The sequence below is a fragment of the Methanolobus sp. genome (assembly GCF_016278365.1).
Lineage (GTDB): Archaea > Halobacteriota > Methanosarcinia > Methanosarcinales > Methanosarcinaceae > Methanolobus.
This window is the reverse complement of sequence record NZ_JADQBZ010000003.1, coordinates 57,672-115,342: the sequence shown is the minus strand read 5'-3', so window position 1 is coordinate 115,342 and position 57,671 is coordinate 57,672. Positions and strand designations below refer to the sequence as shown.

The 57,671-nt window shown below is 40.2% G+C and carries 54 protein-coding genes and 1 tRNA gene (2 of these 55 cut by a window edge); 30 read left to right on the top strand and 25 right to left on the bottom strand.

What is annotated here, in order from left to right:
- Together QZZ22_RS02680 and QZZ22_RS02675 are read left to right on the top strand one after the other, a co-directional pair.
- Positions 1-590: the end of a DUF835 domain-containing protein gene (locus QZZ22_RS02680; protein WP_292462433.1), read on the top strand. It extends 1,054 nt beyond the left edge of the window; the window shows 590 of its 1,644 coding nt (coding positions 1,055-1,644); its start codon lies off the left edge, out of view; it ends in the stop codon at positions 588-590.
- 43 nt (positions 591-633) lie between these two features.
- Positions 634-1,332 (top strand): ATPase domain-containing protein, encoded by a 699-nt coding sequence (locus tag QZZ22_RS02675; protein ID WP_292462431.1) that lies wholly within the window; start codon positions 634-636, stop codon positions 1,330-1,332.
- Positions 1,333-1,375: 43 nt separating this feature from the next.
- On the opposite strand, the gene ftsA is transcribed toward QZZ22_RS02675, so the two are convergent.
- Both ftsA and QZZ22_RS02665 read right to left on the bottom strand, forming a co-directional pair.
- Entirely contained in the window at positions 1,376-2,734 is a 1,359-nt protein-coding gene (gene ftsA, locus QZZ22_RS02670; RefSeq protein WP_292462429.1) for a coenzyme F390 synthetase, read from the bottom strand.
- Between the two features lie 52 nt (positions 2,735-2,786).
- The gene (locus QZZ22_RS02665; protein WP_292462427.1) at positions 2,787-4,907 is read right to left on the bottom strand and encodes a thioredoxin domain-containing protein; all 2,121 of its coding nucleotides are present in this window, start codon (positions 4,905-4,907) and stop codon (positions 2,787-2,789) included.
- A 265-nt stretch (positions 4,908-5,172) separates the two neighbouring features.
- Between QZZ22_RS02665 and QZZ22_RS02660 the strand changes: the two genes are divergently transcribed.
- Positions 5,173-5,538 (top strand): hypothetical protein, encoded by a 366-nt coding sequence (locus QZZ22_RS02660; protein WP_292462425.1) that lies wholly within the window; start codon positions 5,173-5,175, stop codon positions 5,536-5,538.
- Between the two features lie 77 nt (positions 5,539-5,615).
- Here the strand turns inward: QZZ22_RS02660 and QZZ22_RS02655 are convergent, their stop codons facing one another.
- Entirely contained in the window at positions 5,616-6,101 is a 486-nt protein-coding gene (locus QZZ22_RS02655; protein WP_292462423.1) for a hypothetical protein, read from the bottom strand.
- Between the two features lie 148 nt (positions 6,102-6,249).
- Here QZZ22_RS02655 and queC point away from each other — a divergent pair, with 148 nt between their 5' ends.
- The 6 genes from queC (at position 6,250) to QZZ22_RS02625 (ending at position 10,730) form a co-directional block, all read left to right on the top strand.
- Positions 6,250-6,972: a 7-cyano-7-deazaguanine synthase QueC gene (gene queC, locus QZZ22_RS02650; RefSeq protein WP_292462421.1), complete on the top strand. Its 723-nt coding sequence runs from the start codon at positions 6,250-6,252 to the stop codon at positions 6,970-6,972.
- 56 nt (positions 6,973-7,028) lie between these two features.
- Positions 7,029-7,586, top strand: a complete 558-nt coding sequence (locus tag QZZ22_RS02645; protein WP_292462418.1) for a DUF366 family protein — start codon at positions 7,029-7,031, stop codon at positions 7,584-7,586.
- Positions 7,583-8,317 carry a 7-carboxy-7-deazaguanine synthase QueE gene (locus tag QZZ22_RS02640; RefSeq protein WP_292462416.1) on the top strand — a complete coding sequence of 245 codons (735 nt, stop codon included), beginning with the start codon at positions 7,583-7,585 and terminating at the stop codon, positions 8,315-8,317. The genes QZZ22_RS02645 and QZZ22_RS02640 overlap by 4 nt, the downstream gene beginning before the upstream one ends.
- Positions 8,317-8,658 (top strand): 6-carboxytetrahydropterin synthase QueD, encoded by a 342-nt coding sequence (gene queD / locus QZZ22_RS02635; protein WP_292462414.1) that lies wholly within the window; start codon positions 8,317-8,319, stop codon positions 8,656-8,658. Before QZZ22_RS02640 ends, queD begins: the two co-directional genes overlap by 1 nt.
- 95 nt (positions 8,659-8,753) lie before the next feature.
- Positions 8,754-9,692, top strand: coding sequence for a nitrogenase cofactor biosynthesis protein NifB (gene nifB, locus QZZ22_RS02630; protein ID WP_292462412.1), 939 nt, complete (start codon positions 8,754-8,756; stop codon positions 9,690-9,692).
- 60 nt (positions 9,693-9,752) lie between these two features.
- On the top strand, positions 9,753-10,730 hold the full coding sequence (locus QZZ22_RS02625; protein WP_292462410.1) for a methanogenesis marker 2 protein: 978 nt from the start codon (positions 9,753-9,755) through the stop codon (positions 10,728-10,730).
- Between the two features lie 48 nt (positions 10,731-10,778).
- Here the strand turns inward: QZZ22_RS02625 and QZZ22_RS02620 are convergent, their stop codons facing one another.
- Positions 10,779-11,081 carry a hypothetical protein gene (locus QZZ22_RS02620; protein WP_292462407.1) on the bottom strand — a complete coding sequence of 101 codons (303 nt, stop codon included), beginning with the start codon at positions 11,079-11,081 and terminating at the stop codon, positions 10,779-10,781.
- 145 nt (positions 11,082-11,226) lie between these two features.
- Here QZZ22_RS02620 and QZZ22_RS02615 point away from each other — a divergent pair, with 145 nt between their 5' ends.
- The gene (locus QZZ22_RS02615) at positions 11,227-11,922 is read left to right on the top strand and encodes a radical SAM protein (RefSeq protein WP_292462404.1); all 696 of its coding nucleotides are present in this window, start codon (positions 11,227-11,229) and stop codon (positions 11,920-11,922) included.
- A gap of 31 nt (positions 11,923-11,953) precedes the next feature.
- Here QZZ22_RS02615 and QZZ22_RS02610 read toward each other — a convergent pair whose 3' ends face one another.
- On the bottom strand, positions 11,954-12,505 hold the full coding sequence (locus QZZ22_RS02610; protein ID WP_292462402.1) for an META domain-containing protein: 552 nt from the start codon (positions 12,503-12,505) through the stop codon (positions 11,954-11,956).
- 251 nt (positions 12,506-12,756) lie between these two features.
- Here QZZ22_RS02610 and QZZ22_RS02605 point away from each other — a divergent pair, with 251 nt between their 5' ends.
- The 4 genes from QZZ22_RS02605 (at position 12,757) to QZZ22_RS02590 (ending at position 14,160) form a co-directional block, all read left to right on the top strand.
- Positions 12,757-13,068, top strand: a complete 312-nt coding sequence (locus QZZ22_RS02605; RefSeq protein WP_292462732.1) for a DUF5611 family protein — start codon at positions 12,757-12,759, stop codon at positions 13,066-13,068.
- Between the two features lie 34 nt (positions 13,069-13,102).
- Entirely contained in the window at positions 13,103-13,609 is a 507-nt protein-coding gene (locus QZZ22_RS02600; RefSeq protein WP_292462401.1) for a chorismate pyruvate-lyase family protein, read from the top strand.
- A gap of 81 nt (positions 13,610-13,690) precedes the next feature.
- Positions 13,691-13,762: transfer RNA gene (locus QZZ22_RS02595), tRNA-Thr, on the top strand.
- Positions 13,763-13,956: 194 nt separating this feature from the next.
- Complete coding sequence (locus QZZ22_RS02590; protein ID WP_292462399.1) at positions 13,957-14,160, top strand: pentapeptide repeat-containing protein; 204 nt, start codon at positions 13,957-13,959, stop codon at positions 14,158-14,160.
- Between the two features lie 71 nt (positions 14,161-14,231).
- Here QZZ22_RS02590 and QZZ22_RS02585 read toward each other — a convergent pair whose 3' ends face one another.
- Positions 14,232-15,323: a winged helix DNA-binding domain-containing protein gene (locus QZZ22_RS02585; protein WP_292462396.1), complete on the bottom strand. Its 1,092-nt coding sequence runs from the start codon at positions 15,321-15,323 to the stop codon at positions 14,232-14,234.
- 206 nt (positions 15,324-15,529) lie between these two features.
- On the opposite strand from QZZ22_RS02585, the gene QZZ22_RS02580 reads away from it, so the two are divergent.
- The 3 genes from QZZ22_RS02580 to QZZ22_RS02570 all read left to right on the top strand — a co-directional run bounded on the left by QZZ22_RS02580 (position 15,530) and on the right by QZZ22_RS02570 (position 20,950).
- On the top strand, positions 15,530-16,159 hold the full coding sequence (locus QZZ22_RS02580; protein WP_292462395.1) for a type 1 glutamine amidotransferase family protein: 630 nt from the start codon (positions 15,530-15,532) through the stop codon (positions 16,157-16,159).
- Between the two features lie 556 nt (positions 16,160-16,715).
- A complete protein-coding gene (locus QZZ22_RS02575; RefSeq protein ID WP_292462393.1) occupies positions 16,716-18,965 on the top strand; it encodes a PAS domain S-box protein in 2,250 nt (749 codons plus the stop codon).
- Between the two features lie 416 nt (positions 18,966-19,381).
- The gene (locus QZZ22_RS02570) at positions 19,382-20,950 is read left to right on the top strand and encodes a serine--tRNA ligase (RefSeq protein ID WP_292462391.1); all 1,569 of its coding nucleotides are present in this window, start codon (positions 19,382-19,384) and stop codon (positions 20,948-20,950) included.
- Between the two features lie 72 nt (positions 20,951-21,022).
- On the opposite strand, the gene QZZ22_RS02565 is transcribed toward QZZ22_RS02570, so the two are convergent.
- From QZZ22_RS02565 to QZZ22_RS02550, 4 genes are all read right to left on the bottom strand, one after another.
- On the bottom strand, positions 21,023-21,958 hold the full coding sequence (locus QZZ22_RS02565) for an NADP-dependent oxidoreductase (RefSeq protein WP_292462389.1): 936 nt from the start codon (positions 21,956-21,958) through the stop codon (positions 21,023-21,025).
- A 198-nt stretch (positions 21,959-22,156) separates the two neighbouring features.
- Positions 22,157-22,807 carry a thiamine phosphate synthase gene (thiE, locus tag QZZ22_RS02560; protein ID WP_292462387.1) on the bottom strand — a complete coding sequence of 217 codons (651 nt, stop codon included), beginning with the start codon at positions 22,805-22,807 and terminating at the stop codon, positions 22,157-22,159.
- Between the two features lie 47 nt (positions 22,808-22,854).
- Entirely contained in the window at positions 22,855-23,640 is a 786-nt protein-coding gene (thiM, locus tag QZZ22_RS02555) for a hydroxyethylthiazole kinase (RefSeq protein ID WP_292462384.1), read from the bottom strand.
- 163 nt (positions 23,641-23,803) lie between these two features.
- The gene (locus QZZ22_RS02550) at positions 23,804-24,322 is read right to left on the bottom strand and encodes a pentapeptide repeat-containing protein (protein ID WP_292462382.1); all 519 of its coding nucleotides are present in this window, start codon (positions 24,320-24,322) and stop codon (positions 23,804-23,806) included.
- Between the two features lie 393 nt (positions 24,323-24,715).
- On the opposite strand from QZZ22_RS02550, the gene QZZ22_RS02545 reads away from it, so the two are divergent.
- Positions 24,716-25,306, top strand: a complete 591-nt coding sequence (locus QZZ22_RS02545; RefSeq protein WP_292462380.1) for a 30S ribosomal protein S3ae — start codon at positions 24,716-24,718, stop codon at positions 25,304-25,306.
- A gap of 154 nt (positions 25,307-25,460) precedes the next feature.
- Here QZZ22_RS02545 and QZZ22_RS02540 read toward each other — a convergent pair whose 3' ends face one another.
- The 5 genes from QZZ22_RS02540 to QZZ22_RS02520 all read right to left on the bottom strand — a co-directional run bounded on the left by QZZ22_RS02540 (position 25,461) and on the right by QZZ22_RS02520 (position 29,788).
- Positions 25,461-25,712, bottom strand: a complete 252-nt coding sequence (locus tag QZZ22_RS02540; protein WP_292462379.1) for a hypothetical protein — start codon at positions 25,710-25,712, stop codon at positions 25,461-25,463.
- A 67-nt stretch (positions 25,713-25,779) separates the two neighbouring features.
- A complete protein-coding gene (locus tag QZZ22_RS02535) occupies positions 25,780-26,748 on the bottom strand; it encodes a DUF523 and DUF1722 domain-containing protein (RefSeq protein WP_292462377.1) in 969 nt (322 codons plus the stop codon).
- A gap of 145 nt (positions 26,749-26,893) precedes the next feature.
- The gene (locus QZZ22_RS02530; protein ID WP_292462375.1) at positions 26,894-28,603 is read right to left on the bottom strand and encodes a glutamate--tRNA ligase; all 1,710 of its coding nucleotides are present in this window, start codon (positions 28,601-28,603) and stop codon (positions 26,894-26,896) included.
- Positions 28,604-28,757: 154 nt separating this feature from the next.
- A complete protein-coding gene (locus QZZ22_RS02525; RefSeq protein ID WP_292462373.1) occupies positions 28,758-29,057 on the bottom strand; it encodes a hypothetical protein in 300 nt (99 codons plus the stop codon).
- A complete protein-coding gene (locus tag QZZ22_RS02520; protein ID WP_292462372.1) occupies positions 29,057-29,788 on the bottom strand; it encodes a fumarylacetoacetate hydrolase family protein in 732 nt (243 codons plus the stop codon). The genes QZZ22_RS02525 and QZZ22_RS02520 overlap by 1 nt, the downstream gene beginning before the upstream one ends.
- Positions 29,789-29,983: 195 nt before the next feature.
- Here QZZ22_RS02520 and QZZ22_RS02515 point away from each other — a divergent pair, with 195 nt between their 5' ends.
- Positions 29,984-31,228 carry an SLC13 family permease gene (locus QZZ22_RS02515; protein ID WP_292462370.1) on the top strand — a complete coding sequence of 415 codons (1,245 nt, stop codon included), beginning with the start codon at positions 29,984-29,986 and terminating at the stop codon, positions 31,226-31,228.
- 35 nt (positions 31,229-31,263) lie between these two features.
- Here the strand turns inward: QZZ22_RS02515 and QZZ22_RS02510 are convergent, their stop codons facing one another.
- On the bottom strand, positions 31,264-32,235 hold the full coding sequence (locus QZZ22_RS02510; RefSeq protein ID WP_292462368.1) for a tetratricopeptide repeat protein: 972 nt from the start codon (positions 32,233-32,235) through the stop codon (positions 31,264-31,266).
- Positions 32,236-32,498: 263 nt separating this feature from the next.
- On the opposite strand from QZZ22_RS02510, the gene QZZ22_RS02505 reads away from it, so the two are divergent.
- Complete coding sequence (locus QZZ22_RS02505; RefSeq protein WP_292462366.1) at positions 32,499-32,963, top strand: DUF5788 family protein; 465 nt, start codon at positions 32,499-32,501, stop codon at positions 32,961-32,963.
- A gap of 60 nt (positions 32,964-33,023) precedes the next feature.
- Here the strand turns inward: QZZ22_RS02505 and QZZ22_RS02500 are convergent, their stop codons facing one another.
- On the bottom strand, positions 33,024-33,476 hold the full coding sequence (locus QZZ22_RS02500) for a RimK/LysX family protein (protein ID WP_292462364.1): 453 nt from the start codon (positions 33,474-33,476) through the stop codon (positions 33,024-33,026).
- A gap of 67 nt (positions 33,477-33,543) precedes the next feature.
- On the opposite strand from QZZ22_RS02500, the gene QZZ22_RS02495 reads away from it, so the two are divergent.
- Positions 33,544-34,899 (top strand): hypothetical protein, encoded by a 1,356-nt coding sequence (locus QZZ22_RS02495; protein WP_292462361.1) that lies wholly within the window; start codon positions 33,544-33,546, stop codon positions 34,897-34,899.
- A 94-nt stretch (positions 34,900-34,993) separates the two neighbouring features.
- Here the strand turns inward: QZZ22_RS02495 and QZZ22_RS02490 are convergent, their stop codons facing one another.
- Positions 34,994-35,614, bottom strand: a complete 621-nt coding sequence (locus tag QZZ22_RS02490; RefSeq protein WP_292462360.1) for a tyrosine-type recombinase/integrase — start codon at positions 35,612-35,614, stop codon at positions 34,994-34,996.
- A gap of 825 nt (positions 35,615-36,439) precedes the next feature.
- On the opposite strand from QZZ22_RS02490, the gene QZZ22_RS02485 reads away from it, so the two are divergent.
- Positions 36,440-36,850: a hypothetical protein gene (locus QZZ22_RS02485; protein WP_292462358.1), complete on the top strand. Its 411-nt coding sequence runs from the start codon at positions 36,440-36,442 to the stop codon at positions 36,848-36,850.
- Between the two features lie 384 nt (positions 36,851-37,234).
- On the opposite strand, the gene QZZ22_RS02480 is transcribed toward QZZ22_RS02485, so the two are convergent.
- Complete coding sequence (locus QZZ22_RS02480; protein ID WP_292462356.1) at positions 37,235-37,570, bottom strand: hypothetical protein; 336 nt, start codon at positions 37,568-37,570, stop codon at positions 37,235-37,237.
- Positions 37,571-37,970: 400 nt separating this feature from the next.
- On the opposite strand from QZZ22_RS02480, the gene QZZ22_RS02475 reads away from it, so the two are divergent.
- Together QZZ22_RS02475 and QZZ22_RS02470 are read left to right on the top strand one after the other, a co-directional pair.
- The gene (locus QZZ22_RS02475; RefSeq protein ID WP_292462354.1) at positions 37,971-38,984 is read left to right on the top strand and encodes an MBL fold metallo-hydrolase; all 1,014 of its coding nucleotides are present in this window, start codon (positions 37,971-37,973) and stop codon (positions 38,982-38,984) included.
- Positions 38,985-38,994: 10 nt separating this feature from the next.
- Positions 38,995-39,219, top strand: coding sequence for a DUF3006 domain-containing protein (locus QZZ22_RS02470; protein ID WP_292462352.1), 225 nt, complete (start codon positions 38,995-38,997; stop codon positions 39,217-39,219).
- A gap of 107 nt (positions 39,220-39,326) precedes the next feature.
- On the opposite strand, the gene QZZ22_RS02465 is transcribed toward QZZ22_RS02470, so the two are convergent.
- The 3 genes from QZZ22_RS02465 to QZZ22_RS02455 form a co-directional block, all read right to left on the bottom strand.
- A complete protein-coding gene (locus QZZ22_RS02465) occupies positions 39,327-40,442 on the bottom strand; it encodes a hypothetical protein (RefSeq protein ID WP_292462349.1) in 1,116 nt (371 codons plus the stop codon).
- A gap of 478 nt (positions 40,443-40,920) precedes the next feature.
- Complete coding sequence (locus QZZ22_RS02460) at positions 40,921-42,333, bottom strand: hypothetical protein (protein ID WP_292462347.1); 1,413 nt, start codon at positions 42,331-42,333, stop codon at positions 40,921-40,923.
- Positions 42,323-43,729, bottom strand: coding sequence for a hypothetical protein (locus tag QZZ22_RS02455; RefSeq protein WP_292462345.1), 1,407 nt, complete (start codon positions 43,727-43,729; stop codon positions 42,323-42,325). The genes QZZ22_RS02460 and QZZ22_RS02455 overlap by 11 nt, the downstream gene beginning before the upstream one ends.
- Positions 43,730-43,983: 254 nt before the next feature.
- On the opposite strand from QZZ22_RS02455, the gene QZZ22_RS02450 reads away from it, so the two are divergent.
- Genes QZZ22_RS02450 through QZZ22_RS02440 form a run of 3 tightly spaced genes read left to right on the top strand, consistent with a single transcriptional unit; the run spans position 43,984 to position 52,880 of the window.
- A complete protein-coding gene (locus tag QZZ22_RS02450) occupies positions 43,984-46,713 on the top strand; it encodes an ATP-dependent DNA helicase (RefSeq protein WP_292462343.1) in 2,730 nt (909 codons plus the stop codon).
- A 6-nt stretch (positions 46,714-46,719) separates the two neighbouring features.
- Positions 46,720-49,707 (top strand): site-specific DNA-methyltransferase, encoded by a 2,988-nt coding sequence (locus tag QZZ22_RS02445; RefSeq protein WP_292462341.1) that lies wholly within the window; start codon positions 46,720-46,722, stop codon positions 49,705-49,707.
- A 2-nt stretch (positions 49,708-49,709) separates the two neighbouring features.
- Positions 49,710-52,880 carry a DEAD/DEAH box helicase family protein gene (locus QZZ22_RS02440; RefSeq protein ID WP_292462339.1) on the top strand — a complete coding sequence of 1,057 codons (3,171 nt, stop codon included), beginning with the start codon at positions 49,710-49,712 and terminating at the stop codon, positions 52,878-52,880.
- Between the two features lie 102 nt (positions 52,881-52,982).
- On the opposite strand, the gene QZZ22_RS02435 is transcribed toward QZZ22_RS02440, so the two are convergent.
- Positions 52,983-53,252: a hypothetical protein gene (locus tag QZZ22_RS02435; RefSeq protein ID WP_292462337.1), complete on the bottom strand. Its 270-nt coding sequence runs from the start codon at positions 53,250-53,252 to the stop codon at positions 52,983-52,985.
- A 1,241-nt stretch (positions 53,253-54,493) separates the two neighbouring features.
- The gene (locus tag QZZ22_RS02430) at positions 54,494-54,895 is read right to left on the bottom strand and encodes a DUF1699 family protein (RefSeq protein WP_292462335.1); all 402 of its coding nucleotides are present in this window, start codon (positions 54,893-54,895) and stop codon (positions 54,494-54,496) included.
- 327 nt (positions 54,896-55,222) lie between these two features.
- Here QZZ22_RS02430 and QZZ22_RS02425 point away from each other — a divergent pair, with 327 nt between their 5' ends.
- Positions 55,223-56,194, top strand: a complete 972-nt coding sequence (locus QZZ22_RS02425) for a hypothetical protein (RefSeq protein WP_292462333.1) — start codon at positions 55,223-55,225, stop codon at positions 56,192-56,194.
- Between the two features lie 54 nt (positions 56,195-56,248).
- On the opposite strand, the gene QZZ22_RS02420 is transcribed toward QZZ22_RS02425, so the two are convergent.
- Positions 56,249-56,491 carry a hypothetical protein gene (locus tag QZZ22_RS02420; protein WP_292462331.1) on the bottom strand — a complete coding sequence of 81 codons (243 nt, stop codon included), beginning with the start codon at positions 56,489-56,491 and terminating at the stop codon, positions 56,249-56,251.
- A 773-nt stretch (positions 56,492-57,264) separates the two neighbouring features.
- Here QZZ22_RS02420 and QZZ22_RS02415 point away from each other — a divergent pair.
- Both QZZ22_RS02415 and QZZ22_RS02410 read left to right on the top strand, forming a co-directional pair.
- On the top strand, positions 57,265-57,507 hold the full coding sequence (locus QZZ22_RS02415) for a hypothetical protein (RefSeq protein WP_292462329.1): 243 nt from the start codon (positions 57,265-57,267) through the stop codon (positions 57,505-57,507).
- Positions 57,508-57,517: 10 nt separating this feature from the next.
- Positions 57,518-57,671, top strand: partial view of an SEC-C domain-containing protein gene (locus QZZ22_RS02410; protein WP_292462326.1) — the 5' end (the start) only. Its footprint extends 1,799 nt past the window's final position; 154 of the gene's 1,953 nt are visible here — the first part of the coding sequence; the start codon lies at positions 57,518-57,520; its stop codon lies beyond the right edge, outside the window.

Sequence of the window (57,671 nt, the reverse complement as noted above, 5' to 3'; positions counted from 1 at the left end):
ATGACAAAGGGACTATGGGACTGATTATCGCTCTGCAGGAACTGTCAAAGCTTAGAGGTTTATTCATCACTCCGCTGACCGAAGATATGCAGGATACAGGGGATGATCTGTATCATGAACTTGAGCCGGGTTCTATATATCTGGCAGACTGCAACAGGAAAGATGAAGGATACTGCGTTTTCTCCAAGCTTGTGAAACAGGGGAAACCCGGGTTATGTATAACAAGAAAGAATCCCGAGAAAATCCGCCTCTTGTATGGACTCTCAAAAACTCCTCTTGTATGGTTGACCCGGAATAAAAGCACTGGCCAGCAAACTCTGGACCCTTCTGAATTATTCAAGATACACCCTACAATACATGATTTTATACACAAGGTCAGTGACAGTGTAATACTTGTGGATGGCCTGGAATACCTGCTTCTTGATAATGACTTTATTTCCATTATCAAACTGGTTGAACAAATTAATGACACTGTTATGGCATCGGACTCCAGACTGATAGTGCAGGTGGATTCAGGTACACTTGACAATAAAGACTTCAACTTGCTTAAAAGGTGGATGAAGCTATTGAAAGTTCCGGAGCAAATTTAGGATATGAATGAAACAGCATATCGATAATCGAGGGGAAGGACCAATGAGATTCATAGATACTATACAGGGCCTGAACGAGGTTTTCGGGACCGATATTCCCAAGGGCAGCGTCGTGCTGGTAGCAGGGGCTGCAGGCACATTAAAATCAGGATTTACATTCCAGCTGATTTCCAGCTATCTGGAGGGGACGGATGAATCCGGACTTTATATCACACTTGAGCAGAGCAAAGAAAATCATCTGCAGAACATGCACAGTATGGGTATGAGTGTTTCAAGGAAACTTCATATATCTGATTTCAGCGATTACAGGGTCCTCTATGGTGACCTGCCTGGAGATCCCCTGGAGATACTTGAGAAAAACATCCTTGATTTCAGGAAAGATACAGCAGGCAACTGCACTTGTCTTGCGATCGATTCTCTTGGTGCTTTGTATTCTCTGCTGGACATGGAAGCAAAGGACCTGCGCAAAAGAGTCTACAGGATGCTTGAGACTTTCCGGCGCGAGGGGTTAACAACTTTCATCATACTTGAAGATGACAGATACACAGGTATCAACGACTCTTCCACGGGCGTTGAAGGCTATCTGGCAGACGGTATAATAGAACTGGGGTTGCATCTCAAGGGTAATGTGGCTAACAGGTATATGCGTGTGCGTAAGATGCGGGCTGCATCTCATAGCATGGAACCCTGGATCCTGTCAGTATCGGATAATGGTCTGCAAGTGTATAAGGGTACTTTCTGAGAGTTTTTTTCTATCTCACAATTTGCAGCCATTTTGTATCCGGTCATCTTCTATCAACAATTCTTTTAGGGCGACCTTTGATGTGATAGAATTCAAGCTGTCCCGGTCCCACATAGTTGAAGATGATATCCAGACTGCCCTGCATGTAGGCGTCCTCCAGAACTCTTTTGTATTTAAGGAAAGAGCCCAGGAAATTAGATTCTATCACTTGCCTGTCGCATTTCTCCGCATCTTCACACTCAAGGCTTACTCTTAGGGTGACCTCGCCCTCATCCTCGCCTCCATACAGGAAAGCTTCGTATTCTCCTGTAAGATACTCCATGTTCTCTCTCTGGAAAACTCCCTTCTCGACATCGACCCTGTTGAAAGGAGTTTCGAAGATCCAGAACGTTTCGGCTTCTCTTTGAGGGTTAAGTACTCTCATATGTGTTCTTCCACATGAACATTTCTCGCGGTCCAGCACTACGGTGGTATCTTCAGTGTCATAATTGAGGAGCACGTTGCCACATCTGGCGCCTACCGGAAGCAAGGTCGTGAGCACTATCCTGCCGCACTCGCCATCCTTTACGAAACCATCCATCCGGGGGTCATACACATCCATATGGACAAGATCTTCAGGTACATGCAGCCCTTTTAGATGGGAACATTCCCCGCACATAGTGCCTTCGGTACTGCCGTAGGTGTTGAAAACATCGCACCCCCATATCTCAGCAACATAATTGCGGGATTCATCGGGGAAACTCTCACCTCCTACTATAAGCCGCTCAATGCTGGATTCTGTAGGGTCCATTCCCTGCATCTTCATCCTCTTAGCCAGGCTTATGAGCTTGAACACACTTCCCACAATGGATGTCGGCTTATAGGAAGTCATGACCCGCGGCGGGAAATTGCATTTCCCTATGGGGATTATTGTCATTCCTATGTTCCTGGCTGCAAGTGTCATGGTGTTGGCACCTACGTTCATGCCATAGGAAGCGCATACAACAACCCTGTCACCAGGACCAAATCCCTGTGAAACGAAACTCCTTGCGTATTTCTCGGCGTATCTCTCCCAGTCCTCCCATGTGAGGAAGAATGATTTGGGAGTGCCGCTGGTGCCGCTTGTCTCATGCACGGTGAAAACGTCTTTCCAGTCCACGGCCCTGAAACCAAAATCCACGGTTTCAGGCGGCTGGTTCTCCCGAATGGTCTTACCGGATATGATTGGGAGTTCAAGGAGATCTTCGTGTGATCGTATGTCAGAAGGCTTGATGTTATGCTCCCGGAACCACTTTTTGTAGAACAGGGAGTTCTCAGCAGCGTAGTTAACAGTGTACTTTATCCTCTCTTCCACCAGAGCATCGAGTTCTCCTCTTTCCATCGTTTCGATATCCGGATTATAGTACTTCGTTTTCAGGTTCATTTTAAGCTCACCATTTATTTTTTGACCCTTATTTCTTTTACTTGTCTCAAAACTAGTCCTTCAGTTGCCTGAGTATCTCTTTCCTGTCAGTTGAGGGCAGATTGCAGTTATAATTCTGACAGATATGCACTGTTGTCCTGCCATCCTTCATGCTCATGTCTGATACGTACTCTGCAATTGCGGAAATTTCCGTTCCCCTGCCCTCAGGTTTCAGGAGTATAACTTTGTTGGGCACAAATTCTCTATTGATGTCTGATATTATTTCCTGCGTTTCCTCTCTTTCAGGGTCTCCTGCCACAACTATCTCCCGGGACGGGCCTACTGCAAAATCAAGGGCGCACATGAGCTGTGTGTAACCGATAGGCATTTTTGACACCTGTCCGGAGAAAAGCTGCATTATCTCGTATGCTTTGTTCTCAAGGTCGGTGTTCCCTGTTATCCGCCCAAGATACAGCAGGTTCAACGCACAAACTGAATTACCGGAAGGAATAGCTCCGTCGTATATCTCCTTACTCCGCATGATGAGCTTTTCTGAGTCATCCGCGGTATGGAAGAATCCTCCATGTATGCTGTCCCGGAAATGTAATATTAATTGGTCGTTGAAAAGCAGTGCGTTTTTAAGGTACTCTGTGTTGAACGTAGCCTGGTAAAGTTCGATAAGTCCCCATACAAAAAATGCATAGTCATCAAGGAAACCCTCAACAGCCACCTCGTCATCGCGATACCTGTGGAATAATCTCCCCTCGGGGCTGACCATCTTCGACAGGATGAAATCGGCTGTCATGGCCGCTTCCCTGGCGTAAGCCGGCTCATCAAAGGCTCTGGCAGCTTTGCTGAGAGCGACTATCATTAGACTGTTCCAGTCAGTCATTATCTTATCATCTTTGGACGGATGCATGCGCATTTCCCTGTGCTCGAACAGTTTCCGGCGTGAAATCTCGAAAGACTGCCTGAATCTGTCATAGTCCTCACCTCTTCGTTCTGCAGCCTCGTGGAGGCTTTCGTCCAGATGAAGGATATTCCTGCCTGTATGTGCCCTGCTTGCTTCATCAAGGAAATTACCTCCCGGACTTGTGCGAAACACTTCTTTGAACAGCTTGGCTTCCATTTCACCGAGCACATCTTCTAGTTCCTGCTCTGTCCAGAGGTAGAACCTGCCTTCCTCTCCCTCACTGTCAGCGTCCTCGGCAGAATAGAACCCACCTTCAGGGGAATGCATATCTCTGAGCACGTAGCTGAACACTTCCTCCGCGTTCTCTCTGTATTCGGGGTTTTGTGTAGCTTGATAGGTCTCTATAAGAGCAATAGCTATCAGTGCCTGGTCATAGAGCATCTTCTCAAAGTGAGGTACCAGCCATTTGGAGTCCGTGGAATAGCGATGGAAGCCAAATCCGATGTGGTCGTAGATGCCTCCCTTACGCATCGCCTTAAGTGTTTCCTCTGCCATTTCCAGTGCTTTATCCTCTTTGGATCGCTTCCAGTATCGCAGCAGAAATGTAAGATGGTGGGGAGTGGGGAACTTTGGTGCGTTACCAAAACCTGCGCTGGAAGGGTCGAAACTGCTTCGCAGGAGTTGGTAGGTCCTGTCAAGCGTGCTCTCATCCAGCCCGGGACCCTCTGTGCTATCGTGCACACCGCCGGATATTGCAGATACGATCTCCTCTGCGTTGGCTATGAGCTCTTCTCTCTGTCGGGTCCACATATTGCTGACTGCAGGAACAATGTCAAGCATTCCTGCCATTCCATACCTGCTCTCCCTGGGTATGTAGGTTGCTGCCATGAAGGGTTTTTTGTCCGGGGTCATTAATATGGAAAGGGGCCATCCCCCCCTGCCGGTCAGTGCCTGGCAGACAGACATGTATATAGTATCGATATCCGGTCTTTCCTCTCTGTCCACCTTGATGGGTACGAATGCCTCGTTCATCAGTTTCGCAACCTGCGGGTCCTCAAAGGATTCCTTTTCCATCACATGACACCAGTGGCATGTGGAGTATCCGATGGATAGGAATATCGGTTTATCATCCTGCCTTGCCTTATTGAAAGCCTCTTCCCCCCAGGGATACCAGTCAACAGGGTTATGTGCATGCTGTAGAAGGTATGGACTTTTCTCTCCTGCCAGCCGGTTAACATTCTGTTCATTGTCATCGGGCTTAGTTTCCTGCAATTGCTTCACCTCTTATTCGAGTGAACAGGATAATCATAAAAGCCGATCTCTATAGGTGCTTCTTCAGTTATATTTGATATATCCCACTCATATTAACTATCGAATTTGCTATTATTTATATGTGCCTGGGTGTCGTTTTTCATTCTCCCACTCTACATCATTATAATGATGAACTTTAAAAGTATCACTAAGTTTAAATAGTTGTGAGCATGCAATAGTCAATTAAACCTCCTGATGAAGGCCAGATATATTATAACGATATGTGGGGTAAAAAATGGATAAGCGTTTATTGATAATACCTGTTATTCTTGTGATCGGATTTGCAGTCATGCTCAGCGGTGCACTGAACTTTTCGAATAACGATGTCCCGGCTGAGGCTGAAGATATAATTATAGACGAACCTGAAACTATTTTCCAGTCAGCAGACATTAATGATTCGGAAGTTAACGAAACTCTTCTAGAAGAGGCATCTTCAACTCCAAATATGGGAGGTATGGGGGGCATGGGAGGCGGTTTGCCGGCAGCCACGCCTGTTACTGATGTACCATCAACGGATACGGATGACGGCGATGAGAATGTTACTGATGAAGAACCAGCTGACTCAAACGAGACCTACACTTTTCTCATAGAGGTAGTATAATACTTTCAGAGTGTCATTATGCCGGGTTTCAGGCGAGTACGATGCCCGGCTGTAATAATTAGTTTGTATTTTACAATTCAGTACATCACTTTTGCAAATCCCTGGGTCTGTTTCTTGCAGATATTGGTGTGCTTCTCTTCGTCCTTTATCAGTCTATCTATGTCCTGCATGAACTCCATCCTGTCTTTCTGGTCAGGGAGCAGTTCTTCTATAACAGCAGCCTCAGCATTCCTGATATCCTTATACGCATTCATGGCAAGTATCTCATACTTTTGTATGCTTCCAAACATCTCTGGTGCCGATAATCCGTCAAAATCGAATATATGGGTCGGGAGACCTTTTGGGATCGTCTGCGGGACTTCAATATTTGCTTTTCTCAGCCATTTCTCGACTATCGATCCGTGAAGGTCCGAGTCATGAGACAACACCTCCAATGCTTCGAGGTTCTCGTCCATCATCTCAATGCGTGCTTCCCATGTGCCCAGCTGTTCCATTTCAGATTCTATCCAGTACATACGCTGAAGTAGAGAAACAAGGACTTTTTTTTCTTTGATAACTGGCATTTAGCATCCTCAAATTATATTATATTTAATTATATATTAATATCTGATGCTATTATCAGCGATATTTTCTTATAGGAAAAATCTATTCTCGTAGTATTACTCGGGGAATACTTTTCCCAGGTGCTTTCATTTATCTTTAAATGTATCTTTGGAGGATAACATCATTAATGCTTCAATAGCCCTGTTAAGCAGCGGACTGGACTCCGTAACAGCTGTTTCGTTAGCAAGAGAACATACGGAAGTGAAACTTGCACTTGTATTCGATTATGGCCAGCGTTCCGCAAAACGGGAGATAGAGTGCTCGAAGAAGATATGTGAGCATTTTGGCATCGGACTTCAGGTAATTGATCTTGGTTGGCTTGCCGGTATCACAAAAACATCTCTTGTGAACACTGAAAGCGATGTACCTGCAATGTCCCTTGACAAGATTTCAGGGGATGCGGACCCATCCATCACTTTAGAGTCTGCAAAGAGTGTATGGGTGCCTAACCGTAATGGTGTACTTATAAACATTGCAGCAAGCTTTGCAGAGAGTATGGGGTATGAGAATGTTATTGTGGGATTTAACAGGGAGGAAGCTGTGACATTTCCGGACAATTCTTCGGATTTCATCGGGGCAATAAACGGCTCCCTTTCATACTCAACACTTACCGGGGTTAAAGTAATAGCCCCGCTAATAAGTCTTGATAAAAAAGGCATAGTTCTTAAGGCAATGGAAGTCAGGGCTCCCCTGGAGTACAGCTGGAGCTGTTATCATGGGGGAGACTTGCCCTGCGGTGTATGCGAGAGCTGCGTTAGAAGGAAACGTGCTTTTGATGAGGCGGGCATTACAGACCCGCTTTTTGTAAGGCTTGGGGCTATACAGGAATAAATGCAGCAAGAACGGCTGCGTAAAAAGAATTGCATGATAGGCGATCAAGTGATAAGATGGAATGCATAATTATTGATAAGAGAATCGATTACGACGGGAGCCAGATATCTTCCCTCTGGGCCTACAACCTGGCAGATGTGCAGGCTGACTCTATCATAGGTTTCAGGGGAGCGTGCGATGTCAAGATCGAGCACATGATCGACCTTGAGGATAAGAAACAGGGCGACCTCATATTCTCCACTGACATGCTACATTTCGTTATAGAGCATTTCGACTCAACCGACCTGAAACTGGTGTATGCAAGACAGAGACTGTTCACATCTATAGTTCGTGAGGTGCTCTCTCTAAGATACTCCGATATCACGCGCAACGGGGATGATCTTTTCATCGGTGAGAAAAAGCTTACAATATCCATTGCCAGCACTTCGGCGGTATCCCAGAAGATCCATTTCGGGATAAACGTTCTTCATGATCACTATGGAAGTCTTGAAGACATGGGCATACAGGAGGACGAAGTGATGGTAGTGTTGCAGGAAATAGCAGAAGCCTATGTACGTGAGTTCGATGATATCGAGAAGGACCTGCGCAAGTCCAGGTCATTGGATGTGATATGATGGCTGCTGACCAGGTGACTGCCAATGTAAGCGAGGTATTCTGTTCAGTGCAGGGTGAGGGTCCCTATGTCGGTTCAAGACAGGCGTTCGTACGCTTTACCGGCTGTAACCTCGACTGCTCTTACTGTGATACGCCCGTTGGGAGTTCAAACTCCTGCAGGTTCGAGGAACTTCCCGGTTCCGGTGTGTTCAAACTGATGGAAAATCCCCTGTCCGCTGAGGATATAGGGATGATGGTGAGCTCATACAAACAGATCCATTCAGTATCACTTACAGGAGGGGAGCCTCTAATGCATGCGGATTTCATTTCCGGGCTCAATATTGCAAGTCCTCTTTACCTTGAATCGAATATGACATTGCCCCATATGGCTAAAAAGATAAAGGACAAATTGTCCTATATAGCCGGTGATGTCAAGTTACTGCCTTTATCATCTGTAGATGATATGGACCAGCATTTTGATCGGACCATAGAATGTTTCAGGACACTGAAGACCACCAAAGACAGGGAATGCTTCTGCAAAGTGGTTGTGACAAAGGATACTGATGCAGATGATGTGGAAGGCATGATAGGTGCGATCGCTGGCTATGTATCATGTGTGGTGCTTCAGCCAGTCTCGCAAAAAGAACTCCTGCCGGGCCCTGATTACCTTATAGGTTTGCAGGAACGGTTGCTTGACCAAGTTGATACTAAAATAATACCTCAGACTCACAGAATGTGGGGGTGCCTTTAATGAAGATGAAACTCGGAATAATTGACTATATAGACAGTGCCCATTATCTCCCCGGGCATGGCAAATGTGGAATAGTGCACGGACATACCTATAAGGTAGAAATTGTGATAGAGGGTGAAAAGAATGAGAACGGAATGGTCATGGACTTTTATGATATAAAGAAAATTGTAAAAGAAGTCATGGCTGAGTATGACCATGTGATGCTGAACGACATCCTGGAATATCCCAGTGTTGAGAATCTGTGCGAGCACGTGCACGCGCGTCTTTCTGACAGACTAAGTTTCCCTATATCACTCAAAATATGGGAAGGTCAGGGCAAATGGTGTGAAATAAGTCCCTGAATGCATATTTATAAGTGTGTTAAATACAAAACTTTATCAATGGGTTTATGCTTAAATTGACATGAATTTGCAGGAGCTGCCAAGGAGCTGTAAATATGGATAATACAGAATCAGATACATGCGACATACAAATATCAAAGGGCGAGGATATGAAGAGGATCATTGCCCAGCATCCCTGCTATTCAAAGGATGCCCAGCATAAGTATGGAAGAATTCACCTTGCGGTAGCTCCGAAATGCAATATCCAGTGTAATTATTGCGACCGTAAGTTCGATTGCGTTAACGAGAGCCGGCCGGGTGTTACCAGTGAAGTTCTCAGTCCGCAGGAAGCCCTTGAAAAGACCAAGCAAGTGATCAAGGAATATCCTTTCATCAAGGTAGTGGGTGTGGCAGGTCCGGGCGATCCGCTGGCAAACGATGAGACATTTGAGACCTTCAGGCTGATCAAGGAAGAGTTCCCGGATGCGACATTGTGTCTGAGCACCAACGGACTTGTGCTCCCTGAGAGACTCCCGGAAATTATAAAAGCCGGCGTTACCACGCTCACAGTGACCCTTAACGCTATCGACCCTGAGATACAGGCAAAGGTCATTGGTCATATCAGTTATCATGGTAAGATCTACAGAGGCATTGAAGCAGCAGAGATCATGGTGAAGAACCAGCTTGAAGGTATCAGGGCAGCGGTGGATGCCGGTCTGGTCGTGAAGATCAATACCGTGCTCATGCCAGGTATCAACGACAAGCATGTAGTGGAAGTTGCAAAGAAGGTACACGAGCTTGGTGTTTTTATCATGAACGTTATGCCGCTCATCTGCCAGGCAAAGTTTGCGGATATGGAACCACCTTCTCCGGCTTATCGCCAGGAAGTGCAGGACTCATGCGAACCATACGTACAACAGATGAGACATTGTCGCCAGTGCAGATCGGATGCTTTCGGGCTTATTGGAAAGGACCTTTCCCAGATGAGTGAGGAGCGCAGGAATCTCATTAAGTTAGAGATGCAGAAGAAGGACGAGGATTCCGGGGAAGAGTAATTCTCCGATAATCTGCTTCATTCTTAAAATAATATCGTTTTTACCATTGCAGGTGTTCATTTGGATCTGGAAAAACTAGCGCAGAGCATCAGGGATTTCGAAGGTGTTACCCGCAAAAAACCCATTGCAGATATCGTGCGTGTCTTTGAGACCGTACGCAGTGAATATGATAATGCTGTTGTGGACTTCGGGGACGATGCCGCGGTCATTGATATCGGTGGCGATGATGTGATTCTGTTCGCAGCCGATGGAATATGGGGCAAGATTGCCAACAAGAGTCCTTGGTGGGCAGGTTATACTTCCGTTGTTGTCAATGTCAACGATATCTCGGCTATGGGTGGAAGGCCGCTTGCAATGGTCAATATTATGTCTTCAAGTGATCCAGAGTCTACTGCAGGTATAATGAAAGGCATCAGGGACGGAATAAAGAAGTTCGGCGTCCCTATGGTAGGTGGGCACATGCACCCCGACACTCCTTATAATTCGCTCGCTGTGGCTATTATTGGCATAGCTAAAAAAGACTGTGTGATCCGCAGTGACTCCGCAAAACCAGGTGATATCATAATTGCAGCTTATGATATGGATGGCAGGGTCGGAACAAACTCTCCATACAGCTGGGACACTACTTCATTCAAGGAGCCTGCTGTCGTTCGTGAAAGATTCATGGTGATGCAGGAAATCGGTGAAAAGAAGCTTGTGACCGCAGGCAAAGATATCAGCAACCCTGGTACTATCGGCACTCTGGGCATGCTTTGTGAGGTAAGCAAAACAGGTGCTTCCGTGGACCTGAACCGGATTCCCTGTCCGGAGGACGTGGACTTTGAACAGTGGCTCAAGATATATCCGGCGACAGGATACATCCTTACTGCAAAGGAGGATAATGTTGCCGAATGCCTCCGCATATTCGAAAAAGTGGGCATAAAGGCCGCAGTGGTCGGAAAGATTGAGAACACCCGTAAACTGGATATTCTCTATGGCGAATGCAGGGCAACAGTTTTTGATTTCCTGAAAGACGGTATCACAGGGATTGATGTCTGAAGATGCAAGGCTTAAAGTCTTAGTTCTTATAAAAATAATAAAGCGGGTTCAGTTATCACTGTTTACCCATGCTGTAAGCTCGTCGTGCAGGAATTTCTCAGCGGCCTGGACCATTTCCATCGTCCCTCGTAGCACTATTAGTTCCCTTTCGTCACATTCTACGATGTTTACCTTTATCTTTCTCTGGAGTGGTTCAAGCTCGAACTCTTCAACAAGGTCATAAACGATGTAGGATGGAGTACCCGGGGGTATTATAAGATCGTAAAGCCCTTCCAGCTCGCTTGCTTCCTCGTTACCCTCAGCTTCATCTTTTATTCTTTCCAGGTCTTCAAGTTGCAATTTTCTTACCAATGCTATCACCTTTAACTGATGGTTGATGGCGTGCGCCGGATAAATAATGTTCGCTGGAGTATTACCTGATTTTTGCTGGCATCATGTATCTATATAGATAAGGATTTCTTTTATGTGTGCCTTTATAAGAAAAGGAAGGATTCTGATGAGACTGATAGATCTATCTGATGCAATGGGACAGATACGGGTGGAGTTTGCGGGCTGCAATATGAAATGTCCTTATTGCGTGCACATACACCAGCCATTTAAGGAGTGGTCTGTTGAGGATGTTGTGAAATTTGCAAAGCAGTCCACAACCAGGAATGTCTATCTTGGAGGGGCTGAGCCGACACTTCAAAAAGACCTGCTGCCACTGATCGGGGCGCTTGACGGCATTGGCAAGAAGGTCATATTGAAATCCAACGGTATGAAGCCGGATGTGCTTGAGAGCGCCTTGCCTTTTGTGGAAGGTTTTGTGCTTGAGATAAAGGCACCTCTGGAAGATATTCAGGCTATCATGGTTCTTACGGGGATGTCTGAAGAGCGCAGTAAAAAGTATGTCGAGCTGCTGCGCAGGTCCATTGGGATAGCACGGCAGAAATGGCTGAGGATTTGGATCCGTGTGATCCCGGAGTTCATAAACTTAAAAACGGTACCAACCATCCTTTCGGAATTGGAAGGCGTTTCAGAGGTGATGCTCTACCAATTCATGAGTAATCCGGAGTTCGATCTGCCTTTCATGGGCCATGAAGGGCCGACTCCCTCATGGGCGGAGTTAAAGAAACTTGGGGGAATAATAGTTGAAAAAGTACCCCAGGTGCGTATCGTGGGTGATGCGGGAAAGACCGTCATGAAGAAGTGATCCTTCCCTCTCTCCCAATCCAATCCCACCTTCAGGCAGTGTCCCGGTCGAATCCACCGGCATTATCAAAAAGCATCCTGCTTTGCCTGTTCTCCCGGTAAAGGGCAAGCTGTCCGTCTTCTATGGCTGCAGATGTTACATTGGTCAGGAACGCAAGATATTCTCCGTCGAGGGAGCCCTCCGGGCATGCCATCAATGTCATTACACCCGGTTCCAGTGTAAGGTTGTTTTCTATTATTACGTAGTTCCCGCTCCCGGTATTGCAGTCTGCCCTGAAATAGTATGTACCATCCTCCAGGAAGACCAGATAGTAATTCTCAGGATCAGGTACCTGTAACTGTTCTGAAGATGCTGCCCCGCTCAGTCCAACCCACTGCCATTCGGTATCTGTTATTTCTGCTATATTAGCATTGGATATCGTCACTGCACCTGTCCCGGTATCTCCATCTGATGGCGTTGCGTTATCATCCCATACAGTGTCGTTCTGTGGCTCTTCGGGTGTTTCACCACAACCAAGAGCCAGGATGGAAATAGCCAGTATGGTGCATACTATAACTAAAGTCATGCCTGTATTCCTTTTCATCTAAAACCTCTCCTTCAGGGGTAGGGTCGTGCAGAACACTTTGTCGCAGATGTATTCCAGGTGTTGCCATTCTGCGCAGACGCCCCATGCCCACTGCAATAAATACATCTGTGTTTTCACAATTAATAACTTTCTAAAATGATGCTGAATAATATCAGCACGGATATGATCCATGGTCCACAATAAATACTGGTCCTGCTTGCCTACCGGTACATTTATTCATTTTAAGCTGGTTATATGATGTGATTGAAATGCAGGAATACAAGTTGAAAAGAGGATTTGCACCTGATATTGACAGGTTAGAAGAATGTATGAAGGAGATATTCCCTTCCGAGGTCAGGCGCGACGGCAAGAAACTTGTCACTTCATACGGCATACTGTCTACACTTACTGTATGGGTGGAAGGCAAGAATATGGCTGTTGAGACGGTATCCGATACAACGCTCAAAGATGACAATCTTATCCTGGATTCCAATAAGCGTTTCAGGGATTTTCTTTTAAAGGCTACGGGCTATACTGCAAAGGAGCGCCTGAAGCAGGCAAAGAAGAGTGTTTCTGAATAAATTCCTTTAATTTTTTTATATACGGGTATTTATCATGGATTTCCTTGAAAAACTGAAGAGTTTTGATATCCCGACATGTCTGAGGGTGTGCGCCGGCACGGACGGCTCCGTGACCTTCCTGCTGGAGATAATGACCAGGCATCCGACAGCGGTTAAGACCGAGTACCAGCATGTTATCCCTGCTGATGAACGCATGGCGCAGATCTTCGGGGTAGCTGTGGGCGCGGATATTAACGACCGTGCGGTCACACTTACATCTCATGATGTCCCTTTCGTTTACGCTCGCTCCCTCTCTCCCCTGGAGAAGATGCCAGAGGGCGTGCGCTGCGATATGATGAAAGCCGACATCCCCATAGGAAGAATCCTCCGTGACCACAATATAGAAACCCGCAGGGATTTTGAGAGCATCGACCTTATCGGGCACGAGCCCCTTTTCGACGCCTCTGCGGTCCTCTCCCGCTCCTACCGCATCGTGCACAACAATGGTGTCCTCATGTGGATAAACGAGCGTTTCCCGGTGGACTCCCGCTGGTGTTTATAAACACCCTCCTCTTCCAACCGAAAACTTATTAATTGATTCTGTATATTATGGATTCGCACCCCCAGAACTGATTCATTCTGCGCCTCGATGGCTTAGGGGTATAGCGCGTCCTTGGTAAGGACGAGGTCGCGGGTTCAAATCCCGTTCGAGGCTTGATATTAAGGGGCTAAAAACCCCGTTCTTCTTATTTTCAACAAACTGTAAAATAATGGGCCTCAACTTTTCAAAATGCAACGACTTCCTGCTCACAATAGGGTTTGAGGATTCCCTCATATCCTATTCCATATTCTCTGATATGGACTTGGAAAACACGCTTTGCCAATTGCCAGATATATGATTGCGACTTCGTGAACACTAAGCTCAAAAATGCAAACTTTGAAGGTTCCGACCTTAAGAACAGCCTCTTCAGGAACACGAACCTCAGCTTCACGTCCTTCAGGAATGCTAAGAACTACGATATCGACCCAAACAACAATTTCCTGAAAAAGACGAAATTCTCAATTCCTGAAGTGATCTCGCTTTTGAGGGTTTTTGATATTGAGATTGAGTGAGTGGATGGTATAATATCCAATAATTTTCACACCAGATTCAAGATTTATACTCTGGTTGCCAGTCTGTAAAACTATTCATTGATTATCTCAACATCCTTCCCAAGAAAATCCCCATACCTTACAGCCGCACTCTCAAACATCTTCATTATATCCTCATCCGGTGACTGGAAGAATTGCGGCTCGATCATCACCTTATCTTTCTTCACAGTACGTTTCCATATTCCTGCCACCTTTCCATTCACCAGGATGACCGGCCTGAACATACCGTTATTGGAGATAGCTTTGGTGTGATCTTCTGAGGGGAGAAAAGCACTCCTGTCTCTGTAGCTGATGATAAGCTCGTCAAATGCAGGCAACAGATGGACCGTATTTTCAATATTCTCTGTTTTATGTTCCGGTCTCGGGAACCAGTATGTATGTGAGCCTGTTTTCTCTGAAACAAAGTCCGGTCCAAGTGATTCAAGGGCAGGCCTGGCTTCTGTAACAGACAGGCCGGACCACCAGACAAAATCCTGCAGGGTGGCGGGGCCGTGGCTCGTGAAATATCGGGAGGCGAGTTTTAGCACCGCTTCGGATCTGGGCAATGGTTCTGTCTTCGGGACTCTTTCGCTGAGCAGGGCATATGTGATCTTTTTGCCTCGCCTGGGTCCACTGCATATTATTCCGTCCAGCTCGGCCTGCATCAGGATGTGGCTTAACCGGGAACCTTCTGTGGTTGTTTTTGCATTTGCGATCTCACCTGCCAGTTCAACTTCCAGTTCCCCGCGGGTCAGATATCTACCTCCAGACAATGCATTTTCCAGAATGTCATTGCACTTGGCAAAGATATCATCTGTCAGTCCCAGTTGTTTATTCCTTGATCTCATCGAGGCTTTGATATGCGGGGCTGTTAATCCGAGCATCCAATAAATATCATCGGCAGAGACTAAATGCCATGTCGGTCTTAGCAGGTGCGTCCTGATCACATCGCCTTTATCAATGGATTCTTCTACAATTCTGTCAGTTGAGCCTGGTAACCTGATTCCTACAGCCCATTTTGCCATATTGTAATCCTGAGCCTGAATGGCGCCCATCCAGGCAACGATTTCTTTAGCTGTTTTGAGATTCTCATATGAGATATGATGGTTACTGAGCCTGAGCTGCACCAGCTTGTCTGAGTTCATGGAAATCCTTTTATTAGTATGGATGGTTTGATTTTAAGGTAGTTTCGTTCATGTTATTCAACCCCTTTGTCGCATAATCCCTCTGTCACATAGTTGTTGCTGCTTTCTTTCATTGCTTCAAGAGAACATTTATTTTTAATCGCAGGCCAAAAAGAGATTAATATAGACCTCACATACTTTCACTATAATTAATTGAGGACATACACATGACCAAGATCGCTTACCTCTACGTATTCGACACCATGGCCGACTGGGAGCCTGGTTTTCTGATAGCTGAACTGAACTCCGGTCGCTATTTCAGGAAAGATGCTGAAAAGTATATCGTCAGGACAGTGGGCCTCACGAAAGAGTCTGTTGTCACCATGGGCGGTGTGCGCATATTGCCGGATGTAAGCCTTGAGGAGTGCAACGCTGCAGACGCGGGAGTGCTCATTCTCCCGGGCGGTGATACATGGCTTGAGGATATTCACGTACCCATGATGGAGAAGGTAAAGGAGTTCCTGGACGCAGGGATTTTTGTGGCGGCTATTTGCGGCGCAACTATGGGATTGGCAAAGGCGGGACTGCTGGACAAGAGGCCTCACACCAGCAACGACCTTGGATATCTGAAGGCAGTAATTCCTGCTTATACAGGAAAGGCATTCTATAGGCCGGAAACAGCGGTCACGGACGGTAATCTCATAACCGCTTCGGGTATTGCTCCCATTGATTTTGCCCGTGAGGTGCTCAGGGAACTTAAAGTCTTCTCGGCTGAGACAATTGAAGCCTGGTATCAGTTGTATATAACGCATGAGGCGCAGTACTTCTATGTGCTGATGGAATCACTGGGTAGTTGATCACTTTATGCACATGTTGCTTGAAGCTTCTTTTTATTGCTCTATGTTATTGGAAGCACTGTTTTTCTTTTCAATGTGTATAGTAGAGGTTATCCAACTAGAATTTTGATTTAAAAACCTATTCATTTTTTCATTAAGTCTATCTATTTTCAAATTATGTTTAAGACACGGATTAACAGGGTCAACAGGATTCATGGCAGTTCTGGAAGCTAAGACTGGAAAAAGATAAGAGCTGTGTAGATATGCGTTAATCCGTGTCTTGACATTTCATGGATGAATAATGCGGATCGTGAAATACCAGGGAACACCGTCAAATTATAACAAGGTTTTCAGGAGCTAATTAGATACCCTCTAGTAGTCTATCGATTAATAAGGGCATATTTATATATGTGCGAGTATATATCAGGTGCCCGTGATAATTTATAAAGGGATGGCTTAGGAGTCCCTCCAACTCCTGTTTTACATGGAATGTGCTATTGTGCATAGAGCGTTCCAACAGATGTTTATATGCCAACACGGATTATCAATTTGCCAAAATGAAGGCTTGAGATATCTCATGACTAAAAAACAATTTCGGCTTGATGAAAATAATGGTATGTATCGGTCTTTTTTTAAGGAGAATAACGCAGTTGTCCTTCTTATTGACCCTGTAACCTCTCATATTATTGATGCAAATAAGGCTGCATGCAAGTATTATGGATGGACACTTGAAGAGTTAAGCTCCCGGAAAATTACTCATATAAACGCTCTATCATACGAAGAGATCAGGGATGACACACAAATAAATGTGGATGAAACGAGTAATTGTTTTTTCAGTAGGCATCGTCTTGCTAATGATGAGATACGCGATGTTGAAATTTACAGCGGCCCACTTGAACTAAAGTCGCAAAGTTTGTTCTATTATATAGTTCACGATATCACTGAACGCAAGCTGGCGGATGATGAACTGCGAAGGAAAGAAATGCAGCTTCATACTGCACAGAAAATAGCACATGTAGGAAGCTGGGAGTTTGACCTTAACTCTGGTAAAGTGGATGCTTCGGAGGAAGCAAGAAACATCTACGGTCTCTATGGCGGACAAATTACCATTGAACAAATACAAAAAGCTTCACTGCCAAAATACAGGCCGATGCTGGACAAGGCACTGAGAGACCTGGTGGAGAAGGATGTGCCTTATGATGTACAATTCCGTATAATGAGACCTAAAGACGGTAAAATACGCATTGTACACTCCATGGCTGAATACTATACTGAAAGGAATGTAGTCATAGGGATGATACAGGACATTACCGAAAGTAAACTTACGAAGAGCAAATTGCGGGAAAGTAAATCACTTCTCAATGAAGTCGGCAGGATTGCCAAGGTAGGTGGCTGGGAATTTGACATATCAACTGGTGAGTACACCTGGACCCCTGAAGTTGCAAAGATATATAATACAGATGCAAGTAGCCCTAAAAATCTTGAATTTGTATTGAGTTTCTATTCTCCTGCCTCAAAAGAAATCTTCGAAAAATCTGTTCAGAATGCTGTGGAAAAAGGAGAATCATATGATCTGGAACTGGAATTGTTCCCGGCCAACGAAAATCAAAAATGGGTTCGCTGTATAGGTCATCCGAAAACGAACGACGGTAAGGTTGTGAAGGTGACAGGGTCATTGCAGGATATCACAGAACGCAAGATGGCCGAGTTAAAGATAGATGAGGAGAATCTATGGCGTCGAATCCTCATGGAGCAGTCCCGGGATGGGATAGTCATTATCGACCAGGATGGCAAGGTCTTTGAAGCAAACCCCCGATATGCCGAAATGCTAGGCTACTCACACGAAGAAATGCAGACATTGTACATGTGGGATTGGGATATTAACTACACACGCGAGCAACTACTTGAAATGCTTCATTTTGCAGATAGTAAAGGAATTCTTCATGAGACCCGCCAGCTTCGCAAGGATGGTACTCTCCTTGATGTGGAGATAAACGCAAATGCAGCTCGATTTGGAGAGAGGAAGCTGAGTTTTTGTGTATGCAGGGATATTACTGAGCGCAAACAGGCCGAAGAAGAATTGCTGAATGCTAAAATTGCAGCCGAGACTGCCAACCAGAGCAAAGATGAGTTCCTTGCTACGATGAGCCATGAGCTAAGGACTCCACTAAATTCTATAATCGGTTTTTCCGATATATTGCTTAATGGAAATTATGGTGACCTGAATGAAAAACAGGCAACATACATAGATTATATTCTGCAGGGTGGCAATCATCTGTTACATCTCATTAATGATATCCTCGACCTTTCTAAAGTTGAAGCCGGTAAGATGGAGCTTGAATACGAAAAATTCTATGTTTCAGACTCAATTGATGAAATTATGACATTAACATCTCCTCTTGCAATGAAAAAGGGTATCCATCTGAATGTCAAAGTTGATTCTCAGCTGGGAGTGATCAATGCAGATAAAACCAAATTAAAACAGATCCTTTTCAATCTTACAAGCAATGCTATTAAGTTCACACAGGAAAAAGGCCATGTTGCAATTGAAGCTCAGCGTTCTGGTAATTTTGTCCGGATAGCTGTGGCAGACACAGGTATAGGTATTGCACAGGGGGATATGGACAAACTCTTCCAGCCATTCAAACAGCTGAATCCGTATATTACTCGTGAACATGAGGGTACCGGACTGGGCCTTACCCTTGTCAAGAAGTTTGTCGAGATGCACGGTGGCAGGATTCGGGTTGAAAGCAAAGTAGGGGAGGGTAGTATTTTCACGTTAGTGATTCCACTCGGACCGGAAGACCAAAGCAGAGTCCGGGATTAAGGATAGGTCGGATATCCTTTCTTCCTTGTATATAGCATTCAAATTTAAACAGTAGCATGCACTCCAATTGAAATCAAATGTTAAAACACGGGTAAAATAAGACCTGGTTATATCTTATCATCGCTTCAGTTTCTATGCTTCCCCGGAGCTCTTTTTAAGATACTTGTTTATGCAAATGAAGAATGCGAAATATATTAACAGTATGCAATTAGAATCAGGATTTTAGGAGCCAATCTGACACCTTCATGGACACGAGCAAAAAAGAGAAGTCCTTAATTATTAAAAAATACATCTGGCATAAGATACATCTGGCAAAAGATGCATCTAAGATACCATAATCATGTAGAGAAGCACTTTGCAAATTAATGTGAGTGAAGTTCGCTTATTCATATCATCATTTCAGGAACGGAATAAGAATGGAAGTTAAAAAGAGAGATAATTGCTGTCCGCAGGATGAAGTCAGAGGCGACAGCTCAACCGGATTGAAGTTCAGGCTGGAGTGTGCCATCAAGACTAGTGCCGATGCCACACCGGCAAAGGATGCCATAGGCGCCTTAATAGATGAATCCAACGACACCATATTCACAAAAGGTGCCCCGGAAGGACAGGGAGCAAAAGTAGTGGAATGGAGCGTCGAGGGAGATCGTATCAATCTTACCATCGAGTCCGGGAGGCATGTAAGAGTACACGACGCATTGATGCGTATGAAAAAGCCCCTTGCTGCAAAACTTGGAAAGGATTTCCGGATAGGAGTACGCGGTACTGAAGTGGGCTCGTTCATTATAGAGATGCAGTCAGAAGAGCCACTTACTGAAGTGAAGATCCCTTATGTGAGATCTATCACGTATAATGAAGGAACTCTCAGGCTGGATCTTGATGTTGATGACTCTGCCATGTCAAACCGTGTTCCTGACAGGATACTGTCCCTGATGGAGGAGAAGATAGAGCAGCAGTCCTATGGCGGGAAGGCCGAACACTGGCATGTGCTCTGGCAGAGCGAAAAGAAGGAGCACAAGTTCTCGGAAGATCCCACACAGGCTATGGTGGAAGCTGGCTGGATAAAGAGAGGAGCCAGCCGGGGACAGTGGATACACGGCCCGCAGTCCACAAAGATGTTCAGGGCTTTTGAGAGGATAGTTCTCGAGGAACTGCTCCAGCCGTTGGCATACAGGGAGATGATCTTCCCAAAGTTAGTTCCATGGGAAGTCTGGCAGAAATCCGGGCATGCAAAAGGCGTCTATCCCGAAATATACTATGTATGTCCTCCCAAGACCAGAGATCCAAAATACTGGGAAGAGGTCATTGACCATTATAAAGTAACCCTTGAGGTCCCTACATCCCTTATCAAAGAGAAGATAGGTGATCCGATAGGTGGAATGTGCTACGCGCAGTGCCCTCCTTTCTGGACATACCTGCAGGGTGAAACAATACCCACCGACGAGTTCCCTATAAGGGTATTTGACAGGTCAGGCACCTCGCACAGGTACGAGAGCGGCGGCATCCACGGCATGGAGCGTGTGGATGAGTTCCACAGGATAGAGATCGTCTGGGTGGGAACCAAAGATCAGGTGATAAAAGCCGCTAACGAATTGCACGAAAGGTACATGCATATCTTTAACGAGATACTCGACCTGGAGTGGCGGAAAGCATGGGTCACACCATGGTTCATGGCGCAGGAAGGACTTACAGGGGTTGCCGAACAGACCGAAGCCGGTACAACCGATTATGAAGCAGTCCTGCCTTACCGCGGACCGGATGGCGAGTGGCTGGAATTCCAGAATGTCAGTGTGAATGGGAACAAGTACCCTTCAGGATTCAATGTAAAATGCCAGACCGGTGAAGAACTCTGGTCAGGCTGCTCCGGTGTCGGCCTTGAAAGATGGGCATCGGCATTCTTTGCACAGAAGGGACTGGACCCTGCCAACTGGCCCGAGGAATTCAGGAAAAGAGTGGGAGAGATCCCCAGAGGAATCAGGTTCCTCTGATTCTTCTTTTCTAATTCCATAGTAAGCGTCCTGAGAAGTCTCAAAAATTAAGAATAACAGAAGAAAGGTTCCTTACGCTATTTCTATGACAACCTTTCCTTTCACGCTTCCGGTGCGCTGATATTCCAGAGCCTGTCCTGTTTCTTCCAGGGGGAATACCCTTTCAATAGTGACTGTGATTATTCCACTGTCAAAGAGCCCTGCTAACTTCTTCAGTTGATGGCTATTGATCCTGGTAGATTGTCCCACTGCATTCACCTGATACTTATCCATTAACTCATGGTCAGGCTGTTCAAGCATTGAAACGATGATGCCTCCTTTCTTAAGGGCCTTAAAGGACCTTTTGTAAGTATCCCCGCCTACCGTATCAAAAACTGCATCGAAATCTTCCAGCTTTTCCTCAAAGACCTCGTCTTTATAGTCGATTATCTCATCAGCTCCAAGGGTCTTGAGATATTCGCTTTTATCTTTCCTGGCGGTTGTTGCCACATGGGCGCCCAGATACTTTGCCATCTGGATTGCCATTGAACCAATCCCCCCCGAACCCCCGTGTATGAGTATCTTCTGTCCTTTATGCAGCTTCATTTTGTCAAAAAGAACATCCCATGCACTCACACCTGTAAGAGGCAGCGCGGCAGCTTCCAGGTAACTTGCCTTTTCCGGTTTTAGGGCTGTCAGTTTCTCTTCAGCTAATACGAATTCAGCAAAGGCCCCCGAGCCCCCCGACAGGATAAGCCCGCTGCCATATACGTGATCACCTGTCCTATACAGGGTTACGCCTTGGCCGACATCTATTACCGTACCGGCAAAATCTCCGCCGAGTGTTATCGGAAAACTGAATTTGTCCGTAGGGGGCACATACCCTTCACGTATTTTCCAGTCAAAGGGATTCACACCTGCGGCATGTACCTTCACAAGAACCTTTCCCGATGCAATCTCAGGTGTATTGACATTACGGCTTATCACGACAACATCTGTTCCGTATTCATTTATCTGAGCGGCTTTCATAATCACTCCTCCATTACTAAACTTAAAGTAAAGTATTGCTAATACCTTAACAACAGATTGACATTATACCCTAACCCTGAAAAGTAAGCTGTTAGAGTTTATATATTTTTGTGGAAGAATAATTCCGAAAGCAGGGATAGATAGGAAGCCTAGGTCTCATTAAAAAAGAGTTCGGTCTTTGATATGGATCCGTCACCTTTAGGACAAGTTCGTCCTTGTTATCCTGATCATATCAATAAAATACTTCGTTTCACTTTTCACATCATCGCTGCATACAACAGCTGAAATTGCAACCAGACTGTCGGCGCCTCCCCGGACCACACTCATGCAGTTTTCCTTGTTTATACCGCCGATGGCGACTATAGGGATGTTCAATGCATTCTTCACACCCTTTATACTTTCAGGGCCGATTCCCTTCCCTGCATCTTCTTTGGTGGATGTGTCAAATATAGGGCTGAGGCCGACGTAGTCAGCGCCATCCTGCTCGGCCTCCAGCGCCTCCTTTAGGTTATGAACAGTAAGGCCGATTATCTTATCATCGCCGAGAAGCTGTCTTGCTATTGCTATTGGCATATCGTCCTGGCCGATATGGACCCCGTCGGCATCCACCGCCATGGCAACATCGATGCGGTCATTGACAAGGAAGATGGCTTTGTCCTCACATATTTCCTTAATGAGGAAAGCCTCTTTCACCATCTCCTTCGTGCTCCGGTCCTTCTCACGGTATTGAACTATCCTGCATCCTGCCTCCACCGCGTTACGTACATCAGACAAGGTTCTCTTCTTAGAGAGACCTGAATCCGTGACAAGATAGAAGTCTATCTTGGCAAGCAGTTTCCTTTTATCCATATCTATCCCCGTAATCAATTCGGTTAAGGCCGGAAAGCATTGAGAGTTCATAGTGTTTCGAAGTTCATCAGGGGCTCTGCTTTCTCATCTGAGAGGTTGGATACCTCATCATACAGGTGCACCTTGAAGCTTCCGGGACCATCGGATCTTGCAGCAGCCAGCTCACCGGCTAAGCCGAAGTAGCATAATGCATCCTTTGCAGCATCACTATAATCGCGATTAACCGCTGCAAATGAAGCTATTACCGATGCGGCCATGCATCCGGTTCCGACAATGGAGCCCATCCGTTCGTGGCCGTTCCTCACAACAAAAGTCCTTTTGCCATCACTGATAATGTCCTCTTTGCCTGTCATGACAACGACACATGACCTGGCTTTTGCCAATGTCACTGAGACTTGTCTTGGGTCAGCATCTATGGAGGTCGCCTCTACTCCCTTAGTCTTGACATGTTCTCCTGCGAGCTTTGCCACTTCGGAATAATTGCCTTTGATAATGTCAACATTGACGGAATTAAGGATCTTCGCGGCCATATCGTCCCTGAATTTCGTGGCGCCGACACCCACTGCATCAAGCACTACCGGAATATCCTTCTTGTTTGCCGCAGACGCTGAGATGATCATGCAATCAATAAGTTCAGTTGTCAGGGTGCCGATGTTGATAACAAGTGCGGATGATATATTGGTCATGTCCGCGCATTCTTCGGGTGCATGTGCCATTACAGGGAGTGCACCGAATGCTCTGGTCATGTTCGCGCAATCGTATATTGTCACCCAGTTCGTTATGTGGTGTATCAGCGGTCTAGTATCCCTTAGTGTCCTGAGTGGGTCCTTCATAATCGCCCTCTATAGCTTTTTTGATGGTATTATAACTAAGATATTCTAACAGTTCTATCCAGTTGTCGACCTGTATCGCGCTTATCATGTATTAATCATACGCATGCAACCAGGTTCGACAGCGATGGAATACAGCAGCCGGGTATGGATATCACGGCCCCGATCATTCCAGTTCAATGTCATATATATTTAAAAGTGAGATCACTTCAGGAATTGAGAATTTTGTCTTTTTCAGGAAATTGTTGTTTGGGTCGATATCGTAGTTCTTAGCATTCCTGAAGGACGTGAAGCTGAGGTTCGTGTTCCTGAAGAGGCTGTTCTTAAGGTCGGAACCTTCAAAGTTTGCATTTTTGAGCTTAGTGTTCACGAAGTCGCAATCATATATCTGGCAATTGACAAAATTCGTGTTTTCCATATTCATATCTGAAAACATAGAGTAAGATATGAATGAATCTTCAAATCCTATTGTGAGCAGGAAGTTGTTGCATTTTGAAAAGTCCAACCCCATTATTTTACAGTTCTTGAAGGTAACATCTTGGAATCTTGTGTTGTACAAATCTACGTTTGGTAAATTACAGTTTTCAAAGCTACAGTCAATAAACTTCGAGTTCCTGAACGATGCATCTGTAAAATCAATATTTTTGAAACTTTCCTCTTCAAACCCTTCACGCTGATATTCCATAATAGAGGCAAATTATCTCAAATTTATATAATTTTTTGCTTTTTAAAAGAACTAGCCAGAAATCCCATACCCTTTAGGGTATGGGCTGAATGGCTATATTATGAATACATTGAAATCATATATTCCATATCACATCTGGAATTTTTATCCCGAAGAATTGTCTCTTCATTTCTGGAAAGAACATACTTTCTGGACGAATGGATATTTCATATAGCTGCATCGCGGCACTTTATAAAATACCGGATGAACCGATTTCTTTATATATAGACATGACTAGTATAGAGAGCCAAACTAATGCATAGGTTATTTCATATCATGACCGAACGTCGAACACTTACACTAATCACGTTAATTTACTAATATCATAAGATTACACTCATCCGGAGGAATTCCTTGGCAAAGAAAGTTCAGAGAAAGTTAGACAAATGGAAGTCAAAGACCTGGTATAATGTAGAGACACCCGAATTCATCAGCAGGACAAATATCGGAGTAACCCCTGCAGAAGATCCAGGGCAGCTCATTGGCCGTATCGTTGAGACCACTGTCGGAGAGATCGCAAACGATTTCACAAAGCACAACACAAAGCTCATACTCGAGATCAATGAAGTCAACGGTGACGTTGCCAACACCAGATTCATGGGTCACGAGATAACCACCGATTACCTGCGCTCCATTGTAAAGCGCCAGACCTCAAGGATCGACACCAACCTCGATGTTACCACAAGGGACGGTTACGTCATAAGGGTGAAGCCTATCTGCTTCACGGTCAAGAGGGCAAGGACAAGCCAGATAAAGTCCATCAGGGAAATTATGGACAGAATCGTCGTTGAGCGCGCAGCCGAACTGAATTTCGAGCAGTTCATCGAAGAAGCTATCATGGGCAAGCTTTCCGCAAATATCTACAGGAATGCTAAATACATCTACCCGCTCAGAAGGGTTGAGATCAGGAAGACCGAAGTTAAGGTTTTCCCGGTAGCTGCTTAATTCCAAAACATCTGAAGACTCGAGGTATCACTTAATGATACCCGTAGTTACTTTTTTAAATATTATTATTATTACTATTATTATATATTGTATTCGTACAAATCATCAAGTATTACTGCATATCCTTACCACATGGATACATTAATAACTGTGTTCAAAGTGCAGTGTTACGTTCCTTGTTTTCGTATTCTTTACGGATCAATCTGGCCATCTCCTCGTTGGCCTCGATAATGAAAGAACCTATGTAGCCGCAATGCTTGCAGTGATACATACCCTCGACACCACCAGCTTCGTAATACAAATCGATACTACCGCAGACGGGACAGACCTGCACTGTTTCTTCCAGATCGTCACCTTCAATGTCCAGAAGATCAACATCCTCATTTTCCCGGAACTCTTTTTCCATCTTGCATTACCCCTGATAACCGTACGTATGCCAGTTATCCCATATAATAATATGAAGTCCGCACATATCAAACTTGCCGCAAAGTACCTGACAGTTCTTCAGGATAAGGGCAGAAGTAAGTTTGTTGCAGGAGATATTCCACATTAAAGCGTACTGCCCATGATATGAATAACCCTTTCAACTCACCAAGCAGAGCACTGTCCTTTCGGTACTTTTGGAGTCGGTCTTCCAGAAGAGCCCTCTCACCAGAGTCCAGCCTGTCTGAAAAATAACCTGCTGCATGCATGAATACATTGATGGCCGATCCAACACCTGCCTGCCCAGAGAGCACTTCCCGCAGGCACTGCTCGTAATCCTCAGCGACCTTCTCAAAAGGACGCTTCCTGTGGTTAGCCACAATATCACCCATTCTGACCATCGTTCCCTTATCATAAGCCATCAGAAGGAGTTTGTTGCACGTGTGATATTCTACGAGTTCACGCATCTTTCCCGACCCGGCCACCTTCCTGAATGTGGCCAGTGCAAAGACCTGCGTCAGGAAGTGGTCCCTCATCGCGGAATCTGCAAACTGCTTCTCGTCAACGAGAGGCAGATAAGGATAACGGCCCGTCAGGCCTTCAGCAAACAATCCTGTGCCCTGACGGTGCAGGCAATCCCTGCTGCCGGCGGAAGAGAACACTTTCGTGCTTTTGAAACCGCAAGACGGTGATTTGGATTTGAGGATAGCTCCATCTACAGTGACAAACTTATCCAGGTATGCAGCCGTGAAATCATCCATTGTTTCAGTCAGGTCCAGTCCAGTGGCCGGTTGCACCAGAGTCTTCTTTTCCCCGGATTCACCAATTTCAAGAATGATGCGTATAGGTTTTCTCGGAACTCCCAACCCGATCTCACATTCGGGACATACTGTGATGAACTCAACATAAGGTTTGAGGCTATCCGTGAGAGGAGAGGCTATCACCTGACCATCATACCGGCAGGAAGAGAAACCCAGACATTTGCTTATGAGAATAATGGGACGTGGGTAGGCGGACATAATAATTAGTATCACCTGATGCTGCAAAAATATATAGCCACTATTGCTGCAAAAAGGTTATCGATAATACATTGATAAAATGAATCGAAGTTATCGCACATAAGTGAAAACCCAAAAATGAATGTGAAAAGAGAAAAAGCCCTTTTCACTTATGCGTATAATATGCCACTACTTCCTCACCCACTGAGTCGATCCGGCAGAATCCAAACCTTTCGAACTGAACAACCTTATCCAGCTCTGTAGCTATCCGCTTCTCACCGATGCCTGTGAATTCACCATCCGGAGAGAGAACCTTTACAGGGATACCGTCAACCGGCGCCCAGTGGACGATTCGCATCTTATCCTTTTTCGCTGATGCGATGGAATCATCGAGATAATGTACCTGAAGAGGCTCCATTGATGTGACTTCCACATTGTAGAGGTCCTTGAGCCTGATCTTTGAACCGGTTGCAAGCTTTTCCACATCTTCTTTGCACACAAGGATTTTCGAATTCACATCGATCTCACGACAGCCACGGTTCTCTGTTGGATGCAGCGGCGGGTTTGCTATGCAGGGATTCGCACCAGTGATTTCCAGTTCCACGGGGTCCCATACAAAGAAATACCTGTTGGCTTTTGGCTCCACAAGTTTCCGGTTCTCGGCGTAGAGAGTATCAAGACTGATGCTGATGTCAGTCTCGCCAACACCCATGTCGATCATGAACTTGCGGACAGCTTCGGGCTGAATGCCACGTCTGCGTATAGCGCGCACCGTAGGCAGACGCGGGTCATCCCAGCCATTGTATCTGCCTTCCTCTATCGCACAGCGAAGACCGCTGGTACTGAACTTGCCGAACTCGTGCATCTTCACACGGCCCCAGTGAGTCGTTACCGGATAGTCCCAGCCAAGATATTTGTATATGTATGTCTGGCGTTTCTCACTATCCATCAGGTCCTTACCTCTGATAATGTGAGTCATGCCCAGGACATGGTCCTCTATGGCGCCCTCAAAGTCAAGCAGAGGCCAGACGACATACTTGTCCCCCACTTCTGGGCGAGGGTGTGGCATCTTTAATATCCTGAAAGCTCCGAAATCTCGCAGTGCCGGGTCCTTGTGCTTGATGTCGGTCTTGATGCGCAGCACTGCCGACTTCTCCGGGTATCCTCCCGATAGCATCTTGTCCCACTGCTCCAGGTTCTCCTGAGGGGATATGTCCCTGTGCGGACATGCCTCTTTTGCATCCTTGAGTTTCTTGAAAGTCTCGCTCTCACAGAAGCAGACATAAGCGTGACCACCCTCAATGAGTGTTCTTGCGTGCTCATAATAGAGCGGGACCCTGTCAGAAGCGATGACGATCTCATCCGGCTTGGCACCAAGCCAGTTACAGTCCTCAATATACCAGTCGTAGGCTTCCAGCATCGGCCGCTTTGTCTGGGTATCGGTGTCATCAAAACGGAGGATGAACTTGCCGTCATACTTTTTGACATACTCGGAGTTCACGATTATACCTCTGGTACTCCCCAGGGTAGGTGGCCCATTGGGGTTTGGAGCAAAGCGCATCACGACATTTCCGCACTCCGCCTTCTCCAGGGGTTTGAGTCCCTTGTCCGGCTCCTTTTTGACGCATAACTCCTCTATAAGTTCGGGAGCTAACTGTTCAAGGCGGGCCTGCCAATCCTCAGGGGTGCCTTTTCCAACTTCTCCCAATACCTCCTGTATGAAAGGAGTCATATCCTTTGCTTTGCAGCGCAGATGCGGACATTCGCCCATAACGCGGCCCATCACGGCAGCTATCTGAGGTGCCTGGCCGTATTTCACAGCATTCTGGAGGGCATATTTCTCAACAGTCTTTTTGTCGTCTTCTGTTAGTGTCATCGCTATTCTCCGTAAAGATATGAGTTTAAGTAGATACAAGATAAAATATATTGCCAGGTATAAGATGCTCCAGGATATTCCAAAATGTTCCTGAAGGGGTGTTGGTTCGTGCAAGAACAGGTTTGAATTGTTACAACCTGATTTAAATGTACGCTCACAGAGGCTTGCCCAAGTCCCTGATACGTGCTGCCTTTGACACCACATCACCTATGCTGGCATCGAAACCGGAAAGGAACTCTTCTACAGCATCACCTGCAACAGCACCCTGGGTCGATGGCTTAATAAGCCTCTCCTGCTCCAGGATGCGAAGTGAGTAGCGCACTTTATGGGTAGGCATACTGGTTTCTTCGGCAAGTTTAAGTATGCCTATAGGTCCACGCTCTATCACTGCCTTCAGAACCATTAGGTGACGTTCTGCGAGCTCCAGTTCTCTGTTCACCTGGTCAAACAGCATTATACAACCTCATTCCTTAAAGTTCCAATTCCCTCGATTTCTACTTCCACAGTGTCACCAGGATTGAGTTCCCCGACTCCCGGCGGAGTGCCGGTGGCTATGATATCACCAACTTCAAGGGTCATTATGCCGGATATGAATTCTATAAGGTACGGCACATCAAAAATAAGATTGGAAGTATTTGAATCTTGTTTTGTCTCGCCATTGACCCTGGCTTTTATGTAAGCATTGTCCGGATCAAAATCACTTACCGGTATAATGAAGGGGCCCACGGGCGCAAAGGTATCAAAACTCTTGGCTCTTGTCCACTGGCCGTCCCTGCTCTGGAGGTCACGGGCAGTCACATCATTGAAACAAGTGAATCCCGCAATAACATCACAGGCCCTGTCATAATCAATGTTCTTGCATCTTTTGCCAATTATCACTGCAAGCTCTGCTTCGTAATCAACTCTCTGGCTGCTCCGGGGATAGATTATCTTACCCCCTTGGCCTATAATAGCAGAAGGCGGCTTCATGAAAAGCACCGGCTCATCAGGTACATTCATGCCGACTTCAGCAGCATGATCATGATAGTTAAGTCCCACACAAACTATTTTGCTGGGATTGCTGGGAGGAAGGACTTCAAGTTCCTCCATCTCATAGGTTTTTCCATCCCCATCACGGGAAGTCACGATTCCGTTATTTATCTCTCCGTAGAACTGATCATCCATATACTTGAATCGTCCAAACATTATTCAAACTCTTCGCTTTCATTCTAGATAAGTATAGATGCCTTCACCATAAAAACGAGCTTCTCACAGAGTATTATTCTAACCGCCCGGGAAACAGAGTCCTATCAGGCAGTTTTTCGAATATCCTATTCTCGCTCACTTTAATACTACAGAGAAGATAAGTATTTAATCATCATCCCTGATTCTAACATCTTAATGACGCTGCCTGTTATCATACTATTAGTGGTTTTCCTCCTGACTGCCGTAAGACAGATAGGTAACATCAGGTTTGGGATCTGGCAGATAATGTCACTTGGTGCCCTTGGCGTGCTCCTGACGGGTCAGATATCTATTTCCGACGCCATTAATTCAATCGATTTGGATGTCATGCTCTTTCTCTTTGGAATGTTTGCCATCGGACAGGCTCTGGAAATGAGCGGTTATATCTCTCACCTCTCATATCGCTTTTTCAGGAACGCGGGCACAGTTGATGCTGTGGTACTATACGTCCTGTTCGGGATGGGGCTCGCTTCTGCATTTTTAATGAACGATACCCTGGCAATAATAGGTACGCCTGTAATGCTGCTTCTTGCCAGGGAACATAATATTGACCCAAAAGTATTGCTTTTGGCGCTGGCTTTTGCTGTAACCACGGGAAGCGTAATAAGTCCAATCGGGAACCCGCAGAATCTACTGATTGCCCTGGGTGGCAACGTAGCAAATCCTTTTGTAACCTTTCTACGGTATCTGTTACTCCCCACGATTGTGAATCTGCTGATAACATATCTGCTGCTTAGAGTATCTTTCAGGAAGCATTTCTCACCGGTCCCGCTTGACCATTCCGTACCACGGATTGCGGATCAAGGACTTGCCAGATGGGCGAAGGTTTCCCTTGGAATGGTTCTCCTGCTGGTAGCGGCAAAGATACTTGTCACAACAGCAGGTATTCCTTTCAATTTCAAGCTGACCTATATAGCTCTTATCTCCGCACTCCCGGTGCTTGTTTTGAGCAGCCGGAGAAAAGAGATACTGACAAAGATGGACTGGCATACGCTTGTTTTCTTCGCAGCAATGTTCATCCTGATGGAAAGCGTATGGGACTCCGGTTTCTTCCAGAATTGGGTTGACACGCTGGGAGCTGACATTAACTCGATTCCCATGATACTTGGAATAAGCGTACTTCTGAGTCAGTTCATTTCCAATGTCCCTTTGGTAGCCCTCTACCTTCCGATTCTCTCACAGGCAGAGATAACGTCTCTCCAGATGATGGCACTTGCAGCAGGAAGTACTATTGCAGGCAACCTGTCAATCCTCGGGGCTGCAAGCAATGTCATTATCATACAGAATGCCGAAAAGAAAGGTAATGTCACTCTTAAGTTCACGGAATTTGCAATGGTAGGGATACCTCTGACCATCACACAGGTCTGTGTCTACTGGCTGTTCCTGTCCGGTATTTTATGAAACGTCCTTAAGTGGTAAATATTTGGGCATTGAGGTCAGATATAGGTCATGACCTTGAATGCTATCAGCATTGCAACAATGCCAATCGCCCAGAACTTGATCGTTTCACTTATAGGTATCCTGATATCCATATTCTGAAGTCCTCCTTTTTCGGAACTTAGTACGGCAGGCTGTGCTCCCACGAATGAGTTTTGTGATTCTGTTCCTTCTGGAGACTTTACCTTGGCTTGCACATTAGGAGTATCATTCTTTCCCAGAGAATCTATTTCTGTATTATCCTGAGATTCCAACTTCAGTTCCTTAAAGTCTTCATGTGAAGATTCTCTCCAAAAGTCCGCTTCTGATGTAGCTGGCGATACAAAAATAGTTTCAGTACCTTCTACTTCTGCTTTGGGGCTCAAATCTGTCTGCGGTGTATCCTCATAAGAAGCTTGCGTAAATAAAGGAGTTTCACCATCTTGCGCCATCTCCGGGGAGAATTCGCGGAAATCAGATTCCTCTAAATCGGAATCCCTATCAGGAACATTATCTTCTTTACTAGGTAAGCTACTGAATATAGATTCATCCCCTGTCGGAGGCCTGTAAGCAGTTTCACTCATTTCAGAACTCTCTGCTATCCATTCCTCTTCCGGCTGGTTCTCCAGTTGTTCTTCCAGTTCCTCTTCAAGTAAGACTCCCTCCGGAATCCGGTTCTCCGGGAATACAGAGCGTTCCTCATAATCCGCAGGTAGTTCTGTGCCGTATTGCTTTTTCCCGACAAGTCCCTGATAATCGGGATCAATTTCTATTGCAAGGTCAAAGCATCTTTTTGCTTCCTCGAAGTTCCCCATTTTCTCCAGGATCCTGCCCTTCCTGAACCATGCCTCTGCGTTATATGGATTGGCATCCAGTGCTTTTGTATAATATTCCACCTGTTTTTCAGGGGTTTTAGCATTTTCAGCCATTTTCAGCCAGTTCTGGGCGGCTTTCATTTTACCCTTGGATTTCACATCTTTAAGCATTCCCATAGCAACACCTTAGATCAATAGTAGACTCTGCCCGGCATATTCTTGAACCGGGATAGCCGGCACCGGGACTTATATTTATATATATAAATAATTACGTGGAGTTCTTTTAGTTCCTTTAGTTATTAATAGTTGCTTATGGCCTGTTCAATGCAGTATCCTGCCGGTTGTATGTCTGCTACAGTTCTCTTCGTAGAACATATCGGACTTCAAATGGGTTCAAAACATATTTGTGCCATGCCCAACAGCTTATCTTAGGGGAAATTATGGACGAAACACCTGAAGATGATGAACTCATTACAGAGACGGAGAGAAAGCAACTCCTAGCAGCGTTACATGCACGCCTCTTCTGGGTAGGTAAAGAGATACCTTATAATTGCGATATTAAGGGAAAGATGTGCAATCTTCATAGTATCGTGTGGGAACTTCTCAAGAAAGAGGAACTTGACGATGAGGACCGGGGTCTCATCAATAAGTGCATCCTGTATATCAACGAAAAAGCAAAAGAAGATGAACTGGAGCTGGCGACCGGAGAGCTTACGAGGGAAGAAGCAGACAAGCTTTTTGATGAAACTGCAGGATTGATGCGTACGGTGATGGACCTCAAGGAAATTAAAGAGGGTACATCCAAAGAAAAGGAAAAGGAATTCCGTGAAACATTCTCTCATGAGAGAGTTGCCGAGGCCCGTCGATGGCTGAATTTCTTAAAGGGCACAGGCGAGGTAAAATAGGAAGCTGGAAACGTATTTAAAAATGAATATTCATATCGGTCGAGTTCCGACTATTTCCCGTTAATCGGGTCCGAGTTCTGTATCTGCTATTTCATATTTAAATGCCCACATTGGGAGCCCATCTATCTCAATATGTTCCAGATGCTCCATCTCGTGGGCAGCATAGAACGCAGATGGACCCGTGAACATAACCACTTTCTCCCAGACCTCGTGTACAGTGATTTTCCTTTTTTCGGTACTGATATTTGCCGCTATTATCCTCTCAGCCCTGAGGGTTATGGAATAAGGTCGTGTGAGTAACACACGCTCTTCCCGGTTCCCGCATTTCTCCAGCCGATTCACTACTCCCTCTTTTGCCACAGTTTCAGGATTCACCAGCAGGTAGATCATTTCAATAGTATTGCCGGTCTTTGTAGTCTTATCATAGTTTGTATGAACCTGCATGACTGAGATACACTTAAGGTGCTCTGCGGAATAGCTCCACGCTCCGCCTATCTTCAGTGACAGCAGCATCGGATGGTATTATGCTTCCATGAGAGATGCATTGCTTTTATGTATTTTGAGATACATCTAGAATAGTATGGATAATATTTTCTTAGAAATGGATTCCATTGTTGCAGAGGATATAATTTTTCAAAAATGGGTATCACTGTATAATAATAAAGATACAAGGAGAAACAAAGCATTATCATTTCGTAAATTTCTTTACTTTTTACGAAATAATGAAAGTTATAACATGAGAGATGCCACCCCTTCCATTTTATACGGTAAGGCAATGGAATATCAATATAAAGATGAATCTGAGAATAAAGGCAAGACTGCTGAATATTTCATTAATTCTTTTAATATCCAATCAGATGAAACTAGAATTGAGCAGTTACTTCTAGACTTTAAGTATTGGTTAATCAATATTAGAAAAGTAAGAGGGTCAACTGCATCCAACGATGTAACAAATGTGATGCAATTCTATAAAAGACTTAAAATTAATATTGATTTTAAAATCAAATTTGATGATGTAGAAACTATTGATAGGCAGGAGAATATAACCGACCAGTTAAAACATGAAAAATTATTAGATATATTCAATAAAAGCGATTTAATTGAAAAATGCATTATTGCAACTGGTTATTCTAGTGGTTTATCTGCTGTTGATATTGGCAATCTTACTGTAGATGATTTTAAAAGCGGGCTTAGAGAAATTACTGATTCAGAAGGAAACAGAATTAAATATTGCCTTATAAAAAAGAAAAGGTCAAAGACTAGAATTAGATACACGACAATACTATCTAATGAATGTTGTCTATTAATTGAGGAATATCTAGAAAAACGTAACAGGCAACCACCTTATCCAAGCAGTAACAGAATGACCTACTTACAAAGGCATGTATTTAATGAGAAGAACGATAAATTGTTTATTAAAAAAGCAATGAAAAAACCAGTTATAAAACTAGATAATGATGGTGATATCATTTCCTATGATGACACAAAACGTGCATTAGGTGGGAAAAACATCGTCAAAATGTATGCGAGATTGCAATTTGACCACGGTGTTAAGGGTATTAATGGGGGTTATTCTCCGTTACGTTCCCATGCAATGAGGCATCATTTGGGCGAAGTAATTGCTGTTGCAGGCGACACTGTTAAAAAAATAGCAATGGGGCATAAATTAGACGTTACTCAATCTTATGGTAAAGTTACCGATGAAAAAATTATTAATGCATTTATTGCCGTTATGGATTCTCTTAGTATTGCAGAAGATATGCGAATCGTTAAATTTGGGCACCCTGACTATGATAAAATGAATGAAAAGTTAGAGATGCATGAAAGAATCTTGAAAGATGTATTTGGTATGACACATACAGAGTCAATGACCAAAGATGAAATTGAGCAGTGGAAAAAAGAGATGTGGGCATCTGAAGAGGAAGGGGATTCATAACCCCTCTAGGAATGTTTTAAATTTCACTGGTTGAGTTTGTTTGGCAAAGGCATACTTACACACCCCTGCCATAATTCATTCCCCTTTTTCCATTTTAAATTACCTTCTGCATTGGTTCATCATGTTTGCTTAGTTCTTTTTGTAAATCCTCAATCGAATAATGAAGGTAGTGCATAGTGGTTTCTATACTTTTATGCCTTAAATATCTGGAAACCGTTATCAGTGGAACACCTGAATCTAATAGATGTTGTGCTCTTGACCTTCTGAAAGTGTGGGTTCCGATACATTTGTCAACCCCTGCATGTTTGCATAATTCCCCCACAACCACATATACATGACTTCTTGATACTTGGGATGCTTTATTTGAAAACATAATATAATCATCTGGTTTTAAATTATGATTTTTAATGTATCTTGATAGTGTCTTTTGTGCCTCTTTCGGAAGTGGTGCTTTTCGTAAATCATGGTCGTATACGCCTTTTGCATTATAGATTTCGACACAATTGTTTATAAAATCAATATCACGCACTCTTATGTTGAGGGCTTCGGAAACTCTAAGGGCGGGATAATAAAGCAATGATACCCATACTTCATATTTTTCGGAAAGGTCAGACATACTTAATATTTGTTGTAATTCAGATACCTTTAGCCATTCCTTTGAATATGGCACTATTTCTTTATCATTTTTATTTTTCTTTGTTTTAGCGTAAATCATTTTATCACATATATTAAAATCTAACAACTACTATAAAAATGTATTGTGGCAATTTTCAAACATCCAGAATCGCAATCAGTAGAATACAGATAAAAAGGTGAAATGCTATAAATCTAACATATTATTTAGAATGTTATATTATACTTCAAGCATAATATCGAATTTTCCTTCAAACTGCCAGAATCCCTACCTCTTCTGCTTCAATAGATGATCTATAGGATGATTAAAGTGAAGAAAAAATGGGTCGAAAACTGCATATGAATCTTGACCTAATCAGATTCATTGCTAAAAGTTGAGTATAAATTTATAAATGAACTAGTTCATTTCACTTTTAAACCATTCAGTTCTTATTTTCTTCATTCTTCTTTATGTTCCTTGTAATCGCTAGTGGTAATAATAATTTGCTAAATCAAATTATCTTAATAGTATTTCGAGCATTTGGTAATTGGTAGTGAAATTAAATTGCAATTATTTGAACGGATGTGCCGCAAATGAAAAAACAATTACTTGAAGTCTTGTTCACGCATTTTTAAAAGGTTCTATTTTGTTCTATATTGGACAGATAGCAGTGAATGAATTATTAATAGTGCCTTTAGTTCAGTCAAGACAATTTCTGAATTGAAAGGACATATACTTATATACAAATAAATTAGTATGTTAAGATAGTGTAATTTAAAATATATTAATTATTTATATAAATATATGATTCAAAACAATAAAGTGATCAAAATGAAAAATTATATCTTTATTTTATTAGTAATTGCACTAGTTGCAATCTCTGGATGCGCAGAAACATAAACTGCTTCTAAAGTTGCTACAGTTTACATGAATCAGGATATTACTGATGAAATGAAAATGTACAGTAATCAACTTACTATTGCATATAATAATTATCAACAATCATTTGATAGCTCACAAATTGCAGTTCATGATTATAATGATTTTATTGATGAATATAACCAAATGTCTTATTCCCGACAAACATCTTCAGCAACACAAACTAAAAAGAATAAAAAAGGAGATGATGTCAGACGTGAAAGTAATTTATTCATTATTCAATCTAATATATATGAAACTCAAATTTTAGATTATCTTGCTTTTCTTGAACAAAATCAAGATGCACTTAAAAAAATAGATTCCGAATATTATTTTAAACAGAAGTCGATTTTGAATTCAAATCTTGCATATGTTAGGCAAAATAGAATTTCTGCACAATCAACAATAGATAACCTATAAGGTGAAATCATGAAAACGATATATTTATTTTTTTTATACTTAGCTGTATAGCAGTTTCAGGATGTGCTAAAACAAAATAAGAATAAGTTTTGAAGGAAGGCGAAGGATGACATTAATACATTATCCATTTCCCATCTTCCCATATAAGCAGTTTTTTAATGATAGTCTGTAACATACAATCTCTTAGGAGAAAGCTCAATGTCGTGCCAATTGGAAGGTTCTTCACATCATCTGTAAAGATCCATCATACTTCAATAACTCATGTTGGAAGTATATTCCGATAAAAATTGCATGTTATCAATCCAATCCTTTACAACTTCCATATATCATCACTATTAGTCTTATGTACATAGGATAGATAGATACCGCAACTAATTATAAAAATTAATCTGAAGATATCTGTGAAGGTTTTAGAGGTATTTCCTCTGATACTAAGGATGCTATAACCTTTGTAACCCTTGTTGGATGAGTTACCTTGCCCATTAGCACCCATCCCATAAACGAAATCCGATCGCCTGTTTTCAACTCCCCTATTCCCTGAAATCGATTGATGTAACTTAAACAAATTCTTTTTGCCACGAGCTTTCCGTTTTCTTTCCGGACATCAACAAGATCCACACATCTGGGGTTTCCACTAAAGTCATATTTTGAATATTTGATAAATTCAGCAAATAGTTTCATTTTTGTACCATGATGAGTGCTTTCTTTTTTATACGCCATTTTACCTCTTACATATATATTTTAATTTATTACAAAATATATTTTAAGAAGTAAGTATATAAAGCTAATGCCTTTTCATATGTAATACTCATCCTTACCAAATGGGCTTGTATCAATAACTCGTAGAAATTCGTCTTGTCCTAACCTATATGATTTAAGGAATGTGATACTTAATGAACAAATAACAGCGCAGCAATCAAAAAAGGTTGGTTGGTATTTTTTAATTATTATGTCTTGCTGCGCCACGGATAATCCAATATTCATTTACATATTTATGCCTTCCTAAATAGATTTAAGGCTCGCATAAAATAATTACTACATATTACATCCCACACTATCCGATGCCCTATTTATATATCAAACCGTATATAGAAACACCTTATTTCAAGGGGATGAGATTATGAAAGCAAAACAAATACTCGCACTTGCACTAATATCCTTGATATTGGTCATTACATCAGGTTGCGTTTCATCTGAATCATTCGATTCAATTATATTGGATTCATCTGAAGATTCACAACAAGAGCCCAATGCAGATGTAATAGCAAACGGTTCTTTGGTCGAAGTATCACTGCCTGAACCCCCATTGCCGACAATAGACCAAAGCATCCTCACTGTCCATTTCATTGACGTGGGCCAAGGAGATTCAATCCTCATTCAAATTAAGGATAAGAACATGCTAATTGATGCAGGTGAACAGAAAGCAGGAAATACGGTTGTAAATTACCTGAAGGATAATGGTGTTACAGAACTGGATGTTATTGTAGCTACACATGCACATGCTGACCACATCGGTGGAATGGTAACTGTATTAAACAACTTCAAGGTAAAGAAGTTCGTTGATAGTGGAAATCCACATACTACCAAAACCTATGAGAACATGCTAATTGCCATTGACGAAAAGGATATCCCATTCAGTCTTGCAGAAGCAGGCCAGACCATAGAACTTGATCCTTCACTTGCTATCGAGATTCTTAATCCTGAAAAACCTACAGGGAAACTAAATGATGACTCCGTTGTCTTGAAATTGACTTATGGAGATCTTTCTTTTCTATTCACCGGGGATACTGAAATAGATGCTGAAAAAAGAATCCTTGCATCAGGGATTGATATTGAAAGTCAAATCTTGAAAGTTGCCCACCATGGAAGCAAATCATCTACCAGTATAGAGTTCCTTGAGAAAGTCAATCCCGCAGCAAGTATAATTATGGTTGGAACTGACAATCGTTACGGACATCCTACAGAAGAAGTAATTGCCCGACTAAGGGGTCTTGGATCTGACATATATAGAACAGATATTGAAGGACACATTGTTGTAAAAACAGATGGTAAAGAATACACTGTAGAGACCCAAAATAAAGGATTGGTTTTCCCAATGAATGCTATGAACTTTTCTCTAATGGCAGAAGCATAGGGGGATTTTGATGAAAAGCAATTTCAGAGTAACATTGGATAGGGTAGAGGGAGATATTGCAGTACTTCTTGTCAGGGATGCAGAAACCATAAAAGTGGATATTCCTGTATCCCTTCTTCCTTCTGGTTCAAAAGAAGGGGATATCCTCGATATTAGCGTTGTGAAGGATGAAAAAGAAACTGATGATGCAAAGCAGAGAGTGTCTTCTTTGATTGAGAAGTTGAAAAACAAATAGAGCATAAGCATTCTTAAAGAGGAAAATAGTATCTCGAAATAAGGCTTCTTTTACATATCCAAGATATTCAACTATTAATTTTACTCTTGGATTTTAAGATTAATGAATTAGAAAATGCTTTGGTTATAATTGGGGTAATGGTTTTTAAATTCGTGGGGATGTTTTATTCTCATATGTTCAGCGATATTTTCATCTCGTTGAGACTTTTTATTACAATATGGACATTTGAATCTTTTCTCTTTATTCGTATTTAAATGAATATTTTTTAACTGTATTCCTTTTTTCGGACTAAAATGCTTGCAAATGGAACTTGAAACAACATGTTTCTTTTTGTATGTACATATATTGCCTACACAAAATGAACAACACATACAATTCAAATTCCTTGCATTTAAGTGGTCCTCTATATTCTTGATTTTTATTTCACTAGATGAACGGGTTTGATAATATTTATAAGATGAATAAGGAATATTGTACATTCGACAATAAATGGTAACTGGAGCTGGAGAATCCCATTCATTGTAAAAATCTCCTACTTCAATATTATTTAGCACTTCCTTTTTTTGAGGGATCACTTCTACAATTTCAGGCTTTTTACGCAATTCTTCCTTTGGCTTTTTCTTAAGGGGAACAGACTTATTCTTTTTGGGCTTTGGTGGCACTTTACTTTTAGAGTGCACTATCAGTTTCCTTTCCCGCTTATCAAGTTCCTTGTTGTTGAAATGATATTTCCTTGCTCTTGTTATTTCATTCAATGCATCTGAATACTGTTCTTCTTCAATGACAGAATCTATAAGTCTAATCCAAATATCAATATTTGCAGGCTCAATTTCAATGATCAAACGATAATATTTCAAAGCTGACTTCGGATAATTGTTCAACTCGATAAAACTGTGTAAGGCGTCATGATGCTGAGGATCAAATTGAATCGCTTTTTCGTAGCATTTCGAAGCAAGACCTTTCTTATCGATTTTTTCAGAAACTAGACCTCTTGCATACCATGCTTCCGCATTTTGATATTTTAAATCAATCATTTTGGATGCAACATCATATGCTTTCTGATACTTTTTTTCCTTATAAAGCAACATACATTTTAAATAGAGAGCTTCCTGGTTATTCGAATTAAATGCCAATGCATTGTCAATGTATTGAATCGCTTTTTTAGGATCTGGTTCAAAAACACTTTTTTCAACCCATTCAGCTAATGTTGAAACTTCCGACATCGTCTAAAACTTAGGGAGTTAAAATATAAAAATCTTATTACAGAAAGCACGTAGAACAAATATTCCCAGTGTTCTCAGAATACATAATTGAATACTCTCTGTGCACTCCATGTCCTCGCTGTTTACCTGCCTGATTTTTTATTTGAGAGGATTTCCATAGAATCATATCTCTGATTCAATGGAAGGAAACTAATGATATTGCCGAAGTTTTCAGAAATAAATACTTTTTCTAATATTTGATATTGATAAAAAAAGAAGAAATATGAAAAGATATTAGTACCAAAAGTAGATTTGATTCATGAAGCTTGGGACAAATCAAAGGCATTCTAGAGAAATCCTAAAAAATCAGTATCAAAATCATATCTCTGTACAGTGAAGATTATCCACGTAACCTTTTTCATATCATAGTATTTTATCTATCTAAATACAGGGGGACGAATTACCATTGATGATGTAGCCAGTAAGATTCACTTCAATTTTACATATAAAAGTAATAGTGCGTATCAAGATTGCATATTCTCTTAGCTTCAGTTTCACTCATTACATGTCCTACTTTTCTTGAAACCGATAGAGTTACCGGCATTTTAGAGTAAACAAAAGTGTTGTTCCAGTCAAGCTTAGTAAAAGATAATATTTCTCGACAGACTTTTAGTAGCGAGGTATCTAAAACGAAGGGTTTTATTTGAAGAGCACTAGGGATTGAAAAACCAGGATATGTTTTTAGTGAAGGAACAAAACCTGTCGTAAATAGGAAGCCTATCGACTCATTTTTAGTTAATACTAAGGTACCTCTTAATACAGGATAAGATGTTTGAGTAAATAATTTAAAATCTGATGGCAAAATAGATATGAAATCTTTTGATTTGATATTTTTAGTAGCGCTTTTGAATCCCTCCAGCTCATCATCCCAAAAGTTTGAGCTTTTGTGAATTACAATTCTATCTGGATAGTGTTTTCTAATTAATTTATAATGGGTTAAAACATAACTCATCAATCTTTGTGCATCTTCTTCAGATAAGTGAGGACTATTTGGATAATCTTTATTAGCCCAACTAAAGGACTCACCCCTTAACACAAAGCTCTCCCCTGTATCCAAAAAAATTTGGGCTAAACTTGCTCTTCGTGTTTCTTCACCTTTTTCTTTGAAAAAAGATATTCCTACATAGCAGGTGTTTTCTTCAAGATGAGTGAGTTTCCAAGGATGACCTCTCTGGCACTTATATAACATTCCAACAACTATATTCCATGCAACCAAAGATCTTTCTTGAGTTCCTTCTAACTGCAGAGTTTCAGGTCTTATAATCTGGGTAGGAACTTTCAACTGCATTGCCAATAATTTAATGCGATTATGAAAATCATCCAATCCTACTTTTATCATGGGTTTCTTTGTGTCTGAGCATTCACAAATATAGTAAAATTCAATCGGAAAACTTATTACAATGATATCAGGTGGAGTTTCTTTTTCATAAATTGTTATTATTCTTTCTTTAATCAGTTCCAAGGCCCTTTCAGAAGAAGATTGTGCTGCTTTTAAATTTTCAAAATCGAAGGAATCTATTATAGATTCCCATTCTGGATTGAAAATAAATTCAAATCTTAGTTTTGAATTCGCATTTAACCCTGGGAAAGGTATTTTCCATGGTTTAATGTCTCCATCTGGCAAAATTTTCATATAAAATGATTCAAATAAATGTTTTGTTAAAGCAATTGATTTAGAGGAACCAATAATCCCAATCTTGAATGTTTTGAACTCTGTAGTGCTAGATCCTGCAAAACGTGGACCATATTTAATTAAGCCAACACATGGATTTAACGAGATTCCACCCTCATTAAAAAGTAGTTGTGGCTCTTGAATATACTCTATTTTAAAGTAATTCATTTCATTCTTCATCATAATAATCGCTTATTTTAGAATAGACGTTTTCTTCATAATCGTAATTCTCTTCAAAAACCTCGCCTTTTTTAGATTTACAAGGCATTTTAAATGTAACTTCTTCAAAAACAAACTGGTTTTTTAAAGTTGATGGATTTGAATTGTCTAACTTCGACTGAGTGGAACCACCTATTCTTAGAGAACCCATAGCTTTTATCAAAAAGAACAATTTGCTTTTTTCAGCATCATTGAATGCTTTTGTCGGTGCAAACTTGCTATTTAACTTTTTAGCACCCTCACCCATAATTAGGTGTTTACCATCATTAGTGAACAATCTATAATTGTTAAATAAAACATAGTATTCATTCTCAATTCTAGTTACTTCTATCTTTACAGCACGATGAGATACAAAATTCAAATTTCCGTCCTTGATATATACTGTTGACACTACCCTTGATTTTTCATCTTCCACTTTAACTTTTGATTTTTCAATTCTAAGATTAAAATGTGGTTTGTAGAAGCTTTTTTTGTTTCGATTATAATAGAAACCGTTGTCAAAAGCATTTAATATAATTTGGCTTTTTATAAGCTGTGAAACTAACCTTCTTTCAGATTCTAAATCAATATTTGTAAATTTAAATTTGTTATATGTATTTTCATCACAATATTCAGATAATATATTTTCAGGAAATTCACGAATTGAATATAGTATTCCATTAAATGCAACAAAAGAATTTGCGAAAGGATTTTTCCAAAGTGAAGTAAAACTATTCACTTTTAATTTAGCCTTAAATATATAGTCTGGAAATGACTTGACAATGAATAAATTGCTATTCAAGATTTCTGGTTCATAAACTAAGTCTTCTATGTCCTTTAAGTAATCAACCTCAAAATCATATATATTGTCTTTTTTAATTTGTTCTATTTTTTGCAGCAATTTATCATAAGTAGTTTGATAAATTTTCGTATGAATTATGAATTCCTTGAATATGCTATATTCATCAATCTTATCAGATGAGCATTTTTTGATATCTTCGTAAAATGAAAGGATCTCATCTTCCGATTGTGTAGCCAAGTCAAATATTTTTTTCCATTTATTAATATTTACAATTTTTTTAGCGAAAATGAACAAATTGAAAATCTCTCGTGAGTATATCATAAAATATTTGCCATACTCTACTAGAAAATCTTTGTTGTTTAAACTCAAATCAGTATCTTTTACTTCTACTACCGTTTTTTTGTTCCCATCTAGTTTTGGATTTCTGAATACCTTGTCCTGAAAAATACCTTCAATATTTGAGTCATGTTCTAAGTGATAACCTTGCAAATTAAGAAAATCAATAATTTTTTTTCCATACTCTTCGCTATTTTGAGTTGTAGCTTCCCGTTCTCCTTCTAAGTTTATTAAAGGCATGCTTTTCACTCAGTTTTTAAAGTAAATATTAAAAAAGATATAATCTTTAACATTTAAATAATTTTACCTAGCAGATTGATTTAAACTGTAAAAAGCTATTGTATTTTGAACATCATGTCAAATTATGATCATTCTTACATTCAGTCAAAAGCATTTTTGAAGATATATATGCATAGAGATTATCAATTAATGTTATATGTTAGCAAAATAATACAGTACAAGGTTATTTTATTTAACTCTCTTTGGCTTATTAATTGATAATATGGGCAGTGAGAAAAATGACATTATTGCAAAAAATACTAAATGAACCTAAACCTTTATCTCCTAGCCAAAGAGATGCGGTTCTTTCTACTAAGAATCATGTTCGTATTATTGCAGGTGCAGGTGCAGGAAAGACAGAAACTCTTACTAGAAAAATTGTTTATCTTCTTTTATGTGAAAACGTTGCCCCATCTTCAATTGTCGCTTTCACATTTACTGAAAAAGCTGCCCAGAGCATGAAGAGTCGTGTTTATGATAGAATTAAGCAGCTAGGTGAAGAGAAAATATGTTCAAGACTTGGTGAACTGTTCATTGGAACTATTCATGGCTACTGTAATCAAATATTAGAAGATCACTTTGGATATGGTGATTATGGAGCTCTTGATGAAAATCAAGAAATGGCTTTTATTGTGAGATTTGGTTGGGATATTGGCCTTGGAAAAGGTAGTTATTCTTCAAACTGTGAGAGGTTTTTAGAAACTTTGAGTGTTGTTTACGGAGAACTAATTCCAAAATCACTTATAAAAAAGCATGCTCCAGATTTCCTAAAATCAATGGAAGAATACGAGAACCTTCTTGATTCTCATAGAAGACTCACATTCAATCGGATGATATCTCTTGCTATTGAGAATTTGAATGAAAATCCAGATGTACTTGAGCATGTAAAATATCTAATTGTAGATGAATATCAGGATATTAATCGTGCTCAAGAAAAATTAATTCAATTGATTGGGAATGATTCTAAGATATTCATCGTAGGAGATCCCAGACAAACGATATATCAGTGGAGAGGTTCAGATGAAGGATGCTTTGAAGATTTTGTTAAGCACTACTCTGATACCGAAACAATTCCTATCATTGAAAATCGAAGAAGTGCTAAATCAATCATTGGATTATCTAACCAATTTTCGAATAATTTTGATAAAAAGTATGCACATTTAACTCCTACAAGAACAGAAGAAGGAGAAGTCTTTTTAGGGGAGTTTGAAAATAATGTAAGGGAAGCAGAGTGGATTGCTGATCAAATCAAAGCCCATGTAAAAGACAAATCATGTGTTTATAGTGATATTGGCATACTTTGTAGGAGTGTAAACACATCTGGACCTGTGTTCATTGATATTTTTAGAGAAAGAGGAATACCTCTAATGGTAGGTGGAAAGGTCGGTCTATTCAGAAGGCCTGAAATAAAAGCTATTGGAAAACTTTTTGTTTGGCTCTATGATAATGGTTTCTGGAAAGATAACAGATGGAGCAAAGAATGTATAGAAGGCGATGATTTACTTACTTCAGCTGTAGAAGACTGGAAAATAGGTGTTCCTGATGTATCTCTTCAACCTGATATAAATGAGAAGTTGGCAAAGTGGAAAGAAAAGGTACTGACTGATCAATTCCATGATTTCACCCAGTTATACTATGAATTGCTTACCATACTTGAATATCTAGAATTGAATCCTGATAATCCAAACCATGCTGTAATAATGGCAAATCTAGGTAGATTCAGCACTCTTCTGACAGATTATGAATCTGCCAATAAGTATGGTGGAAGGAAAAAAAATTGGAATCGTGATATAAAAGGACTGTTTTGGTACATGCACAGTCATGCTACAAAATCGTATGAAGAACAACCCGGTGATGAAATTCAGGGTATTAATGCAGTTCAAATGATGACAGTACATCAAGCAAAAGGTTTGGAGTGGCCTGTCGTCTTCATACCAGCGATGGTGGAAAAGCGTTTCCCATCAATGATGACAGGAAGATTACGAAACTGGGATATTCCAAGGACTCTGTTTAATTCTGAAAAATATGAAGGAGATATTGATGGTGAACGTAAGCTCTTCTATGTAGCACTTACAAGAGCAAAAGACATGCTTATCGTAAGTCATTTCAATCAATTGAATTCAAATGTTGGAGTAAGTTCGTTCATTAATCATGAACTTGATCAATCTAAAATGAAAAAGATTATTGAAAAGGATAAATTGCCAATTTGTAAGGTTCCACACGCTTATGATATAGAAGATATTCAAACATTTGCAGCAGGAGAAATCCTCACATATGGAAAATGTCCATACCTATATCGCTTTAACCAAGTATGGGGATATCAACCTGGTCTTAAAGAAATGATTGGTTATGGTAATGCTCTTCATTACTGCCTGAGGCATGCATCTGAACTCATTAGAGATGAAGGATACAGTCCGGTAAGTGCAGTCGCTACATCGGTAGAAGAAAACTTTTATCTCCCTTTTGCAGGGCCAAAAGTGTTTGAGAATGCAAAGAAAAATGCGAAACAAAAACTAGTTGCTTTTGTCCAGAAACACGTTGATGACATGATGCGCATAAAAGAGGTCGAAAGCAGGATTGAATTCCCACTTCATAGGGCAACCATAATGGGGAAAGTAGATGTGATCCTTCATGACAACGATAATATCGAGATAAGAGACTACAAAACTTCCGATTCAGTCATAAGTAAAGAAGAAGCTGCAATGCAGGTACAGCTCTATACCGCAGGACTTAAAATGATTGGTGAACCTGTTGCAAAAGGTTCAATTTCCTATCTCGAAAATGCAATCACAGAATCAGTAAATGTTGATGACTCAACTCTTAAAACCACAACAAATGCTGCTGAAAATTACATCGAAAGGATTATGAACAGAGACTTTACTCCTTGTCCTGGAGAATTTTGTGGAACATGCAACTATGTTGATATTTGCAGATATAAAAAGTGAGAAAGCATGCCTGAAAATTACGAACTAAAACTTAGAAGCTTGCTAAGAACATTATTCCAGTTTGACTCAGCAGATCTTGACTTTGGAATATACCGCATAATGAATAAAAAAAGAGATGAGATAGAGAAGTTCATCAATGATGATCTAATTTCTGCTGTCACTTCTGAATTTTCAAGGTATGAAGAATCCGATCAAGAGCATCTGAACGAACAACTTTCAGGTATTGAATCTGAAATAAAGAAAAACTTTGGTTCAATGATTGTTGATGGTAATGGGAAGATTTTACCACTTTATGCACAAATACCCCTAGCACAAGAGTTCGCATTAAAATATAATGAAATAAGATTCGCTGCAAAAAAAGCGGAGTTATCCAGTCAGCATAAAACGGATATTTATTCTCATATCTATCACTTTTTCTCCCGTTATTATGATAATGGTGACTTCCTATCTCTTAGGAGACACTCACAAAACGAGAAATATGCAATTCCATACAATGGGGAAGAAATTTTCTTTCACTGGGCTAATAGGGATCAATACTACATTAAAACAGGGGAATACTTCAGGAATTATACATTCGAGGAAGGAAACTATACTATTAATTTCCAGTTAATTGATGCTGAAAGTTCAATAAATAGTAACAAAGCAGACAAACGTTATTTTGTTCTTTCTACATCATCGGAAAACAACCCAAGTTATAATTGTGATATTAAGAGTATGACCGTTTTCTTTGAATATAGAAGTATGAATAAGGGTGAAGAGGCAAAATATGGAACGAAAAACACTCAGGATACTATCCTTAATACTATTCATTCTAATGTTTTGTCAAATATTGAAGAACTTGGACTAAAAACAATTCTTAGTAAAATAGTCAACGACAAGACTATTTTGATGAAGCATCTTCTTAGGTACACAAAGAGGAACACTACAGATTACTTTATCCACAAAGACTTGCAAGGTTTCCTTAAGAAGGAATTAGATTTCTACATTAAAAACGAAATATTGAATATAGATAATCTTGGAACAGAAAGTGAAATAAGCGTAGAACAATACATCACTCAGATAAAAGTGATTAAGGCCGTTTGTTTGAAAGTTATCGATTTTCTTGCTCAAATAGAACAATTTCAGAAGAAGCTTTTTGAGAAAAAAAAATTTGTTTTGACATGTGAATATTGCTTGACAATAGACAAGGTTTCAGACTCACTCTATCCTGAGATTTTGAAAAATAGAGAGCAACTAGAAGAATGGAAAAGACTTTACTATACAGAAACAAATACTCAAAGTAAACTTCATGATTTTGAACTCCAGAATATAGACCTCAAAGAAAATCCGTACCTTGTGCTTGACACCAAATTTTTTGATCAATCTTTCAAAGACCGTCTTCTCGCAACTTTTGAGGATATTGATGAAGTAATAAGCGGTACATTGATTAAGAGTGAAAACTGGCAGGCTCTAAACTTGTTACTAAATACCTATGCTGCACAGATAAAATGTATTTATATTGACCCACCATATAATACAGGAAATGACGACTTTTTGTATAAGGACAATTATCAGCATTCTAGTTGGCTATCAATGATGCACGATAGACTAGACATTGCTAAACAGTTAATGTCTGAGGACAGTTCAATATATACTAGTATTGACGAAGGAGAACAAGCTAGTACAAGAATGCTTCAGGAAGCAATATTTGGGTATACTAACTTTGTAGCAAATATAATATGGCAAAAAAAGTATGCACCACAAAATGATGCAAAATGGTTTTCAGATAATCACGACTTCATAGTATGTTTCTCTAAAAATAAAAATATATGGCGCCCGAATCAGTTAGAAAGAACTGAGGAGCAAAATAATAGATATCAAAATCCTGACAATGATCCACGTGGTCCTTGGATGTCAGATAATCTAACTGTAAAAACATATAGTGTGGAATATAATTATCCGATAACTTCCCCTTCAGGTAGAGTAATTGAACCTCCTGAAAGCAGATGCTGGTTCACAACAAAACAAAAAATGATGGAATTAGTACAGGATAATAGGATTTGGTTTGGAAGTGAAGGCAAGAATGTTCCAAGGTTAAAACGATTTCTCTCAGAAGTTAAAAATGGGATTACACCCGTCACGATATGGACATATAATGAAGTTGGACATAACCAGGAGGGAAAGCAAGAATTAAAGTCAATGCTTTATGCTGGTGAAGAAGTATTTGGGACACCAAAGGTGGTAAGGCTTCTTAATAGAATAATTTCTATCGGTGCAAATTCGAATTCACTTATTCTTGATTTTTTTGCAGGTTCTGGTACTACAGCTCATGCAGTTCTTAATCTAAACAAGAATGATGGTGGTAACCGCAAGTATATTCTCATAGAAATGGGAGAATATTTCGATACAATCATGAAACCTCGTATTCAAAAAGTGATGTTTTCTGATAGTTGGAAAGATGGGAGGCCACAGTCAAAAGATGGTATAAGTCATATGTTCAAATATCAATCACTTGAACAATACGAAGATACACTCAACAATATAGAATTTGCCCAATCTGGTTCGGTTCAACGAACACTGCTTGATATGGATGGCTATTTCCTTCGCTACATGCTTGACTTTGAAACAATGGATAGTCCCTGCAGGTTGAATGTCGAAAAAATCACCAAACCTTTCAGTTATACTTTGAAAATAACTGAAAGACAAGAAATCAAGGAAAAGAATGTGGATTTAGTTGAAACTTTCAATTATCTCCTAGGTCTTCACGTCATGAAGGTTCGTATATTCACAAACAATGATGTGTATTATAAGGTAGTAATTGGAACAAAAAATAGTGAAAAAATTGCTATCATCTGGAGAGATAGTGAAGGTATAGATCTCAAAGTAGATAAAGAGTTTATTGAGGAAACACTACTCAAAGAGTTCAAGCCTTCAAAAACTTATATCAATTCTGATTTCTATGTAAAAGACGCATGTCCTATTGAACCCGAATTCAAGAGATTGATGGGGGCATGAACTTGCCTGCTCCAAAGAAATCTAATAATAAAAAGCATGAGCGTCTTGAAAAATATCTGATGTTAAATAGATATATCAATAGCCTTTTTGGGATGGAAGACTTTGATAAATTTAAGGACAAATTAAGCGATGTGGATGAGGGTTATGATGAAGAAGGGCGAAGCTGGATGTTTCATACCCTTATTTCACTTAGCGCCATTAATCCGATTCTAAAATCCAAAATGGAAATTTATGACTCAAACATCAAGTCTTACGTAAATCACATTAATCATGGGCATCCAATGCCAATTAGACTAAAGTATTTCCAATATCTTGCTGTACTTTTCACGGATATTTATTTTGACAAATATTTTTCCAATCAAATTGGCTTGATGAACGAAATAAATGAATTTGTCATACAACAGATGGATGATTACGATTTTCTCTTCACAAAAGATGATCTTTCAAAAATAGCCTTCTGGATGGCTACAGGCTCAGGAAAGACATTGCTTCTACATATAAACTATCTCCAATTTATCAAGTATAACAAAGGGCCAAATAGAATAGAACTTGATAATGTCCTTTTAGTAACACCTAATGAATCCTTATCCGATCAACATATAGAGGAAATGAACAAGAGCAGTATACCATGTGAAATATTCCAGCTACAAAATAATGGTTACTTTGCTCCTTATTCAGATCGAAATGTTGTCAAAGTAATAGACATCCATAAGTTGACAGAGGAAAAGACAGGACAGGGAGTAACAGTAGATGTTGAAAATTTTGGGAGCAAGAATCTAGTATTCGTTGATGAGGGGCATAAGGGATCAGGTGGGAAAAAGTGGAAGTACTTTAGAGAAGAACTTGCCAAGGAAGGTTTTGCAATTGAATATAGTGCAACTTTTGGCCAGGCAGTAGCAGCATCAAATGGCAAAGATTCTAATGAACTACGGTTAAAATATGGGAAATCTATTATTTTCGACTATTCATATCGATACTTCTATAATGATGGTTTTGGAAAGGATTATAGGATATTCAACTTAAAGGATACTAAAATTTCTCAACCCACGAAGCTTACATTGATGATTGCTAACCTTCTTACTTTATACGAGCAGAAACTTGTCTTTGATAGACATCCTCAAGGTGTACAAGAATATAATATTGAGAATCCACTTTGGATTTTTGTTGGAAGTAAAGTCCAAGGTGCTAAAAATCAATCAGATATTCTTGAAGTCGTTAAATTTGTTAATCTCTACCTTAAAAATGAAGGAAAGTGGGCAATTGAAATTATATCTAGGATTCTAGATGGAAACTCAGGATTGATAGACAAAAATGACCGAGATTTGTTTTCACCAAGTTATCCAGAAAGGCGCTTAGAATATCTTAGGAAGATATACACTAAAGCAGATGAATTATATGCAAATATTCTGAAAGATATTTTCCATAATGCCAATTCAGCTCCGCTTTATCTGGTCAATATAAAGAATGCAAGTGGTGAAATTGCATTACGTTGCGGTTCTGGGGACTATTTCGGTTTAATTAATATTGGGGATGACACAAGTTTTCTGAAGCTTGTTGAAAGTGAAACTGACATCTTAACAGAAAAAGACGAAGTTGGTAGTTCTATTTTTGACCAGATTAATGAAAGAAAATCTAAAATTTATCTTCTAATTGGAGCCAAGAAGTTTATTGAAGGTTGGAACTCATGGAGAGTTTCCAATATGGGACTACTCAACATCGGAAAGAGTGAAGGCACACAAATAATTCAGCTCTTTGGACGAGGAGTACGTTTGAAGGGAAAAGACCACACCCTTAAAAGAAGTAGATCAATAGATGATTACCCACCTGCAGACTTACCTTTGCTTGAAACTCTTAACATATTTGGTATTGAAGCTAATTATATGGATTATTTCAAGGATTATCTAGAAGCTGAAGGAATGAAAACAGAAAACTACATCGAGCATCCAATCAAAATTAAGATAAATGAGAGTTTTTTGAACGAAAAACTGTTTGTTCCAGATGTTGAGAAAAAGAGATTCAAAGATGAATTGCTCTTTGAGTTATGTTATGATGAGCAGATTAATCCTGTTGAAGTAGATTTTAGTCCAAAAATAGAAGTTATTGAAAGTCAAAATGATGGTGGCATATCTGCAACTACCGGAAACAGGACTCGTGTAATTGAGGGAGAATATCTTAACATTTTAGATTGGTCACGTATTTATTTTGAAATACTTGATTTCAAAATGGAAAAAGGTTGGAGTAACTTAGTCTTCTCAAAAGGTGTGTTAAAGGAAATCATGGAAAAGGGGAAAAATGTGTACTCTCTTAAATGCCCCGATTATTACGTTGAACCAAAGAAGTACGAGGATCTCTGGCAAATAGAAGAGATCACAATTTCTATTTTGAAAAAGTATATACTGAAATACTATAATCGCAATCGAAGCAAGTGGACTAAGAATAACCTTGATGTTGCTGAGTTACAAGATAGTCACGGAAACTTTGAGTTTAAAGAATTTAAAGTCATAATTAATGAAGTAGAAACCGATTTAATTGACAGGATTCAATCTATCAATATTGAAGAGCTCTTAATTGGCGAAACAGATTCTTTAGTAAATAATGTTTATTTTGATAGGCATTTCTATCAACCACTACTCACGAAGAAATTAGAAAAGTCGACAAAATACTCTCTACAACCAACCGGATTGAACTCTGGAGAAAAACAATTCATTCAAGACCTTCGATCATATGTTGAATCATGTCCTGATGCATTAAAAGGTGTAAAAATATTTGTGCTTAGGAATCAACCTAAAAAAGGAATAGGTTTTTTTGTTGAAACATTGAATTATTATCCAGATTTTGTCATTTGGATTAAAAAAGACAGTAAACAGCATATCATCTTTGTAGACCCGAAGGGATTAACTAAAATGGGAATGACAAAAGGCTTTAGTGACGAAAAAGTTATGCTGCATAAAAATATTAAGGAGTTAAGCACTTTGTTAACAAAAAGACTTAAAGATAAATCTGATGATAGAGAGATATCTTTATGCTCTTTTATAGTTTCATGGACACCTTATAGAGATGTTAAACCTATATTTGGAGCTTCCAATATAAGCACTTTTGAATCTCATAACATATTTTTCCAGGATGATAAGGGCTATGTCGGGAAATTAATTGAACGTGCACTAAATGAATAATTAATTTCAGGTTTGTTGACTGAATGAAATCATATTCCTTCACAGCTGCTAAAAAAATTCAAAGGTCATAATCTATAGTGATTTTATGACTTTTACCCTGCCTTACAAAGCTAATAGGGCATCATATTTTCTAGTTGCCCACTCATACATTATTTTTATCTCCTCAGCAGAATACATGCCACACTCCAATTTAACAATTATTTCTCCGCTGAGTACCTTCTTCATCGCATCACTATTATAGTAAGTTTCTACCAAATAATCCATCATTGCATATATGCATGAATGCTCTTCTTGATTATCTAATTTCATTACTGTTGAATCTGGGCATCTTGCATCATTTATATGTTCTTCCACACTTGAGTTTTGTTTCATCTTATACCTCTTTTTATATTTAAAGTGCAGAACTTATTTCAAGACACAGTTTTTCATTACAGAAGTCAATAATTATTTAATTAAATCATTATTCTTAATTAATTTTCAGATTTACCCTAATTATTAAACTGTGAAACAAGTTCTTTTTTATGCATTTCTATTTTTTGCACATTATACTAGATTCATTAATAATTTAAATAACTTTCCCTTAAAATCGACATCTATAGGCTTTGCCATAGTAGTGGTACTATAAAAGTTTTTCTGAAAATTTTTAGAAAGGATTATATATTACGAGTACTACATTTTAAATGTACAATGAGAGTTTTGCAGAACTTGCCATGATTCATCTATGTGCTTAATCAACCTAAAATTCCCAGACACGAATTGGCATTTGAATTAAATCTACTATGGCACAACTCTAACCATAAAAATAGGTTTTCCTGATTCTTATTGTCAGGTGAAGTTGTGCCTTCGGCACTTGGAGATGGAGGATCATGAGAATGAATGTTTGTTATTGCTTATAGAATAATATGATTTGCTTTAAAAGTAGGAACAAGTATCCATTGTAGCATGAATATCTATTTAGATCTTCTTCATTCTCTTTTCATACGGAGAAGATTGAGTACTTGTAAATTACCTATAATTCTCCTGTAAGCCTTAATTCCCTTCAGCTAGACATTCACCTTAATAATCTGTAAAAACCTCTCAAATGAATTATAGAGATTTACCAGAGCCATCTCAAGAGTATATACTGCCAGTCATCTGCTACAGCTTCTCAATGATGAATATCCTTGTTCCATGATGAGTTAAATTGCTTTATCTTTATCATTTGCATACATACCCAATGTCAAACCACCACTTTTTATAAAAAACTTAAGTACGTATGATGCTTAAAAGAAACGCAACCTAGTTAATACAATTTAGTAGTAAATTTGGTTACAATTTATACTGGTATTAATCTTGGGTTCTGTTTTTGGACACCTTTCTTTTTATCCAAAGCCTATGGGTATTGTATTCCATAATATTTTTAACTACTCTATAACATGTAATGGATTTTGAAAAAAGCGTTGGAACTCAATTAATTTAGAATTATAGAGTGAGGTTTTGGTAGTTCTTATTGTCTGGTGAATGTGCCTACGGCACTAATGGTGACGGAGGGGACAAAATGAATGGGGTTGTTATTGTAGGAATAAATACTGGACACCCTTAAGAAGATAATAGAAGAGTTAGGAAACTCCTCATTAGCTACTTCTTTTCAATATAAATCTTATAAAATCGGCACCCCATTTCGTTTCTCTGCTCAACTTTACTTCAATTTCATCATCTGAAAGTCCTTCTGTCCGGTATTGATCAATACGATCATAAACGCTCTGTGAGACCTCTGAATACTCATTAATGTCCTTCCTATGACCCCATACATCGCCTTCAAGGAGAGCAATCCCTTTCATTTCAAGGAACATTTGAGTTGATTTCGAAATGGATTTCATATAGGAATGTGGGACATGGAGAGCTTTAGCGTTAGGGCATTTCAATACAAGAGTTAGAACGTCTGTATTTGATGGCCTGAATGCAAGATGTATTATCTGCTCGTCTGATCCAAGAGAATTTATCTCTTCTCTTGCACTTATAACTCTGATCTTCATTTTTCTCTCCAAGGCATTGAAAAAATTACTTTTCTATAGAAAATATATCAATATATTTAAAGGTATAATATATTTGATATCCATTTATCTGCTTTAACTATTTAATAAACGACAAATTTAATTTTAGTTTGTCGAATCTTAGGAGTCTATTAACTAGATTGCTGAATGCTGTTTCACATATTTCATTGAAATTAAGTAACATTTTACTTTGCCTTTTCTGGAAACATCTATCAATAGCATTCTGTTTTTCAAATCTTGTTTATAATTAAATTTATATAGTGTCCACAATTAATAGTGGACATTAGTAGAAACTTTTGGAGTGATTAAATGAAAAACTATGGGAGTGGTGAACTGAAGTACCTGATATGTTCTGCTATTGCAGATGGTCATGTGACCTGCAGAGATATTTTCAACCACATCGAATATAAAGGCAATTATAACTCCTTCCGGAGTGGCCTCAATATGATTAAGAGGCGGGGATTCTTGAAATTTGCTGGAGATGCAAAAAAATCATCAAATCCATTTCAAAGGAAAAGGACATATGCACTCACTTCTAGTGGCCAGAAATTCTTGGATGACCCTCAGAGAAGATTGAGATTAAAAGAGGAAGGACTACATCACAAGATGCTACGATTGATAGAACAGCAACCGGAATTTCTCCAAAAACTGGCCGAGGAAAGAATGAAGATGTCTCCTGAAGTATTGATTGAGTATGTCAATGACAATCTAGGTACTCACTATTCAGACGTTGGAATGATTACTCACCTCATTGATATTATGGAAGAAAAGAAAGAAGATCTTATTGTCAACGACAAGTATTATGTCGAAACAATGTCTGAAAATGATACCTTGAGAATTAAATATAATGAGGTTGTCCTAGAAAATAATCGATTGAAGCAGCAATTGCGAAATCAAAAAACTCAATCTTTCAATAATAAACAGAAAGCAGAACCTGTAAATCCATCTAAACTAGTGCGAGAAGATCAAAAATCACAACTTGCTATTCACCGCAAAAAGGTAGCATTATACTATTTGAGTAACAGAATGTATCTTGATGTATATTTCTTTCAGGAATGGGGATATGTAGTACCGGTGAAGGTAAAAGGAGTTAAATGGTATTCTAGCAATTCAGTAGAGTTTTTATCGAAGAGCAATAAAGAATTTGAAAGGCAGCATGTAAAGCAAATGAATCCTGATCAGATATATGGGAGTCAGTTTTCTATCTGGGAGATGAAAGAGGATGGAATTGTGATAGTTGGAAAGGGAGTTACCGAAAAAGGAGAGATGATTAAGTTTTAAATATATTGAAAAAGGCCATCAATCAATATTGATTGTGACCTTCTACAATACCTATTATAATCCTAGTAGGGCATCGTATCTCTTTGTAGCCAACCAGTACAATGCTTCAATTTCATCACTGGAATATACATCATTTTCTAGTTTATCGATTATTTCTGGACTAAGAACTTTCGGCATTGCATCAGTAACGTAGTAAGCTTCTGTCAGAAACTCTTTCATTGCAATGGGGCCGACATTTTCTTCTGAAATACAATCCACTATTCGTATGCGATTTATTCCTTTTTTACAATTATTCATCTTTTCACCAATTCTATTTTCTATTTTCTACTTTCATCATAATAAATCCATTTCAAATCCCCTTATTTTTGCAAAGAATTAGTATGGAAATTAACCCATGCTTAATTTCTTCATTTTATCAAGTGTCTATGTTTTCAACTAATGTCCATAATCATAATTTTTACAAATTATTTGATTTCTTGAATTCTGGGGATTTTGAAATAATTTATCTTATGTACACATTATTTTTGTGTACAACTATACATGGAATTTAATCTATATATCTGTATCCCTTCAATAATCGTATTGCAGAGGCTCTGCAACGTAGTAATATTATATAAGTTTTTCTGAAAAATTAAGAGAACACTTATATAGAGGGAATGCTTATTCAGAATAAATTTATTTTCAATAGAATTTTATTTTATAGGAATGTAAGTCAAAAATTCATTTTTACCAATGAATATTAGATGGTAAATGAAATTAAATACTTGCTTGTTAATATAAATTAAAACATAAAACTTTGCTTTTATAAATATGACAAATATGAAGAGTAGATTAAACCAATTGCTCCTTTCAACAAAAATCTACAGGTAGCAGTTGAGAAAGAGGTCATAGACTACATTATAAGAAACATACTTTCTGGAAGAGAGTACTGGAAACCATTAAGTGACGTATTCCTTGAATACATAAATCATCCTGAAGCCAAATTTGAAGGAAATACTGGAATACTGCAAAGGAGACACCTGAAACCTAAAGGATGCGTGTACATTGGCAAGGAAGCCAATAAGGTTGAAATGCAGGAATTAGAGAGCAATAAAGTTGAAACATATATTGATTTCAAGACTTTTCATGAATCGGCGCTTTCTCTGGAACCTAAGGACGCAAGAGAATGGGGATTATGGACAGGAGTACTAAAAAGAACAAAAGATAAGATAAAGCAAGTCAAGAAGCTGAATTATGGGAAGGGGGCGCTAAAAGTTTTGGTGGAGAACTTCTTCTCGACTATTTCAAAAAATACTTATACATGTGCATCTTAGTTCATAATTTATGAGCAAATATGATGAAGTTATAGAGTGTGGACCTATAACCATAAAACGAAAAGGTCGGTCAATAATTTATAAATCTAATTTGAGTGAGGATGATAATAAAGACGTAAAGCAAAAGATGATAGTTGATTTTCCGTTAATAAAACAGAAAATGT

Excerpts from the sequence above, each read along its gene's own strand:
- QZZ22_RS02675 (WP_292462431.1), top strand. The coding sequence starts at position 634 with ATGAGATTCATAGATACTATACAGGGCCTGAACGAGGTTTTCGGGACC.
- ftsA (WP_292462429.1), bottom strand. The coding sequence starts at position 2,734 with ATGAACCTGAAAACGAAGTACTATAATCCGGATATCGAAACGATGGAA.
- QZZ22_RS02660 (WP_292462425.1), top strand. The coding sequence starts at position 5,173 with ATGGATAAGCGTTTATTGATAATACCTGTTATTCTTGTGATCGGATTT.
- QZZ22_RS02655 (WP_292462423.1), bottom strand. The coding sequence starts at position 6,101 with ATGCCAGTTATCAAAGAAAAAAAAGTCCTTGTTTCTCTACTTCAGCGT.
- QZZ22_RS02645 (WP_292462418.1), top strand. The coding sequence starts at position 7,029 with ATGGAATGCATAATTATTGATAAGAGAATCGATTACGACGGGAGCCAG.
- QZZ22_RS02640 (WP_292462416.1), top strand. The coding sequence starts at position 7,583 with ATGATGGCTGCTGACCAGGTGACTGCCAATGTAAGCGAGGTATTCTGT.
- queD (WP_292462414.1), top strand. The coding sequence starts at position 8,317 with ATGAAGATGAAACTCGGAATAATTGACTATATAGACAGTGCCCATTAT.
- nifB (WP_292462412.1), top strand. The coding sequence starts at position 8,754 with ATGGATAATACAGAATCAGATACATGCGACATACAAATATCAAAGGGC.
- QZZ22_RS02615 (WP_292462404.1), top strand. The coding sequence starts at position 11,227 with ATGAGACTGATAGATCTATCTGATGCAATGGGACAGATACGGGTGGAG.
- QZZ22_RS02610 (WP_292462402.1), bottom strand. The coding sequence starts at position 12,505 with ATGAAAAGGAATACAGGCATGACTTTAGTTATAGTATGCACCATACTG.
- QZZ22_RS02605 (WP_292462732.1), top strand. The coding sequence starts at position 12,757 with ATGCAGGAATACAAGTTGAAAAGAGGATTTGCACCTGATATTGACAGG.
- QZZ22_RS02600 (WP_292462401.1), top strand. The coding sequence starts at position 13,103 with ATGGATTTCCTTGAAAAACTGAAGAGTTTTGATATCCCGACATGTCTG.
- QZZ22_RS02585 (WP_292462396.1), bottom strand. The coding sequence starts at position 15,323 with ATGAACTCAGACAAGCTGGTGCAGCTCAGGCTCAGTAACCATCATATC.
- QZZ22_RS02580 (WP_292462395.1), top strand. The coding sequence starts at position 15,530 with ATGACCAAGATCGCTTACCTCTACGTATTCGACACCATGGCCGACTGG.
- QZZ22_RS02575 (WP_292462393.1), top strand. The coding sequence starts at position 16,716 with ATGACTAAAAAACAATTTCGGCTTGATGAAAATAATGGTATGTATCGG.
- QZZ22_RS02570 (WP_292462391.1), top strand. The coding sequence starts at position 19,382 with ATGGAAGTTAAAAAGAGAGATAATTGCTGTCCGCAGGATGAAGTCAGA.
- QZZ22_RS02565 (WP_292462389.1), bottom strand. The coding sequence starts at position 21,958 with ATGAAAGCCGCTCAGATAAATGAATACGGAACAGATGTTGTCGTGATA.
- thiE (WP_292462387.1), bottom strand. The coding sequence starts at position 22,807 with ATGGATAAAAGGAAACTGCTTGCCAAGATAGACTTCTATCTTGTCACG.
- thiM (WP_292462384.1), bottom strand. The coding sequence starts at position 23,640 with ATGAAGGACCCACTCAGGACACTAAGGGATACTAGACCGCTGATACAC.
- QZZ22_RS02550 (WP_292462382.1), bottom strand. The coding sequence starts at position 24,322 with ATGGAATATCAGCGTGAAGGGTTTGAAGAGGAAAGTTTCAAAAATATT.
- QZZ22_RS02540 (WP_292462379.1), bottom strand. The coding sequence starts at position 25,712 with ATGGAAAAAGAGTTCCGGGAAAATGAGGATGTTGATCTTCTGGACATT.
- QZZ22_RS02535 (WP_292462377.1), bottom strand. The coding sequence starts at position 26,748 with ATGTCCGCCTACCCACGTCCCATTATTCTCATAAGCAAATGTCTGGGT.
- QZZ22_RS02530 (WP_292462375.1), bottom strand. The coding sequence starts at position 28,603 with ATGACACTAACAGAAGACGACAAAAAGACTGTTGAGAAATATGCCCTC.
- QZZ22_RS02525 (WP_292462373.1), bottom strand. The coding sequence starts at position 29,057 with ATGCTGTTTGACCAGGTGAACAGAGAACTGGAGCTCGCAGAACGTCAC.
- QZZ22_RS02520 (WP_292462372.1), bottom strand. The coding sequence starts at position 29,788 with ATGTTTGGACGATTCAAGTATATGGATGATCAGTTCTACGGAGAGATA.
- QZZ22_RS02515 (WP_292462370.1), top strand. The coding sequence starts at position 29,984 with ATGACGCTGCCTGTTATCATACTATTAGTGGTTTTCCTCCTGACTGCC.
- QZZ22_RS02510 (WP_292462368.1), bottom strand. The coding sequence starts at position 32,235 with ATGGGAATGCTTAAAGATGTGAAATCCAAGGGTAAAATGAAAGCCGCC.
- QZZ22_RS02505 (WP_292462366.1), top strand. The coding sequence starts at position 32,499 with ATGGACGAAACACCTGAAGATGATGAACTCATTACAGAGACGGAGAGA.
- QZZ22_RS02500 (WP_292462364.1), bottom strand. The coding sequence starts at position 33,476 with ATGCTGCTGTCACTGAAGATAGGCGGAGCGTGGAGCTATTCCGCAGAG.
- QZZ22_RS02495 (WP_292462361.1), top strand. The coding sequence starts at position 33,544 with ATGGATAATATTTTCTTAGAAATGGATTCCATTGTTGCAGAGGATATA.
- QZZ22_RS02490 (WP_292462360.1), bottom strand. The coding sequence starts at position 35,614 with ATGATTTACGCTAAAACAAAGAAAAATAAAAATGATAAAGAAATAGTG.
- QZZ22_RS02485 (WP_292462358.1), top strand. The coding sequence starts at position 36,440 with ATGAATCAGGATATTACTGATGAAATGAAAATGTACAGTAATCAACTT.
- QZZ22_RS02480 (WP_292462356.1), bottom strand. The coding sequence starts at position 37,570 with ATGGCGTATAAAAAAGAAAGCACTCATCATGGTACAAAAATGAAACTA.
- QZZ22_RS02475 (WP_292462354.1), top strand. The coding sequence starts at position 37,971 with ATGAAAGCAAAACAAATACTCGCACTTGCACTAATATCCTTGATATTG.
- QZZ22_RS02470 (WP_292462352.1), top strand. The coding sequence starts at position 38,995 with ATGAAAAGCAATTTCAGAGTAACATTGGATAGGGTAGAGGGAGATATT.
- QZZ22_RS02465 (WP_292462349.1), bottom strand. The coding sequence starts at position 40,442 with ATGTCGGAAGTTTCAACATTAGCTGAATGGGTTGAAAAAAGTGTTTTT.
- QZZ22_RS02460 (WP_292462347.1), bottom strand. The coding sequence starts at position 42,333 with ATGAAGAATGAAATGAATTACTTTAAAATAGAGTATATTCAAGAGCCA.
- QZZ22_RS02455 (WP_292462345.1), bottom strand. The coding sequence starts at position 43,729 with ATGCCTTTAATAAACTTAGAAGGAGAACGGGAAGCTACAACTCAAAAT.
- QZZ22_RS02445 (WP_292462341.1), top strand. The coding sequence starts at position 46,720 with ATGCCTGAAAATTACGAACTAAAACTTAGAAGCTTGCTAAGAACATTA.
- QZZ22_RS02435 (WP_292462337.1), bottom strand. The coding sequence starts at position 53,252 with ATGAAACAAAACTCAAGTGTGGAAGAACATATAAATGATGCAAGATGC.
- QZZ22_RS02430 (WP_292462335.1), bottom strand. The coding sequence starts at position 54,895 with ATGAAGATCAGAGTTATAAGTGCAAGAGAAGAGATAAATTCTCTTGGA.
- QZZ22_RS02425 (WP_292462333.1), top strand. The coding sequence starts at position 55,223 with ATGAAAAACTATGGGAGTGGTGAACTGAAGTACCTGATATGTTCTGCT.
- QZZ22_RS02420 (WP_292462331.1), bottom strand. The coding sequence starts at position 56,491 with ATGAATAATTGTAAAAAAGGAATAAATCGCATACGAATAGTGGATTGT.
- QZZ22_RS02415 (WP_292462329.1), top strand. The coding sequence starts at position 57,265 with ATGCAGGAATTAGAGAGCAATAAAGTTGAAACATATATTGATTTCAAG.